At 32.3% G+C, this 57,671-nt stretch carries 55 protein-coding genes and 5 pseudogenes; 42 read left to right on the top strand and 18 right to left on the bottom strand.

Translation table 11 applies throughout. The features are described 5' to 3' along the window. Positions 1 to 440 precede the first annotated feature (440 nt). On the top strand, positions 441 to 587 hold the full coding sequence (locus tag TERY_RS34110; RefSeq protein ID WP_155994609.1) for a hypothetical protein: 147 nt from the start codon (positions 441 to 443) through the stop codon (positions 585 to 587). A 98-nt stretch (positions 588 to 685) separates the two neighbouring features. Here the strand turns inward: TERY_RS34110 and TERY_RS31725 are convergent. Continuing rightward, positions 686 to 1,731 (bottom strand): annotated as a pseudogene (locus tag TERY_RS31725) (transposase). A gap of 607 nt (positions 1,732 to 2,338) precedes the next feature. Between TERY_RS31725 and TERY_RS23645 the strand changes: the two are divergent. The 14 genes from TERY_RS23645 (at position 2,339) to TERY_RS26610 (ending at position 15,368) form a co-directional block, all read left to right on the top strand. Next, positions 2,339 to 3,160, top strand: a complete 822-nt coding sequence (locus TERY_RS23645; RefSeq protein ID WP_011614124.1) for an NAD-dependent epimerase/dehydratase family protein — start codon at positions 2,339 to 2,341, stop codon at positions 3,158 to 3,160. 375 nt (positions 3,161 to 3,535) lie between these two features. Next, complete coding sequence (locus TERY_RS23650) at positions 3,536 to 4,540, top strand: CbiQ family ECF transporter T component (RefSeq protein ID WP_011614125.1); 1,005 nt, start codon at positions 3,536 to 3,538, stop codon at positions 4,538 to 4,540. Between the two features lie 584 nt (positions 4,541 to 5,124). Continuing rightward, a complete protein-coding gene (pipX, locus tag TERY_RS23655; RefSeq protein ID WP_011614126.1) occupies positions 5,125 to 5,412 on the top strand; it encodes a transcriptional coactivator PipX in 288 nt (95 codons plus the stop codon). Positions 5,413 to 5,898: 486 nt separating this feature from the next. Further along, the gene (locus TERY_RS23660) at positions 5,899 to 6,579 is read left to right on the top strand and encodes a YggS family pyridoxal phosphate-dependent enzyme (protein WP_011614127.1); all 681 of its coding nucleotides are present in this window, start codon (positions 5,899 to 5,901) and stop codon (positions 6,577 to 6,579) included. Positions 6,580 to 6,819: 240 nt separating this feature from the next. Beyond that, positions 6,820 to 7,188 (top strand): transposase, encoded by a 369-nt coding sequence (locus TERY_RS35600; RefSeq protein ID WP_011614128.1) that lies wholly within the window; start codon positions 6,820 to 6,822, stop codon positions 7,186 to 7,188. Between the two features lie 63 nt (positions 7,189 to 7,251). Next, positions 7,252 to 7,419, top strand: a complete 168-nt coding sequence (locus TERY_RS35605; protein ID WP_196797160.1) for a hypothetical protein — start codon at positions 7,252 to 7,254, stop codon at positions 7,417 to 7,419. A gap of 324 nt (positions 7,420 to 7,743) precedes the next feature. Beyond that, complete coding sequence (locus tag TERY_RS35610) at positions 7,744 to 8,058, top strand: hypothetical protein (protein WP_011614129.1); 315 nt, start codon at positions 7,744 to 7,746, stop codon at positions 8,056 to 8,058. A gap of 75 nt (positions 8,059 to 8,133) precedes the next feature. Continuing rightward, positions 8,134 to 8,766 (top strand): cell division protein SepF, encoded by a 633-nt coding sequence (locus TERY_RS23670; RefSeq protein WP_011614130.1) that lies wholly within the window; start codon positions 8,134 to 8,136, stop codon positions 8,764 to 8,766. A 268-nt stretch (positions 8,767 to 9,034) separates the two neighbouring features. Then, the gene (gene proC / locus TERY_RS23675; RefSeq protein ID WP_011614131.1) at positions 9,035 to 9,862 is read left to right on the top strand and encodes a pyrroline-5-carboxylate reductase; all 828 of its coding nucleotides are present in this window, start codon (positions 9,035 to 9,037) and stop codon (positions 9,860 to 9,862) included. A gap of 1,001 nt (positions 9,863 to 10,863) precedes the next feature. After that, positions 10,864 to 11,844, top strand: coding sequence for a tRNA 5-methoxyuridine(34)/uridine 5-oxyacetic acid(34) synthase CmoB (gene cmoB, locus TERY_RS23680; protein WP_011614132.1), 981 nt, complete (start codon positions 10,864 to 10,866; stop codon positions 11,842 to 11,844). A gap of 967 nt (positions 11,845 to 12,811) precedes the next feature. Then, positions 12,812 to 13,102 (top strand): hypothetical protein, encoded by a 291-nt coding sequence (locus TERY_RS35615; RefSeq protein WP_011614133.1) that lies wholly within the window; start codon positions 12,812 to 12,814, stop codon positions 13,100 to 13,102. Continuing rightward, the gene (locus TERY_RS23685) at positions 13,050 to 13,958 is read left to right on the top strand and encodes an IS4 family transposase (RefSeq protein ID WP_052845869.1); all 909 of its coding nucleotides are present in this window, start codon (positions 13,050 to 13,052) and stop codon (positions 13,956 to 13,958) included. Before TERY_RS35615 ends, TERY_RS23685 begins: the two co-directional genes overlap by 53 nt. A 711-nt stretch (positions 13,959 to 14,669) precedes the next feature. After that, positions 14,670 to 14,846 (top strand): serine/threonine-protein kinase, encoded by a 177-nt coding sequence (locus TERY_RS37915; protein ID WP_011614135.1) that lies wholly within the window; start codon positions 14,670 to 14,672, stop codon positions 14,844 to 14,846. Between the two features lie 6 nt (positions 14,847 to 14,852). Continuing rightward, positions 14,853 to 15,368: a protein kinase domain-containing protein gene (locus tag TERY_RS26610; RefSeq protein WP_370497336.1), complete on the top strand. Its 516-nt coding sequence runs from the start codon at positions 14,853 to 14,855 to the stop codon at positions 15,366 to 15,368. A gap of 58 nt (positions 15,369 to 15,426) precedes the next feature. On the opposite strand, the gene TERY_RS34120 is transcribed toward TERY_RS26610, so the two are convergent. After that, positions 15,427 to 15,687: a hypothetical protein gene (locus TERY_RS34120; RefSeq protein WP_196797162.1), complete on the bottom strand. Its 261-nt coding sequence runs from the start codon at positions 15,685 to 15,687 to the stop codon at positions 15,427 to 15,429. 53 nt (positions 15,688 to 15,740) lie between these two features. After that, positions 15,741 to 15,983 carry a transposase family protein gene (locus tag TERY_RS34125; RefSeq protein WP_052845808.1) on the bottom strand — a complete coding sequence of 81 codons (243 nt, stop codon included), beginning with the start codon at positions 15,981 to 15,983 and terminating at the stop codon, positions 15,741 to 15,743. A 232-nt stretch (positions 15,984 to 16,215) separates the two neighbouring features. On the opposite strand from TERY_RS34125, the pseudogene TERY_RS31745 reads away from it, so the two are divergent. After that, positions 16,216 to 17,261, top strand: a pseudogene (locus TERY_RS31745) (transposase). Positions 17,262 to 17,322: 61 nt separating this feature from the next. On the opposite strand, the gene TERY_RS34130 reads toward TERY_RS31745, so the two are convergent. After that, positions 17,323 to 17,592 (bottom strand): helix-turn-helix domain-containing protein, encoded by a 270-nt coding sequence (locus tag TERY_RS34130; RefSeq protein ID WP_071820718.1) that lies wholly within the window; start codon positions 17,590 to 17,592, stop codon positions 17,323 to 17,325. A gap of 378 nt (positions 17,593 to 17,970) precedes the next feature. Between TERY_RS34130 and TERY_RS23705 the strand changes: the two genes are divergently transcribed. After that, the gene (locus TERY_RS23705) at positions 17,971 to 18,381 is read left to right on the top strand and encodes a tetratricopeptide repeat protein (protein WP_370497338.1); all 411 of its coding nucleotides are present in this window, start codon (positions 17,971 to 17,973) and stop codon (positions 18,379 to 18,381) included. Between the two features lie 40 nt (positions 18,382 to 18,421). After that, positions 18,422 to 19,158: pseudogene (locus TERY_RS31750) on the top strand (IS1 family transposase). Between the two features lie 236 nt (positions 19,159 to 19,394). Here TERY_RS31750 and TERY_RS34135 read toward each other — a convergent pair. The 5 genes from TERY_RS34135 to TERY_RS31765 all read right to left on the bottom strand — a co-directional run bounded on the left by TERY_RS34135 (position 19,395) and on the right by TERY_RS31765 (position 20,923). Further along, complete coding sequence (locus TERY_RS34135) at positions 19,395 to 19,538, bottom strand: hypothetical protein (RefSeq protein WP_155994611.1); 144 nt, start codon at positions 19,536 to 19,538, stop codon at positions 19,395 to 19,397. A gap of 258 nt (positions 19,539 to 19,796) precedes the next feature. Beyond that, a complete protein-coding gene (locus TERY_RS31755) occupies positions 19,797 to 20,054 on the bottom strand; it encodes a transposase (protein WP_044138000.1) in 258 nt (85 codons plus the stop codon). Further along, positions 20,047 to 20,406 carry a transposase gene (locus tag TERY_RS31760; protein WP_011612577.1) on the bottom strand — a complete coding sequence of 120 codons (360 nt, stop codon included), beginning with the start codon at positions 20,404 to 20,406 and terminating at the stop codon, positions 20,047 to 20,049. Before TERY_RS31760 ends, TERY_RS31755 begins: the two co-directional genes overlap by 8 nt. A gap of 186 nt (positions 20,407 to 20,592) precedes the next feature. Next, positions 20,593 to 20,748, bottom strand: coding sequence for a helix-turn-helix domain-containing protein (locus tag TERY_RS35620; protein WP_196797060.1), 156 nt, complete (start codon positions 20,746 to 20,748; stop codon positions 20,593 to 20,595). 49 nt (positions 20,749 to 20,797) lie between these two features. Beyond that, positions 20,798 to 20,923 carry a hypothetical protein gene (locus tag TERY_RS31765; RefSeq protein ID WP_370496230.1) on the bottom strand — a complete coding sequence of 42 codons (126 nt, stop codon included), beginning with the start codon at positions 20,921 to 20,923 and terminating at the stop codon, positions 20,798 to 20,800. A gap of 188 nt (positions 20,924 to 21,111) precedes the next feature. Between TERY_RS31765 and TERY_RS26050 the strand changes: the two are divergent. The 16 genes and pseudogenes from TERY_RS26050 to TERY_RS35640 all read left to right on the top strand — a co-directional run bounded on the left by TERY_RS26050 (position 21,112) and on the right by TERY_RS35640 (position 30,960). Next, a pseudogene (locus TERY_RS26050) lies at positions 21,112 to 22,087 on the top strand (IS5 family transposase). 11 nt (positions 22,088 to 22,098) lie between these two features. Then, on the top strand, positions 22,099 to 22,602 hold the full coding sequence (locus TERY_RS23735; protein ID WP_011609939.1) for a helix-turn-helix domain-containing protein: 504 nt from the start codon (positions 22,099 to 22,101) through the stop codon (positions 22,600 to 22,602). A gap of 8 nt (positions 22,603 to 22,610) precedes the next feature. Beyond that, positions 22,611 to 23,171, top strand: coding sequence for an IS630 family transposase (locus tag TERY_RS29345; RefSeq protein ID WP_155994658.1), 561 nt, complete (start codon positions 22,611 to 22,613; stop codon positions 23,169 to 23,171). Positions 23,172 to 23,603: 432 nt separating this feature from the next. Further along, complete coding sequence (locus tag TERY_RS34140; protein ID WP_011613851.1) at positions 23,604 to 23,747, top strand: hypothetical protein; 144 nt, start codon at positions 23,604 to 23,606, stop codon at positions 23,745 to 23,747. Between the two features lie 74 nt (positions 23,748 to 23,821). Next, entirely contained in the window at positions 23,822 to 24,055 is a 234-nt protein-coding gene (locus TERY_RS31770) for a transposase (protein WP_011614142.1), read from the top strand. A gap of 244 nt (positions 24,056 to 24,299) precedes the next feature. After that, positions 24,300 to 24,548: a transposase family protein gene (locus tag TERY_RS37920; protein WP_011610837.1), complete on the top strand. Its 249-nt coding sequence runs from the start codon at positions 24,300 to 24,302 to the stop codon at positions 24,546 to 24,548. After that, positions 24,535 to 24,777, top strand: coding sequence for a transposase family protein (locus tag TERY_RS37925; RefSeq protein ID WP_052845808.1), 243 nt, complete (start codon positions 24,535 to 24,537; stop codon positions 24,775 to 24,777). The genes TERY_RS37920 and TERY_RS37925 overlap by 14 nt, the downstream gene beginning before the upstream one ends. A 53-nt stretch (positions 24,778 to 24,830) precedes the next feature. Beyond that, complete coding sequence (locus TERY_RS37930; protein WP_196797162.1) at positions 24,831 to 25,091, top strand: hypothetical protein; 261 nt, start codon at positions 24,831 to 24,833, stop codon at positions 25,089 to 25,091. 966 nt (positions 25,092 to 26,057) lie between these two features. Further along, the gene (locus TERY_RS23750; RefSeq protein WP_155994612.1) at positions 26,058 to 26,390 is read left to right on the top strand and encodes a hypothetical protein; all 333 of its coding nucleotides are present in this window, start codon (positions 26,058 to 26,060) and stop codon (positions 26,388 to 26,390) included. Positions 26,391 to 26,891: 501 nt separating this feature from the next. Next, complete coding sequence (locus TERY_RS23755; protein WP_011612568.1) at positions 26,892 to 27,263, top strand: transposase family protein; 372 nt, start codon at positions 26,892 to 26,894, stop codon at positions 27,261 to 27,263. A gap of 124 nt (positions 27,264 to 27,387) precedes the next feature. Further along, positions 27,388 to 27,789, top strand: a pseudogene (locus TERY_RS23760) (transposase family protein); the annotation flags it as partial. Between the two features lie 625 nt (positions 27,790 to 28,414). Next, entirely contained in the window at positions 28,415 to 28,648 is a 234-nt protein-coding gene (locus TERY_RS31795) for a hypothetical protein (RefSeq protein WP_081432515.1), read from the top strand. 317 nt (positions 28,649 to 28,965) lie between these two features. Then, the gene (locus TERY_RS35630; protein WP_196797163.1) at positions 28,966 to 29,106 is read left to right on the top strand and encodes a hypothetical protein; all 141 of its coding nucleotides are present in this window, start codon (positions 28,966 to 28,968) and stop codon (positions 29,104 to 29,106) included. A gap of 1,063 nt (positions 29,107 to 30,169) precedes the next feature. Continuing rightward, a complete protein-coding gene (locus TERY_RS37935; RefSeq protein ID WP_011610837.1) occupies positions 30,170 to 30,418 on the top strand; it encodes a transposase family protein in 249 nt (82 codons plus the stop codon). Beyond that, positions 30,405 to 30,647, top strand: a complete 243-nt coding sequence (locus TERY_RS37940; protein WP_052845808.1) for a transposase family protein — start codon at positions 30,405 to 30,407, stop codon at positions 30,645 to 30,647. The genes TERY_RS37935 and TERY_RS37940 overlap by 14 nt, the downstream gene beginning before the upstream one ends. 157 nt (positions 30,648 to 30,804) lie before the next feature. Next, entirely contained in the window at positions 30,805 to 30,960 is a 156-nt protein-coding gene (locus tag TERY_RS35640; protein WP_196797131.1) for a hypothetical protein, read from the top strand. A 201-nt stretch (positions 30,961 to 31,161) separates the two neighbouring features. Here TERY_RS35640 and TERY_RS23775 read toward each other — a convergent pair whose 3' ends face one another. The 3 genes from TERY_RS23775 to TERY_RS23785 all read right to left on the bottom strand — a co-directional run bounded on the left by TERY_RS23775 (position 31,162) and on the right by TERY_RS23785 (position 37,225). Next, a complete protein-coding gene (locus tag TERY_RS23775) occupies positions 31,162 to 31,488 on the bottom strand; it encodes an antibiotic biosynthesis monooxygenase (RefSeq protein ID WP_044137047.1) in 327 nt (108 codons plus the stop codon). A 355-nt stretch (positions 31,489 to 31,843) separates the two neighbouring features. Next, a complete protein-coding gene (locus TERY_RS23780) occupies positions 31,844 to 34,126 on the bottom strand; it encodes a protein-arginine deiminase family protein (RefSeq protein ID WP_011614146.1) in 2,283 nt (760 codons plus the stop codon). 2,325 nt (positions 34,127 to 36,451) lie between these two features. Further along, a complete protein-coding gene (locus tag TERY_RS23785) occupies positions 36,452 to 37,225 on the bottom strand; it encodes a response regulator (protein ID WP_011614147.1) in 774 nt (257 codons plus the stop codon). 612 nt (positions 37,226 to 37,837) lie between these two features. Between TERY_RS23785 and TERY_RS35645 the strand changes: the two genes are divergently transcribed. Further along, complete coding sequence (locus tag TERY_RS35645; RefSeq protein ID WP_196797164.1) at positions 37,838 to 37,978, top strand: hypothetical protein; 141 nt, start codon at positions 37,838 to 37,840, stop codon at positions 37,976 to 37,978. Positions 37,979 to 38,975: 997 nt separating this feature from the next. Next, positions 38,976 to 39,440 (top strand): hypothetical protein, encoded by a 465-nt coding sequence (locus tag TERY_RS23790; protein ID WP_011614148.1) that lies wholly within the window; start codon positions 38,976 to 38,978, stop codon positions 39,438 to 39,440. Positions 39,441 to 43,659: 4,219 nt separating this feature from the next. Here the strand turns inward: TERY_RS23790 and TERY_RS23800 are convergent. Then, positions 43,660 to 43,851, bottom strand: coding sequence for a hypothetical protein (locus TERY_RS23800; protein ID WP_155994613.1), 192 nt, complete (start codon positions 43,849 to 43,851; stop codon positions 43,660 to 43,662). Positions 43,852 to 44,819: 968 nt separating this feature from the next. Then, positions 44,820 to 45,308, bottom strand: a complete 489-nt coding sequence (locus tag TERY_RS23805; RefSeq protein ID WP_011614149.1) for a hypothetical protein — start codon at positions 45,306 to 45,308, stop codon at positions 44,820 to 44,822. A gap of 498 nt (positions 45,309 to 45,806) precedes the next feature. On the opposite strand from TERY_RS23805, the gene TERY_RS37945 reads away from it, so the two are divergent. The 3 genes from TERY_RS37945 to TERY_RS37955 all read left to right on the top strand — a co-directional run bounded on the left by TERY_RS37945 (position 45,807) and on the right by TERY_RS37955 (position 46,658). Continuing rightward, entirely contained in the window at positions 45,807 to 45,938 is a 132-nt protein-coding gene (locus tag TERY_RS37945; RefSeq protein ID WP_370496222.1) for a hypothetical protein, read from the top strand. 169 nt (positions 45,939 to 46,107) lie between these two features. Then, a complete protein-coding gene (locus TERY_RS37950) occupies positions 46,108 to 46,275 on the top strand; it encodes a hypothetical protein (protein WP_370496220.1) in 168 nt (55 codons plus the stop codon). Positions 46,276 to 46,523: 248 nt separating this feature from the next. Further along, positions 46,524 to 46,658: a helix-turn-helix domain-containing protein gene (locus TERY_RS37955; RefSeq protein WP_370496236.1), complete on the top strand. Its 135-nt coding sequence runs from the start codon at positions 46,524 to 46,526 to the stop codon at positions 46,656 to 46,658. A gap of 463 nt (positions 46,659 to 47,121) precedes the next feature. On the opposite strand, the gene TERY_RS23815 is transcribed toward TERY_RS37955, so the two are convergent. The 4 genes from TERY_RS23815 to TERY_RS23830 all read right to left on the bottom strand — a co-directional run bounded on the left by TERY_RS23815 (position 47,122) and on the right by TERY_RS23830 (position 53,935). Next, positions 47,122 to 48,303, bottom strand: a complete 1,182-nt coding sequence (locus TERY_RS23815) for an FtsW/RodA/SpoVE family cell cycle protein (protein WP_011614151.1) — start codon at positions 48,301 to 48,303, stop codon at positions 47,122 to 47,124. A gap of 1,020 nt (positions 48,304 to 49,323) precedes the next feature. Beyond that, a complete protein-coding gene (locus TERY_RS23820) occupies positions 49,324 to 49,923 on the bottom strand; it encodes a tRNA isopentenyl-2-thiomethyl-A-37 hydroxylase MiaE (RefSeq protein WP_011614152.1) in 600 nt (199 codons plus the stop codon). A 2-nt stretch (positions 49,924 to 49,925) separates the two neighbouring features. Then, a complete protein-coding gene (locus TERY_RS23825) occupies positions 49,926 to 51,290 on the bottom strand; it encodes an ion transporter (protein WP_011614153.1) in 1,365 nt (454 codons plus the stop codon). A 392-nt stretch (positions 51,291 to 51,682) separates the two neighbouring features. After that, entirely contained in the window at positions 51,683 to 53,935 is a 2,253-nt protein-coding gene (locus TERY_RS23830; protein ID WP_011614154.1) for a tetratricopeptide repeat protein, read from the bottom strand. 311 nt (positions 53,936 to 54,246) lie between these two features. On the opposite strand from TERY_RS23830, the gene TERY_RS23835 reads away from it, so the two are divergent. From TERY_RS23835 to TERY_RS23845, 3 genes are all read left to right on the top strand, one after another. Continuing rightward, positions 54,247 to 54,924 carry a glycosyl hydrolase 108 family protein gene (locus TERY_RS23835; RefSeq protein WP_011614155.1) on the top strand — a complete coding sequence of 226 codons (678 nt, stop codon included), beginning with the start codon at positions 54,247 to 54,249 and terminating at the stop codon, positions 54,922 to 54,924. A 923-nt stretch (positions 54,925 to 55,847) separates the two neighbouring features. Next, a complete protein-coding gene (locus TERY_RS23840) occupies positions 55,848 to 56,885 on the top strand; it encodes an IS630 family transposase (RefSeq protein WP_011610772.1) in 1,038 nt (345 codons plus the stop codon). 24 nt (positions 56,886 to 56,909) lie between these two features. Continuing rightward, on the top strand, positions 56,910 to 57,518 hold the full coding sequence (locus TERY_RS23845; protein WP_011614156.1) for a hypothetical protein: 609 nt from the start codon (positions 56,910 to 56,912) through the stop codon (positions 57,516 to 57,518). The last annotated feature ends 153 nt before the right edge of the window (positions 57,519 to 57,671 follow it).

The following is a 57,671-nucleotide window of genomic DNA, read 5'->3' on the forward strand; positions in this document are numbered from 1 at the left end:
TTTATAACAGGCGATGACTCTGCCGTTACCTTTAGACTTATGAGTTAAATGGTTATACTAAGTAGCGATCCCCAAGTATTTAACCAACAGGTAGGTAAATGTCATATTCAAGCATTGTAAAAGATTAATAATGGATTCTGATTGAACCGTTATTGCCAAAAAAAAAGAAAACTTGCCCTATACATAGAGAAATCTATTGAATAACAGGGCTAATTGATAAAATTAGAAATGTATTGTACTTTCAAGTCAGTCAACAAGTTAAAAAAAAGGGGTCCAGAACAACTGTAATAATTATTGATTTACAAGCAGTAAAAAATACCTGTAATGCTAGTGTAAAGTCCAATGGATTCCATTCTGTTTCTTGTAAGCTACTAATGGAATTTAGGAAACACTTAGCAATATATAGCTTAGGCTTTCTTTTTTTTTTATCCGTAGGATATGTGTCATCACAAACTGATGATGACGAGGGATTAATTGAAATGTTGTCAGATAATATTGACTACTTTAAACCTAAACCTGTAAACATTCGTAAAATAGATATTTTACTTAATCAGGACTTACGCAAAGACACTATATATAGCGCATGACAACTTCGACGAACTTCACTATAGTCATGTGCGTTAGCGGAGCTTTGCGTTAGCAATCGCCTAACTATTTTGACTCAAAAAACCTTGAGTTTTTCAAGTCAAATAACTTTCATTTTAATTGAAGGATTTTTCAATTGATCCCTTAGATATTTTGATAATAATTCATGCTTAACTTGATAAATACTTTTGCCTATTTTAGTAGCAAATCTTTTGAAGAAGTTCCACACTAACATTGCACAAACAATATGATTTTTCTGAATTATTCGCAGACGACACTGACAAAATCCTCAACCTGTTAATTGCTTAATTTCTCTATTAAATTCTTCGATTTTCCATCTAGTTTGAGATTCAAACTCTACATCATAAGAGTGATGATTGAGTCAAGTCATTAGTGACAATATATTCTGCTGAAGTTGGCAGATACACCTAATCCAAAATATTTTCACCTTTTGGCAGAGTGGAAACCCTTTAATTAGAATTATTTTTCCTGACTTTTTTTCAGCTTCATTCCAATTTAAATCTTGAACTTTTTTGTATTTTTCTGCACCTCGTGTATCATCAACGCGCGCGATTACTTTTTAAAGGACAGTAGTAAATTTTTCTATCATTATCTATTAATCCCATTAATTTTTGTGTTGCATACCCAAATCCATTAATACTGTTTTAAATGGTATTTTCTTATTATTTATGGCATTAAGTATCATTTCTTCAACACTCTTCTATTTTTGTTTTCTTGTCAGTATCTGGGTCATAAATTCTATAATCTATAATCCATAATTGTTCATTTTGGGGATTAAAATATACACAATTAACTATTCCAAGACCCACGAACTTCGCAGCTGATAGAACGCAAACAACTTGATGAACCTATACCACTATATTGTCCTCGTGTAAGTTCAATATTATATCCATACTTTTTATTAATTACTGTGTCATCAAAAATTAAATAAGCTTCGGTATCACCAAACAAATTCTTCTTGAACATTTCGCCATAAATCTTCTGAATTTAAAGACTCTGCTCTTAAATAGCGATTTATTGTATCATGGCTAATATTTTCACTCTGGATTTGCGGCGTAGCGTTATAGTAAAATTTGTGTGAGATTTAAGTAAATATTGACAGTAGTCAACAAAATTAAAATTCATATTTTTGAACTAATATAATCCTGTCATTATCATCTAATAATTAAAGCTTTTTAGCAAGTTAATTTAACCTAATTGTAACTTTGTTTAAAGATACATTAAAAGTAATATCTATCTGAAAAAAAACTAATTATAGTATGGAGAATTTCATATCGACAGTACGCTATATATAGCGTACTTGCGTAAGTCCTGTTAATAATGGATACCACTGCGAAAAATTTATACAGAAGTTAAAGAAAATTTACTCAGCAATTTATGACCAAGATTAAATTTCAACTGTCCCCCAAACTATCAAAAGTGGAGAAAGAAAAAGGAGGAAAAATGGGATTGGTTCCAGTTAAAACGATATAGGTTATACAAAAAACTTACCTTCTGGATGGAAAGATGTTTGAGACTAAAAAAATTTGATGGGAACTCACCGAAAAGGCTATGGCCTACTATTAATCTTTTTTGATACAACTAATGCTCAAAAGATTAGCTTCAGGAAGCAAGTGCGACAGCTATATCCCCTAAGTTTTAAAGATCCCTGTAGGAGTTTTATAGTAAGGAATTTCTTATTTTAACTTAATCAGGTATAGTATCAAAAGTAAGTAATATCTGGAAAAACAGAATGAAAATTGCAATTATTGGTTGTGGTTATGTAGGCAGTGCAGTTGCCAAGTTGTGGAGTCAGAAAGGTCATAAAATGATTATAACTACTACTACTCCTGAAAGAGTTTCAGAATTACAAAATATAACACAACAAGTAGTAGTAATGAAAGGCAATGACTTTAACGCAATGAAGGATGTATTGCAAAATCAAGAAGTAGTATTGTTGAGTGTAGGCGATCGCTATCGTACTGGGTACAAACAAACTTACCTAGAAACTGCCGAAACTCTCTTAACTGCCTTAAAAAAAACTCCTACTGTCAAACAAATAATTTATACAGGTAGTTACTCAGTTTATGGTGATAAAAATGGTGAGTGGGTAGATGAAAATTCTTCTGTTACCCCTGCTACTGAAGGTGGAAAAATTCTCCATGAAACTGAGCAGGTGTTATTATCGGCATCCACTCCCCAGCAACGAGTGTGTATCCTGCGTTTAGGAGGAATTTACGGACCAGGTCGGGAGTTAGTGAAAATTTTTAGTAGGTGGGAAGGCCAAACTCGCCCCGGCAGTGGGAATGATGTCACAAACTGGATTCATTTAGATGATATTGTGGAAGCATTGGAGTTTGCTAAGAAGAAACAGTTGCAGGGTATTTACAATTTGGTGAATAATGTACCGATGATAAGTCGAGAATTACTTGATGGTTTACACAAATATCAGGGTTTAGGACAGATTTATTGGGATGACTCCACTTTTTCAACACGTCCTTTTAATGCTAGGGTATCAAATCAAAAATTGAGAAATGAAGGTTTTGAGTTAGTTCATCCCGAAATTGTCTTTTGAGGAGGGAAGGAGGAAGAAATAAGTTCAAATCTGGTAGCATTAGTATAATTAAATAGTTAATTAGGGGTCACAACCCAGAACTTAGAATTTGGGAGGGAAGAGAACTTAGGAGTATTTGTAGGCTCGGCTGAAGGTAAAATATTTTTGGAAGCCGAATTAAGCAGATTTGATACAAATAAAATAAGGTAAATAATGATAGAGATAGGTAGGTTACCCTGATTCTATAAGGACTTTCATTACAGAAATTTATAGCTTAACTCCAAGTGTACAATTGTCTGATTAAATTGTTATGAGTTAATAATTTCCTATAGTATAAAAACTACTCCCCTACAAATTTACTTTTGTATTTTAACTTTTCACCTTTGATTAATTAATATGGATTTATTACGATCGCTACCTTTAGGATTATATCTAGAAAAACCCATAACATGGCTACATAAACTTGACCCTAGAGTTAAATTAATCTGGCTAATGAGTTTTCTTCTCAGCCCTGTTTTAGGTAGTTCTTCATGGCGTTTAATATTAGTCGCAATATTAATTATTTTAACATTTACTGCCTCAATTCCTTTACGAGTTTGGCAAAAACAAATGGGTTGGTTATTAATGTTCTGTTCTTTAATATTTGTTATGAGTGCAGCGATCGCTCCTGATGGACTTTCAATTAACTATCAACCACGCTTACCAAAAGATGAACTAATTTTTGCTCAACTAACCCCTAACTTAGAATTAGCATCAGAACCAAAAACTTGGAAAAACATTTTTGAAATATTCGGAAAAGAAACTGTTCCACAAACGGTAAGAGAAAGCCCAAAATTAAATAAGCTACCTCAACCCACCTCTTATAGCTACATCATTTTTCAACAAAATCCAATTACCATAACCCGTCGTTCAGTAGATTTAGGCATTCGTATTGCCACTTTATTATTTACAGTTATTTATAGTACTAACCTGTATCTTTTAACTACAGCCTCAGAGGAAATTACAGCAGGTATAGAATATCTCATGGGACTTCTCAATAAATTCAACTTACCTGTAACTGAAATAAGTTTAACTTTAACTCTATCTTTAAGATTTATACCTTTAGTTTTAGAGGAAATACAAAATTTAGTTCGTTCTGTTCAAACTAGAGCAATTAATTGGAAAAAATTAGGACTCCGACAAGCTTCTCAGGTATGGCTAATAGTAGTAGAAAGATTATTAGAAAATTTGTTATTGCGAGCAGATCAAATTGCTAGTGCAATGAAAGTACGAGGTTTTACCACTCCTAACACACATAAAGTAGAATGGCACAATCTAAAGTTAAAGCCATTAGATTTGATAGTATTGGGTAGTTTAGTGTTATTCTGGTGGTTTAGGTTGGCTTGGGGAGGACAAAGTTAAAAAAAAATAAAATATACATTATGATTTATGGCTAGGAAATTGAACTAGGACAGCCTACGGTTCAATTATTATGGCCTACAACGGTAGAGGTCGCTCCCGGGAGTAAATTTTTGCCGTGCTACATTGGTAGCCTTATCTATATAAGTAATTATCTGATATTATTATATAATAGTAAAATAAAATTTTTGTGAAAAGAGCTGTGAGATACTTAGTTTTAGTTTCTGATTAATATTGTTAATATTTTTCAGATCAAAATTGCAGATTGAGATTCATAACTAAATGTCAAACAATAATAATTTTCAGAAAAAATAATATATTACAGATATATTTCTTTACTAAAAGTATTTAAGAAAATGGCGTTGGTTTGGAAGGGGATGAAGTTTCTCTTTTAGGGACAATTAAATTTTAGTTGTCCTCAACGGGATAGGCAAGAAAGTTCTACTCCTGCAGATAAATCATCATCATCAATTACTAACGTCAAGAAAGTAAAAAAGTCTAAAATCTAAAATAAGAGGGTCTGTCAATTGACAAAGGCCACTAAACTCCTTGCAAATTTTGTGATTATCTGCTGATTTTAAGCCTAAATGACCAACGAAACTTACATGAACCATCCTAATTTTGGCCTTTTATATAGGGTGTGCTTAATTGAGATTGAGAACAAGAAAAACAAGAAAGAATTGTTTACAACGCTTTATGCTCAACGCTTATTTTTTTTAGTAGTGACTAATGAAATAGGTGTTATAAAATTTGAACCAGTGAGTCGCTCCGACGCACGCTTAATGGTAGAAATTCGTCTTCGCCTGCTACGTCGTAATCGTCAAACGGATGATTACCAAAAGCTCCAGCAGGTTCACAAAAATACTTTTCAATAATACTCCTTGGTCAGTTATCAGTACCTCTGGAGGAAAAGAAATGAAGTTGTCCTACCAAGACAAATTACGTTCAATAAAAAGTCAAGTAGAAACAATAGATAAAACCCTGGAAATGCTGAGACTTTAATATAATTAAATGTTTTGGCTGTCACCGACATCAAAGGCTCAAAGATTTGATTAGTGGGAATAAAATTGATATTCAATGAATGCTTGTCCTTAATTGATACATTGGACATGACTTAAATGCTTCAATTAATGCCAAAAATCAAGTCAAGGTTTTACTAAAAGATTTTATTACCAACACCAAATTTTGAAGGATATAAAGGAGTTCAATAGAATTCATACCTTTTGAATGAATTGCACGAAGCAGTTGGGCATTTCTTCTTGGCTCGGTTAACTTACTCGCCAAGAAGCCTAGCCCATATTCTTGTAATCAGCTATTGAGTATGTCACTATAAATAGAATATTCTTAAGTCTAAAGATGAAATGGTTGAGTCAATTGCTGAACGTATTACCAACATTAAATCTAATTTACCTAAGTCAGTACGGTTAATTGCTGTAACTAAACAGGTATCAGTTGATACTATTCGTACTGCCTATGCAGCAGGAATACGAGATTTTGGGGAAAATAAAGTTCAAGAAGCAGAAGCAAAGCAAGCTCAACTACAAGATTTACCAGATATTACCTGGCACTTAATTGGCCACTTGCAAAGTAACAAGGTAGTAAAAGCCTTAAAGCAGTTTCAATGGATTCATTCTGTAGACAATTTGAAACTGGCCAAACGCCTTAATGCTCTAGCAGAACAGTTTTGTTATAGTCCCAATATCTGTCTGCAAGTTAAAATTTTGCCTGACCCTAACAAATATGGGTGGACAATAACAGAATTAATGAGTGATTTGGAAGAGTTAAATCAATGTCAACATCTGAAAATTAAAGGTTTAATGACTATTCCACCCCAGGGATTAGACGATTTACAAACTCTATCCGTATTTCAGAAAACTAAGGAGTTAGCTCTCGAAATTAGGGAAAAGAATTTTTCTCACCTAAAAACCCAAGAGCTTTCAATGGGAATGTCAGAAGATTATAATTTAGCTATATCTGCCGGTACTACTATTGTGAGACTAGGTAGAATTTTATTTGGCGAAAGAAAGAATAAAAAAGACTGATACTTTATCTAAGATAACTTAAAAAAATATAGTATACTATCAAACGGGTTAAAAAAGTCAAAATATGGGTTGGTTATATCTTATTTATTGGATTTACTAAATAATCCACGCAATTTTAACCTGTTAATATGTAAAAAATAACGTTTTATTTAATTGTAATAATTATATTATTTTATACCTGAGTTTATAGATTAACAAGAAGTAAAAGAAAAACGGAAAAAATAATTGAATAGTTAACTAATGAGATTAGTTGAGAGACATATAATTAAAGAAAGTCATCAACATGGGAAAGAGATAGATAAATTTTGTTTTCTTTCTAAAAATATCTATAACTATGCTAATTATTTGGTACGTCAATCTTTGATTTTTAACAAAAATTATCTGAACTATAATCAGATATATCATCAATTCAAAAATAGTCCATATTATGGATTATTACCAAGTAAATTAATTCAACAAATACTAAGAATATTAGACAAAAATTGGCAGAGTTTTTTAGTGGCTAATAAAGCCTACAGAGAAAACCCAAATAAATTTACAGAGCAACCAAAACTGCAAAAATATAAAGATAAAATTAAAGGGAGAAATTTATTACTTTATATCATCTAAGCCATTAGTAAGCTAAGTCTGAATCAAGGGAAAATCAAATTATCAAAAATAGATATATAATTCTTGATTCAGGTAGAAAATATTACTTGTGTGAGAATAATTGCGAGACTAAAACGGTATGTAATTGAGGTGGTGTATGAATTACTAAACGAATTTGCTCTAAACAATTCTAAAGCAGTAGTAGCTATTGATATAGGAGTAAATAATTTAGCGGCGTTAACATCAAACTAAAAAGAGTTTACACCGATCCTGGTTAACGGACAGCTGTTAAAAAGTATTAACCAATTCTATAACAAAACGAGGGCAAAATTGTAGAGTAGATTGAAAGAGGAGTTGAGGGCATCAAATCAGATTTAAAGATTAACAGCTAAACGAAATAATCAAATAAAAAATTATTTTCTTTTCTGTAGCAGATGGATAATAAATGATTTAGAGGAATGGGGAATTGGGAAATTAATTATCGTCCAAAAGCCCTTCTGGAAACACTGGGTAAATAATAGATAGAAAAAAAATAATCAATCATTTGTAAATATACCTCATAGTCGTTTTGTAGAAATGTTAAAATACAAGGGAGAAATAGCAGTAATAAAAGTGACTGTAAGTGAAAAAAGTTATACATCTAGTGCTAGTTTTTTGTCATTAGATTATATCCCTAAATATGGAGAAGAAAATGGAAAAAAATATGAGTTTAGTGGTTATCGAGGGTGGAGAGGACTGTGCCTAGAATCAGGCTCAAAAATCAGGATAAATGCAGATATAAATGGGTCATACAACATCATGAGAAAAGTAATCCCAATAGTTTTTGATGGAGGGATAGAGGGCGTTGTAGTTCGTCCAGTTAGGATAACTCCTAATCAAACTAAAAATTAGTTGATATTATATTTAACTAAAGTTTCTAGTAACTATTAGTATTTGTTAATGAAATAGTATTGGAGAATTTTAACAGTGAATAATCTTTTGTCCAAGTTTAAAGATTTTGTCGGACTTAATGAGCCAGTTGAATATGAATATGATTACGATGAAATGGAAGGAGAACAGTATGTTTATCCTCAACAACAGCAAACTCCTGCTGCTGTGCCTACTCAGGAGGAAAGTCGCAGTAACCGCCGATTAAGAAATCGGGCCAGTGCTACGACTGCAACAACTGCTAGCACAACAGGTATTAATGGAGTTGTTCAACAAGAATCTGGAATGGGATCGGTTATGAATAATGTAATTGGAATGCCAGGAGCTTTAAACGGAATGTCTGAGGTTGTGGTTTTAGAACCACGCACTTTTGAGGAAATGCCTCAAGCAATTCGTGCCTTACGGGAGCGCAAATCTGTGGTTTTAAATTTAACTATTATGGACCCAGAACAAGCCCAAAGAGCGGTAGATTTTGTAGCAGGTGGTACTTATGCTCTTGATGGTCATCAAGAACGCATTGGAGAAAGTATTTTTCTGTTTACACCAAGTTGTGTACAGGTGAGAACTCAAACAGGTTTAGTAAACGAAATGTCACAGACTCAACCACGCCCTCGTGTGCCTAACTCTGGGTCTCAAGTTTGGCAACCTGAGCAAATTCAAATGATACAATAGTAAAGGAAATTTGGGTATGGGGTTAATTTAAAAATTGAAATATAGTTCTCTAGTTAGAGTAATTATATTAGAGTTGTTTGGTGTGGGAAAATTTAAAATGTTTAAAACCTTATTCTATAAGTTTTTAAACATTTTCATCCTTAAAAGCACCCATAAACCTCAACTTATTTTGGGTTTTAGCCATTTTTGGGGCTTAATTCCCAACAACTCTATTATAAAAATACCCATCCCCAATTCCTAGTTTATATATTTATTTTTTTGGTTGAAAATGGCAATTACTAAGTTGGGTTTAATAGGTGGTGGGGTAATGGGAGAGGCTTTGCTATCCCGCCTAATTAAACAAAATGTTTATCTACCCTCGGAAATTTTAGTTAGTGACCCCCAGCAACAAAGGCGGAATTTGTTGACACAAGAGTATGGTGTACAAGTGACTACAGATAATAGTTTGGTAGTGACAAGTACAACGGAGGTTTTATTGCTGGCAGTTAAGCCTCAAATATTTGATAGTGTAGTGTCACAGTTGGGAGACTGGCAAGTTGCTGGTAAGACAACAACTTTACCTTTGCTAATTTCTATTATGGCTGGTGTGCCTTTGCAAAAGCTGGAAGCATTTTTCTGTGGGCAACCTGTGGTTAGAGTTATGCCGAATACTCCAGCAACAGTGGGTGTAGGTATGAGCGCTATCGCTCTGGGGAAAAATGTTCAACCATCACATCGGGAGTTAGCTACTTGTATTTTAGCATCTATAGGTCAGGTAGTTGAAGTGTCAGAAAGTTTAATGGATGCAGTTACGGCAGTGTCTGGTTCGGGACCTGGTTATGTAACAATTTTTATAGAATCTTTGACAGATGGGGGTGTTCGTGCTGGTTTACCTAGGGCGATCGCTTATCAATTGGCATTGCAAACTGTTCTGGGAACAGCGGTTTTATTGCAGGAGTCAGGAATGCACCCGGCACAGTTGAAAGATCGGGTGACAAGTCCAGGGGGCACAACTATTGCTGGAATTGCTGAGTTAGAAAGTGCGGGTTTTCGTTCTGCTATTATTGAGGCTGTCCTGGCAGCAAAGGAGAAAGCGGAAGAGTTAGGAAATAGTTGACTAGCTATCAACTCAAAATTCTTGCCTAATAGCTAGCCTCCTGGGTCTCAACTGTGAACTTCAGTTTTTAGATCTTTGGGTAGAAATTCCCTAACTGATAAGTAATAACTGATAAAGGAAGTTGAACAAAAAAAACTTGAGATAATATTATAATTATGACAATATTAGATGATTTTTGATTGATTTAACTTAAATAAATTGAGGTTAAAAAACTATATTTTTCTCTTAGGCAATGTGAGAGGAAGTCTGATAACTGGGTAGATAATAACTGAAAAAATTATGCGGTACGAAAAAGTCCTTAGGAAGTATTATGGTGTGGCACACAAGCTATAGGGTGGATATAGAGTTACTAATAGATAATGTATTGAATAATACTTCGTTTAAAAATAAAATTTCTTGACAATGGGAAGGGGATAACCTGATACTTTAACCCTCTATATTGATTATTTATTTATATTAGCAACTTTTTTAGCTGCTCCAAATATGAGCAAAAAGGATTAGTGGTTATAAGTAAAAATTAACAGCATTAACAACGGTGAATATATTAGGCTTTTACTAAGAGAAAATTGAGCAAAAATTTAGTCTATCTTAAGTGGCAATATTAAAGATATTGTTGTACTTAATATCAGTATATAAAACTGTTCAAATATTAAAGCTAACCAATTATTTTTTCTGAGAATAAAATCATAAATTTGGATAAGGTATATAGAAAGGTTCTTAAGTGTTAAGCAATTAATTTAACCTATATTAGGGTATCTTTTAATCCTAATAATGGTATGAAAAATTGACTTTTTCCTCAGAAGTAGTATTAATTTTAGACATAAATTAATGAGAAAATTATAATATTTTGTAGTAAAGTGTGATTATTATATGCCTTGTTAATAATATTGAATAATAATTCAAATTAAGCTAAAAAATTGTTACTAAATATATTTTGTAGTGTGCTTTTTACCGTGTGATTTTCCTAAGAAAATAATATTAACTTAATAATTTTTCTGATTATGCTTAACAAAAATATTGGCTATATTTCCCCAGATTATTTATATAAATATAATAGTCCTATCAACACAGAAGCAATATTAAAAATTCGTCAAGAAAGACAAGCAAAATTATTTAAATTCTCTCATGAAAAATATTACAAGGCAGTACAAACAATAGCAGATATTCAAAGCAACTTTTTCGACTGTTCTAGTGCAGTTATCAAAGTCGGTCACCCTGAGGAAATTTCTCCTGGTCAAAAACAAAGGCTTTACCATTGTTTACAAACATTTTGCCCCTGGAAAAAAGGTCCCTTTGAACTATTTGGGGTAAACATTGATGCAGAATGGCGTTCCGACTGGAAATGGGATAGAATTTTACCACATATTAGTTCTATTAAAAATCGCAAAGTTGCTGATATTGGTTGCCACAACGGTTATTTTATGTTTCGGATGGTGGATCAACAACCGGAATTAGTCATCGGTTTTGAGCCCTACAGCAAACATTTTTGGAATTTTCAACTTATTCAAAATATCGTCAAACAAAAAATGCTGGCATTTGAACTTTTAGGAGTGGAACACATTCACTACTATCCCCAATTTTTTGATACCATTTTTTGTCTGGGTATTCTCTATCATCACACTGATCCTATTGGTTTATTACGCAAAATGCGACAGGCGTTAGGGCCAAAAGGTGAAGTTATTATTGACTGTCAAGGTATTCCTGGAGATTTACCAGTGGCACTTACTCCCCAAAAACGTTACGCACAAGCGCGGGGTATTTGGTTTCTTCCTACCCAGTCTTGTTTAGAAAATTGGATAGGGAGAGCGGGGTTTAGCGATATTAATTGTTTTTTTGCTGCGCCTTTGTCCGTTGAGGAGCAACGACGTACTATTTGGGCAAATATTGATAGTTTACCAGAATTTCTTGATCCTCACAACCCATCCTTAACTGTTGAAGGTTATCCCGCTCCTTGGCGTTATTATGCGATCGCGCGGAAGTAATTTGATTGGGACTTACCCACAGGCCCTAATTAGGGCCTGCTGATTAATTCTGAAAGCATTGACAGATAAAGACCTTAACTTGATTTGTATGGAAGAGCTGGCTGTTTATATTGAGGTAATAGCCAATTAAATCAGGATTTAGGTGATAGCCATGAGTGAACCAATTTCTAATATCATTTATATTGTTTCTGAAAAGTAATGCTATACTTATATTTTTGACGAATTAAACTTTTTTTGATTCAAATAAGTTTCAATAAATTTTTTTCTCAGGTTAAGAGAATAAACTTTCATAGTAGTTGAGAAATTAGATTTTTAAGAATTGATATAATATGATCGCGATCGCATAAGATAGATTATTTTATTGATTCATTTATGACTTTTATTGTACCTCAGTATCCTCGAAAGTTCTGTAAATCAAGACTTACTTATCAAGCGCCAGATCTAGTGAATGTGAATTTAATGGAGCAATATTTTTCCTGAAAAAAATTATTAAAACTGCAGTTTTAGTTATTTTTTTGAGTTTTTTTTTAGTGACAAATTTATATTCTTCAAATTACTTGATTTTTGTTAATTTTTATTATCAATACTTTCAAATAAATAACTCTAATAAATCTTTCACACTTAGTTTTATTATATTACTCTAAATAGACTTCTAATTTTAATGTATTAAAGTCTCCTAAGAAGTCCCTTTTCCCCTAGGTATTCCAAAAAATGGCCACCCTAAATTAATTGTTGGCCATTTATCAAGTTTTTCTCTCTCACCTCACGGGGTAACAAGCTAGTTGAAAGCTATATATAGAAAGGGATTTGCCTTCGTAGACTGAAGAATATTTCAACAAAAAGAAAATGCTTATTGAGAATGGATGGGGTGTAGTGCGTTGATTATTTATTCATTTTAAAAGTTTTTTGAAATAGTTAAAAATATGATAAAAAAAGGTTACTAATTACAAATAAAAATCAATAAAAGGTGAATATATTAGGCTTTTATCAAGACCATATTAAGGAAAAATTGAGTCCATCTCAATTAGTAACATTACAAATATTATTATACTTAATATCTGTACATAAAACTGTGCAAATATCAAAACTAAGTAATTATTTTCCCCTACCAATAAAATTAGAAAGTAAGGGAAAACTTATGCGAAATATTTTTAACTATCAAGGAATTAAGTTTGCCTTTATTCTGGTTTCCTTGGGTCAGAATAATGGTAAAAAAATTATTCGACTTTCCCTCAGAATTAGTATTAATTTTAGATAGAACTCAGTGGCAAAATACTAATATATTAATGATTAGTTTAGCTTGGAAAAAGAGAGCTTTACCTATACATTGGAAAATTTTAACTCATAAAGGAGCTAGTAATTTAGCCGAACAAAAAGCAGTAATTCGTCCAGTTATAAGATTATTAAAATGCCAGAAAATCATTCTGACAGCAGATAGAGAGTTCCACAGTATTTTTCTATGTTATTGGTTGAAAAAATATCAAAAACAAGATGTATACTTTGTTTTGAGAACAAAAAAATCGACGATGATTAAACGAGGAAAAAAATATTGTAAACTCTCTGAATTACCAGCAAACATCGGTGAATGTAAACTATTTTTAAATCAAAAAATTACCAAAATTTTGAGAGTAGGAACATATAATTTACTGATATATAAAAAACCAAAATATCGTGACAAATCTGTTTCCGAAAAATGGTATATTTTAACCAATCTATCGTTACCAGGGAAAATTAAAAAAATATATAGCCAGAGAATGGGAATTGAAGCAATGTTTAAAGACTATAAAACTGGTGCTTACAATCTAGAATCAGCGAAGGCCAATGAAACGAGATTGAATAATTTAATTTTATTAATAGCTATTTCTTATGCAATTAGTTCATTTCAAGTCCAAAAAATTAAAAATAAAGGGGTTCAAGAATATATATCAAGAACTAATGAAAAAAGTAGAAAAGAAAGAAGGCACAGTAGTTTTTTTGTAGGATTATCTAGGATGTATTGGGCAATAAATGATGATTTTATCTGGGGATTAGTAGAAAATTTAATGAGGCTTAATCCTCATAAATTTCTATATTATCACAGGGGCATAAAAGCGATGAATATAGTGGTTAATTAGACCGTAATTTTTGATTAATAATCAATTAATTCATGTGAGTTTTTTCATAATATTATTCTCCAGTGCAACTTGAATTATTATTCAATTTAGTTAGGGGGTGTAGTGCGTTCGATCCGCGAACGCACTACACCCCCTTAATTCTCAATAAGGATTTTCTTTTAATTGAATTATTCCTCAGTCCCAGAACGCAAATTCTTCTCTATACATAGCTTTCAACTAGCTTGTCACCCCGTGAGCTCTCTCACACGTGATCGACTCAAACAAAAAGAAAATTTGTAGAGAAAATATTTGTGTATATTCTAAAAGGAGAAAATTTTACCTAGGAGTTAATAACTTAGATTTTTGAGGTGAGTCGGAGCAGAATATTTTAAGTCTCACAAAGCATAACAGAAGAATATAGACAAATCAAAAAATGCTAGTTTTGTTTGTAGAAAAAAATAAATTAAACTAACAATCAAATAAAGGCTTTATCTGAGTTAACTGATGAAGCTAGATGGTTTATTGAAAAATAGCTTTCTAATTTCCATGAATATGTGGAGAAAGGAAAAAGTATAATTGATAACTAATAATTGATAACCAATAATTGATAACTAATAATTGATAACTTATAATTGATAACTAATAATTGATAACTAATAATTGATAACTTATAATTAAACAAATCATGCAATCTAAACAAATCCTGAGAACCGTTATCAAATCATTAAATCTTTGGGAAGTAGAAGCTTTGGAAATACCTACTTAGCTCAAGATTTAGATTTGCCAGGCAATCCTAAATGTGTAGTCAAACATCTGAAACCAAAAACTTTAGATCCTACAGTTCTAAATATTGCTAGAAAGTTATTTCAAAGAGAAGCAGATACCTTATACAAATTAGGTAACAACTAAAACAAAATACCAAGATTATTTGCCCATTTTGAAGAAGGAAAAGAATTTTACCTAGTACAAGAATATATAGAAGGGCAAGATATAAGTAAGGAATTAACTACAGGAAAAAAATTAATTGAGTTTGATACTATTTCCTTACTAAAAGGAATATTAGAGGCATTAACAATAGCTCATGAAAATAATATAATTCATCGAGATATAAAACCACAAAATTTGATGCGTCGTAAGTCAGATAGCAAAATAATATTGATAGACTTTGGAGCTGTAAAAGAAATAGAGGTATTAACTATTAACCAACAAAGTTTAACAACTATAACTGTAACTTTAGGAACTCCTGGTTATATGCCAAGTGAACAGATTAATGGTAGACCAAAATTGAGTAGTGATATATATGCAGTGGGAATAGTTGGAATAAAAGCTTTGACTGGAAAAGAACTAAAAAATTTACCAAGAGATAAAAATACAGGAAATATAATTTGGCGTAATGAAGTTAAAGTAAGTAATAGAGTTGTTGGGAAATAACTTAGGAGAGAAAGAACTCAAACGAAAACTTGACATATTTCCCTAGTAATTTGACTACTTATGCTGTCATCAGATATAAGTTCCACTCACCAGTTGCTGTTAGCATTAATTTGTCATCAAAATCATACTTGTGATTACGAGAAATCTGACTGACAGCTCCATAACGCTTGACGCCCGCCAAGGCGTTTTCACAGACTACCCTTGATTGACTCAATTTCCGAAAATCTGGTTTTTGTTGCTCACTTAACTCTCCCCCTTTTGGTTTTTTATGGGGGATTCGGATATTTTCATACTGATGCGTGGAGACCTTGGAAACCACTGTCTACTTCTATCGGAATCTCTAGAGGTATATTTCCTATCAATTTTTCCTGGTCATGGAACTTCGACTTCATGCAGCTTTCCTTCTCGTGCCTGACTCAATACCAGCACTTTCTTGTTTTGATTAACTGCTACTAGATGTTTGCGAGTGTGACGCTTTTTTTTTCCTGAATAATTCAGTTTTGGTTTTTCAGAGTGAGTTGGTCTTTGTACTGGCCGTTCTGTGCCATCCATTATCACTCGTTCTACTCGAGGGAAACGCTCTATGAATCCTTGGACACTGTTAATTTGACGCAATGCATCGCCCCTTTTTTTCTCCCAAGGCTGCTTCTAACATAGTCAGGACTTACGCAAGTACGCTATATATAGCGTACTGTCGATATGAAATTCTCCATACTATAATTAGTTTTTTTTCAGATAGATATTACTTTTAATGTATCTTTAAACAAAGTTACAATTAGGTTAAATTAACTTGCTAAAAAGCTTTAATTATTAGATGATAATGACAGGATTATATTAGTTCAAAAATATGAATTTTAATTTTGTTGACTACTGTCAATATTTACTTAAATCTCACACAAATTTTACTATAACGCTACGCCGCAAATCCAGAGTGAAAATATTAGCCATAATACAATAAATCGCTATTTAAGAGCAGAGTCTTTAAATTCAGAAGATTTATGGCGAAATGTTCAAGAAGAATTTGTTTGGTGATACCGAAGCTTATTTAATTTTTGATGACACAGTAATTAATAAAAAGTATGGATATAATATTGAACTTACACGAGGACAGTATAGTGGTATAGGTTCATCAAGTTGTTTGCGTTCTATCAGCTGCGAAGTTCGTGGGTCTTGGAATAGTTAATTGTGTATATTTTAATCCCCAAAATGAACAATTATGGATTATATATTATAGAATTTATGACCCAGATACTGACAAGAAAACAAAAATAGAAGAGTGTTGAAGAAATGATACTTAATGCCATAAATAATAAGAAAATACCATTTAAAACATTATTAATGGATTTGGGTATGCAACACAAAGATTAATGGGATTAATAGATAATGATAGAAAAATTTACTACTGTCCTTTAAAAAGTAATCGCGTGCGTTGATGATACACGAGGTGCAGAAAAATACAAAAAAGTTCAAGATTTAAATTGGAATGAAGCTGAAAAAAAGTCAGGAAAAATAATTCAAATTAAAGGGTTTCCACTCTGCCAAAAGGTGAAAATATTTTGGATTAGGTGTATCTGCCAACTTCAGCAGAATATATTGTCACTAATGACTTGACTCAATCATCACTCTTATGATGTAGAGTTTGAATCTCAAACTAGATGGAAAATCGAAGAATTTAATAGAGAAATTAAGCAATTAACAGGTTGAGGATTTTGTCAGTGTCGTCTGCGAATAATTCAGAAAAATCATATTGTTTGTGCAATGTTAGTGTGGAACTTCTTCAAAAGATTTGCTACTAAAATAGGCAAAAGTATTTATCAAGTTAAGCATAAATTATTATCAAAATATCTAAGGGATCAATTGAAAAATTCTTCAATTAAAATGAAAGTTATTTGACTTGAAAAACTCAAGGTTTTTTGAGTCAAAATAGTTAGGCGATTGCTAACGCAAAGCTCCGCTAACGCACATGACTATAGTGAAGTTCGTCGAAGTTGTCATGCGCTATATATAGTGTCTTTGCGTAAGTCCTGATAGTTTGTAAGCGATGAACCCAATAATGTGCTTGACTACGGTCGATATCAAACAAGATACCAGCTAAGTCAAAAGTCGGGTAACATTTAAAGTAGAAGAGAATGTCAAACAATTTGTCTTGTAGAGTGCGTAAACGAGCCAAAAGACCTCCTCCAACAGAGCGTTGACGAGGTGAGCGAGTGCAATGTTTGCTCATACATTTGCCCAAAGGACTCCAACAAAGATTCAAATGCTTTACGGTTTAATGGGTGTTAATGCTCTGAGTAATCTGTCTTGTTTTAAGGCTCGTTCAATATTTAGCATTTTTATGGCAAATTTTTTCTGAAATTATTTTACCTTATTTCCCAACAACTCTAATGATTTTGGAAACGTATTGGATCGGATGGTACATGAATATTTTCCATCTCGTTATGAAAATGCTATGACGGCATTAAATGCTTTAAAAGCAAGTGCTCAATAAAATGAAGAATAACAGACAAAAAAAGTTAAACTACTATCATCTACACTCAACAAATTTATAGCAAGTATAGTCGGGATTATTTTTGTAGCTACAGTTTTTTTTATTACAAGTTCTATAAACACGAAATATAAAAAAACTAATGATTATTACAATAGAGGTATTGATTATTATAGTCAGAGAGAACATGAAAAGGCGCTCACTCTGTTTAATGAAGCTATTCAACTCAATCCCAAATTTGTTTATGCTTATTACGGCAGAGGTGATGTTTATCGTGAACAAAGAAAATATGAGAAGGCAATCACTGAGTACAATAAAGTTATTGAAATCAATTCCGAATTTGCTGATGCTTACAATAAAAGGGGTTTGGTTTACTATAATCAGGGAGAAGATGAAAAGGCTATTGATGACTATAACCAAGCTATTAAAATCAATTCCGAATATCCTACTACTTACTACGACAGAGGCTTAGTTTACAAAGTTAGAGGAAATATTGAAAAAACGGTAGTGCTAAAAAGGAAAGGATAGAGGAAAATATAGGGTAACAGTAGTAGAGAGATGCATTTTAATGTCAGACCCCAAGCCACCCTGTCCATCATGCAATTCTGTCTTCAGTAGTCAAGAATGGTAAAACCCGTCATGGTAGACAGAATCACAAATGCCTAGACTGTGGTCGTCAATTTGTGGAAAATCCCAAGTGGACAAGAGTCTCAGAGCGTACCCAATCAACCCAAGAGGTGATAGACCAAATGCTACTTGAGAAGATACCCCTGGCTGGAATTGCCAGAGTGGCGTAGGTCTCAGAAGCATGGTTGCAGAATTATGTCAACCAGAAATACACAGAGTTCTCTGAGCAAGTGGAGGTACAACCGAAGGGGAAGGGAAGCTTAAAGGTACAAATGGATGAATTATGGTCATTTGTAGAGCATAAAGGAAATAAACAGTGGGTCTGGTTAGCTCTGGATGTAGACACCCGTGAAATTATTGGATGCTATATTGGAGACCGTTCTACGGGTTCAGCTCAAAAGCTTTGGGAGTCGTTACCTGCAGTCTATCGTCAGTGTGCGGTTTGCTATACAGATTTCTGGTCGGCTGGCTGCAGAAGTCTTACCCAGCAAACGACATCAAGCTGTGGGGAAAGAAACTGGTAAAACAAGTTACATTGAACGACTTAACTGTACTTTACGGCAACGAGTTTCACGTTTAGTGCGCAAGACCTTATCTTTTTCCAAAAAGCTAGAAAATCATATAGGGGCTATCTGGCATTTCATCCATCATTACAATTCCTCATTACCTATAGCTTGATCCTTTCCTTTTTAGGACTACCGAAAAAACTATATCAGATTTTGAAAAAGCTGCTGACCTGTATAAAGAACAAGGAAATAAAAAATGGTATCAAAACTCTCTAGATAGACTCAAAGAATTACGAAACAACTAAAAAAGTTTAAATAAAGGCATTCTAGAGATTAAAATTTTTTGCTTTAAATGGGCTTTGTTCCATAAAAGTTGCGATCGCAGCCAACGCCCTGACTGGTAGTTAGCTAGATTTTAACTTTGTAGGTTTTAGGCTTACCTATTTGAATCATCAGGTTGACCATAGCATATTGTATGAATAACTCCACTGCCTGAGCATCAAATTGATGTTGTCGCAACTTCCCTCCAAGTATCACTTTGAGCCTAAACATAGTGACTTCAGGGAGGAGGCGCTCACGGGGTGACAAGCAAGCTGAAAAATAGATGTATCAAAGTTTTTACAGGTTTATAGCAATGAGCGCTGGCATCTTTACATACTACATAAATAGCTACAATGTAATATATGGCTCCAGTATGACTTGCAGTATGACCTGCATTTTTCATAAATTAGGCGATCGCTAAACGTTAAAGTTTTAAGGATGCGTGTAATGGTATTGACAATGAGTGAGTTGATAGCTTTACAGCAATTTTCAGGTAAATAGACCACAGTGGTTGAACCAACCGAAGGCATCATCTTCAGTAATGAAATTTACAACTTCAGCCATTGCTTGCTCCAGTGATTCATGGGTACGTGCCTCACAAGAACGGAGAAATTGCTTCAGTTTCGACCAACAAAGCTCAATAGGTGGTAAATCAGGAGAGTAAGGGGGCAAAAACTTGACTTGAGCACCGACGGACTCAATGGCAACTCTGACACGTTCAGCATGATAAACCTTGAGATTATCCATTACCACGATTGCCCCTTGCCACAACTGAGGTAGTAAGACCTGGGTTTAATAAAGTGATAAATACCTCAGTATTTGTACTTCCTGGTACAGTCATCGACGCAATCAGTCCATCCAGGTTCAAAGCACCAATCAAAGAAACATTTCCACCCTTGCTACCTGGGATACTACCAACAGCTCGTTCCCCATCTACGGCTCTGGCGAATAAACGAGACATTGACAAATTTATTCGGGCTTCATCAACAAATACTAAATTTCTGACATCAATTTTATCTAACCAACGTCGATAGTCATGTCTTAACTCTTGGACTCTTGGGGTATCTTGCTCACTGGCATAAAGACTTTTTTTTTGCACCGTAAGCCTAATTTTTCTACGGCGCGATGCATTGTGGAGATACTCACCCTAATTCCTGTTGTTTCTTGATAGCGAGCGCATAATTCTCTCAGCAATAAGTCATTTTTCTCCTCTACCAGAGATTTGATGATGTTGAGATTATCATAGGAAATTATTGGCTGCTGATATCCTCCACGTCGTTTGGCCTCAATTTGTCCAAGAGTGACGATAATGACGCAACAAATTTCGTACCATAGACAAGCTGACCTTAAATCTTTCAGCCAACTGACGTTGAGAGCCTTCTTTTGCTTCCCAAGCTATAATCACGCGACGACGCAAATCACTCGAATACGATACTGGCATTAAATTTAACAATTACATCAAACCCATTTTACCGCACTTTGTGGTTCAATTACCTGAAAAGTGCTGTAAAGTAGAAGAGAATGTCAAACAATTTGTCTTGTAGAGTGCGTAAACGAGCCAAAAGACCTCCTCCAACAGAGCGTTGACGAGGTGAGCGAGTGCAATGTTTGCTCATACATTTGCCCAAAGGACTCCAACAAAGATTCAAATGCTTTACGGTTTAATGGGTGTTAATGCTCTGAGTAATCTGTCTTGTTTTAAGGCTCGTTCAATATTTAGCATTTTTATGGGCTTTGTTGCATAAAGATAGAAAATATGGTAACAATAAGCGTGTGGCACAAGAAACCTATAGTAAGGGTAGAGATGAGTAAGTCCAAGTCCAAGTCTAAGTACCTCTTCAGCAACTGGTCGTAGGTCTGATGCGTCCCTAAGACAGAGAGGGAGCCTCACATTTTGGTTGAATGATGAAGTCATAGAGCAGTGGGTAAATCAACAAAAAACTGGACGTAGGGGGGCATCAAATACCTATAGCAATACGGCCATTGAATTTATGGTCACTATACAATTATTGTTTGGTCTGGCCGGACGACAGACTGAAGGTTTTGTCGAATCTATATTTCAATTGATGGACTTAGATTTACCAGTACCAGACCATAGCACTGTATCCCGTCGCTTGCTCAAACTGAATATCCAACTGCCAGTTATACCAACTAATGAAACTATTCCGTACAGTAGTAGACTCTACAGGGGTGAAAGTTTACGGAGAAGGTGAATGGAAAACAAGAGTTCATGGTGTCAGTAAACGGCGTACATGGGGTAAATTACACCTAGGAGTAAATGAGGCTACAGGAGAGATTGTCAGTGGAGTAGTGACTACCAATGATGTCAGTGATTCACAAGCATTTTCTGAACTTGAGAAATGGAGTAGATGGGGAAATAGCCCAAGTATCAGGAGATGGAGCAGAGCACAAGTATAAATGTTACCAGAAAGCTAACCAACTAGGAGCAAAAGTAACAATTCCACCCAGGAAAAATGCAGTAATAGGTCAACACGGCAACTGCAAATGCCCACCTCATCCCAGAGATGAAAACCTCAGAAGAATCAGAAAGGTAGGACGCCAAAAATGGAAGCATGAAAGTGGTTACCATCGGCGTTCTCTATCAGAAACCACAATGTTTAGACTCAAAGTGAGCTTTGGAGGTCAGTTACGACGAGGAAAATTCGAAAGCCCAAGCAGTAGAGTTGTTCATACAATGTGCCATGCTGAACCGTATGATTCAAACAGGTAATACTAATTTCATAAACTTAAGCTACACTTTTAGAAGTAACCTATTATAGAAAATGTCCCCATGTCAGGAGTAGTAAAAATTGAGATAAATGAATCGGTAGAAACTCTCAAAAAACTTTTAAAAAGTGCGAGTACAGCTCAAGAAAAGGAAAGACTTCAAACTATTTACTGGTTGAAAACTCAAACAGTAGAAACAGTAAAAGAAATTGCGATAATGTTAGGACGCAATCGAGTCACAGTACAAAAATGGTTAGGGAAATATCGTACAGGTGGACTGAATCTTTTACTAGAACCAAAGAAAAATCTAGGAGGGAGGCCAAGTTCAATTCCACCAAATGTAATCGAGAAATTAGAAGCAGAATTGCAAAACCCGGAAGGTTTCCAAAGCTATGGTGAAATTCAACAGTGGTTAACGACTTGTTTTGACATCGAGCTGTCTTATCGAACAGTTCATCAATTAGTCAGATATAAATTAAAAAGTAAATTAAAAGTTCCACGTCCAAATCACATAAAACAAAATAAAGAAGCTCAAGAAAACTTTAAAAAAAACTCTCATCTCAACTAGAAGAGAAAATTAAGTTAATTAATAAATATTCGGAAAATCAACTGCCAATTCGCTATTGGTGTCAAGACGAGACTAGAATTGGATTAAAAACTATAACAGGTAAAGTCATTACTGCTTGCGGTGTTAAGCCCATTGGTTTATATCAATGGCTATTTAAATATCTATGGCTTTATGGTTTAGTAGAACCAAAAACAGGAGATTCCTTTTTTTATGAATTTAGTCATCTAGATACTCCTTGCTTTGAAAGATTTTTAGAGCTTTTTTCTCAAACATATCCTGAAGAGATTCATATTATTCAACTAGATAACGGGCGAGGGCATCTAGGGAATGATTTATCTATCCCTGATCACATCATTTTATTATTTCAACCTCCTTATTGTCCCGAAGTTAATCCCATTGAAAGACTGTGGAAAGAGGTGAAAAAATTCTTGAAAAATCGAGTTTTCGATTCCTTAGATTTCTTACGCAGAATCCTGAGAAATATATTAACTGGATTTAGTCAAAAAGATATTGCTTCTTGTACAGGATATGATTTTATTCTTGAGGCATTATGTGTAGTCGGACTTTAGGAAATTGGTATAAACCCAAAAGTCACAAAGTGAAAATCTAGTTAACTTCCATCAGGAAGTTTTTGGCGATCACTACTTTCATGCAACAAAGCCATTTTTATGGCAAATTTTTTCTGAAATTATTTTACCTTATTTCCCAACAACTCTAATATAAGTCGGCCTACTCTTCATCAATGGCGAGAGATATATTTAACCACAGGTTCAACAACTCAATCAGCCAATATACCTCCCCCTCAGACATCTAAAATTAAAAACTGGGAAGAATGTGAAAAGTTTGTTGAGGACACTAAGTGAGCAAACTCAAAAACAAATGGCTGCAAAATGGGGAAATTGTAGTCGTTTTACTATTAGTAGAAGTTTAAAAAAACTTGGGTTTACTCGTAAAAAAAAACATATGGTTATCAAGAAAGAGACGAAATAGAAAGAGAAAAGTTGGCCTTAAAACTGAATCAAATAGACAAAAAAGATATTGTTTATGTAGATGAAGCCGGAATAGATAATAGAGAAGATTATCCTTATGGTTATGGATTTAAAGGCATTCATAGTACCAGGCATGAAGTCCGGAAAAAGAACTGAGAGAGTTAGTTGGATTGCAGCTATAAATCAATCAAAAATGTTTGCTCCTTTAACATTTACAGGAAGTTGTAATCGTGACTTGTTTGAGAACTGGTTGGAAAATTGTTCCCATACCAAAATTACAACCAGGGCAAGTGATTATATTGGATAACGCAACGTTTCATAAATCAGTTTATATTGAAGAATTAGTGGCCAAGCAAAGGTGTGAAATCTGGTATTTACCACCATACTCACCAGATTTTAATAAGATAGAATGTTGGTGGTTTGTGTTAAAAAACGATCTGCAAACAAAGACTGAAGAAATTTGATCATTTTAGAGACTGTGTGGATGCAGCTTTTATAGAAAATCCTCAAGTTTTTCCGTAGTGGTGAAAGATATCAATTATTAATATAAGAGTTGTTGGGAAATAAGGTAAAATAATTTCAGAAAAAATTTGCCATAAAAATGCTAAATATTGAACGAGCCTTAAAACAAGACAGATTACTCAGAGCATTAACACCCATTAAACCGTAAAGCATTTGAATCTTTCTTGGAGTCCTTTGGGCAAATGTATGAGCAAACATTGCACTCGCTCACCTCGTCAACGCTCTGTTGGAGGAGGTCTTTTGGCTCGTTTACGCACTCTACAAGACAAATTGTTTGACATTCTCTTCTACTTTAAATGTTACCCGACTTTTGACTTAGCTGGTATCTTGTTTGATATCGACCGTAGTCAAGCACATTATTGGGTTCATCGCTTACAAACTATGTTAGAAGCAGCCTTGGGAGAAAAAAAGGCGCGATGCATTGCGTCAAATTAACAGTGTCCAAGGATTCATAGAGCGTTTCCCTCGAGTAGAACGAGTGATAATGGATGGCACAGAACGGCCAGTACAAAGACCAACTCACTCTGAAAAACCAAAACTGAATTATTCAGGAAAAAAAAAGCGTCACACTCGCAAACATCTAGTAGCAGTTAATCAAAACAAGAAAGTGCTGGTATTGAGTCAGGCACGAGAAGGAAAGCTGCATGAAGTCGAAGTTCCATGACCAGGAAAAATTGATAGGAAATATACCTCTAGAGATTCCGATAGAAGTAGACAGTGGTTTCCAAGGTCTCCACGCATCAGTATGAAAATATCCGAATCCCCCATAAAAAACCAAAAGGGGGAGAGTTAAGTGAGCAACAAAAACCAGATTTTCGGAAATTGAGTCAATCAAGGGTAGTCTGTGAAAACGCCTTGGCGGGCGTCAAGCGTTATGGAGCTGTCAGTCAGATTTCTCGTAATCACAAGTATGATTTTGATGACAAATTAATGCTAACAGCAACTGGTGAGTGGAACTTATATCTGATGACAGCATAAGTAGTCAAATTACTAGGGAAATATGTCAAGTTTTCGTTTGAGTTTTTTCTCTCCTAAGTTATTTCCCAACAACTCTATAGAATATAGTTGATCTTTGAGGCGATTCTCTCACTCGAGAGGCTTCGCGAATACACTCCCATAACACTGTGATTCTTTTGTTGTCAGTTAAATCAAAGTGCAACGCGGGAGTCTATAATACCAAATTTTAATCCGAGCTGCCATGCTATAATTATTGCCTGGCAAGGATTTTCTGACATCCTTATGTCACATTATTTTTTCAGGCATGGCATAAAACTTTAAGGTAGTGCGATTGCGCCTCCGTTCCGTTGTCACGATCGCATAGAAAAAATGTCAGTCATGTAGCAGGATGTATACTACATGAATGACATTGGTAGTATGTAAAGATGCCAGCGCTCATTGCTATAACTGAATAATAGTCCAAATCAAATGGAAAACTTGTTGAGAATAAGGGAGAGTTTGTGAACTCTTTGCCACAAACTCTCCCCCTATCCTGGGTTGATTATTTATTCAAAAAACTTTAAATACTCTTAAAAATATGATAAAAAAGGGGTGATAATTAAACAAAAAAAATAAAAATGAACATAGGTAATTATCAAGACCAAATAAAGTAGAAATTAAGTCCAGCTCAATTGAAAATATTAAAAATATTGTTATACTTAATTTCAGTACATAAAGTTGTACAAATATCAAAATTATCACCTTATTTTTCTCTACCAATTCAATCTAAAAGTCGCCAAAAACACATATAACGTTTTTCAACATTAAAACAATTAATTTTTCCTATATTCTGGTTTATTTTCGTAAAAATCATGGTGAAAACTCTGCTGTTATCACCATCATAATTAGTGTTATTGTTAGATAAAATCTAGTGGCAAAATATTAATATTTTCATGTTTAATATTATTTGAAAAAAAATAGAATTACCTATATCATAGAAGATTTGAAGTGATAAAAGTGCAAGTTATCTCACAAAAAAAACAAGCAGAAATTCGTTCTATATTAAGATTGTTGAAGAAATATAAACTAATTTTAGTAATAGATATAGAATTTCATAGTATTTATTTATCATATTGGTTAAAAAATTATCGTCAAAAACATCTATATTTTGCATTTAGACAAAGAAAAATAACCCAAATTAAGGTTGGGAATAAGTATTGTGAAGTACAAAAATTAAACGTAAATGTCGGAAAAAAAAATATTACTCAAATTAAGCAAGTCGGTCTCCAAAATTTATTAATATATAAAAAACGCCAAATAAACAAAAAAAATATATTATAAACCTGGTATATAATCAGTAATTTCTCATCATCGGATAAAATTAATAAAGTATATAGTACAAGAATAGGAATTAACGCCATGTTCAAAGATTGTCACCTCTACTTTTACAATCTTGAAGGACCAAAAGCAAATTAAACTAGACTAAATAATTTGATTTTACTAACAGCTATTTCTGACATAATTAGTTCATTTAAAGGAAAAAAAATCAAAAATTAAGATATTTAAAAATATATGAATAAAAAAGGTAGGATAGAGAGAATAAGTAGTAGCTTTTGGCTTAGATTATATGGTTTTTTTGGACATTTTATGATGTTTTTATCCAAGAATAGGTAGAAAATTTAATGAGGCTAAATTCTCATAAGTTACCCTATTATCGAAAAGGAATTCAAGCTATATTAAAGATTAATATGCTGTACAATAGTTGATTTTTTATTATTAGACATCTCCAAAATAAAAAATAAGGTAAAATTATCAAAACCATTTATTTATAAAGTCTCCCAAATGAATCCAACTTTAGAATATATTTATAACCATCCAAAAGAAACAAAAAGAATTATTGGCATTACTTATGAACAGCTAATAAAATTAATAGCAAAGGCCCAAATAATAGAATCAGAGAAAAAGAAGGCGATCGCTAAAACAGAAAAAAGATTAATTAAAGCAGGTGGAGTCAGAAAAAAGAATTTAACAAAGGAGGAAGAAATAATTTTAACGTTATTTTATTTACATCAAATACCGACTTTTCAAACATTAGGAATTAACTTTGGTATAAGTGAATCAAGTGCTAATAATATTTTTCATTACTGGATAGATATTCTCAGAGAATTACTGCCAGCAAGTTTATTAGAACAAGTAAAAAAAAAAAGAAAATGAATTGGAATGGGTAAAGGAGATATTAACAGAATTAGAATTAATTGTAGATAGTACAGAACAAAGTAGAGAAAGACCAAGTGAATATAAAGACCAATAAAAATATAAAATATGAAAAAATAAAAATCATACTTTTAAAAATCAAATAATAACGACACCAAAAGGAACAGAAATAGTAGATGTAATAGTAGGAGAAAAAGGTCCAGTAAGTGATGTAAAAATATTAAGAAAACAACAGGATAAATTTGATAAAAAACAAAAATTTCAAGGAGATAAAGCTTATGAAGGAGTAGAAAGAACTACTACACCAAAAAAGAAACCAAGAAAAAAAGAAATGCCGCTAGAAATCAAAGAAGAAAATCAAGAAAAAGCCAGAAAGAGAATATTTGTAGAACATGTAATAAGATTAATTAAAATATTTGGAATTGCTAGAGAAAGATTCAGATTAAAAGATAATAATTATCAAAAAGTAATCTTAACAATATGTGGTTTAGTGCGACTAAGAATTGGATCTTTTATATTAGCATAAACCATCAAAAGCTGAGATAAAAAGAATAAATTAAAGTACAATAAATATTTGAATTAGTAACACAAAGTATCTCTGATGCCCATAAAACTGTACAAATTAACTATCTTCATAAGTAGCGATCGCACCACTAAAGATAGTTAGGATAAGCGTTTGAGTATTTTTGGAGATGTCTATTAATTAAAACTAATAAGATTTACCTTTTTTATAATATTGTTTGCTATCTTACTTGAACTATTATTTAAGGCGATTAGGGGGTGTAGTGCGAGCGCAGAGCGCTCGCACTACACCCCCTACCCATGGTTGATTATTTATTCATTAAAACATTAAAAAAAACTGTTAAAAATATGATAAAAAAGGGTTAATAATTACAAAAAAAAAGAAGAAAAAGTGAATATATTAGGCTTTTATCAAGACCATATTAAGCAAAAGTTGAGTCCATCTCAAGTAGTAACATTACAAATATTATTATACTTAATTTCAGTACATAAAACTGTACAAATATCAAAGCTAACCAATTATTTTCAGCTACCAATTAAATCAGAACGTAAGCGAAAACTTATGCGAAAGATTTTTAACCCTAAAGGAATTAAGTTTACCTATATTTTGGTTCCCTTTAGTCAAAATAATGGTAAAAAATCTCTTCAGCTTTACCTCAGAGTTAGTGTTGATTTTAGACCGCACTCAGTGGCAAAATATTAATATTTTAATGATAACTGTAGCTTGGAAAAAGAGAGCTTTACCTATATATTGGAAGATTTTATCTCATAAAGGAGCTAGTAATTTAACCGAACAAAAATCAGTAATTCGCCCTGTATTAAAATTATTGAAAGCACACAAAATAATTCTCACAGCACCCTAGAATTCCACAGTATTTTCCTGTGCCATTGGTTGAAAGAATATAAAAAAAAAGACGTATATTTTGTCTTGAGACAAAAAAAATCAACTATGATAAAACGAGGGAGAAAATATTGTCAACTCTCAGAGTTAAAAGTAAATATCGGTGAATCCCAACTATTATTGAATCAAAAAATTACCAAAATTTTGAAGGTAGGAACATATAATTTACTTGTATATAAAAGACAGAAATATCGTCACAATTCTGTTTCAGAGAAATGGTATATTCTCTCCAATTTATCATAGTAATGTGGAAAAGTTAAAAAAATATATAGCCAGAGAATGGCCATAGAAGCCATGTTTAAGGATTATAAAACTGGTGGTTATAATCTAGAATCAGCAAAAGCCAACGAAACTAGACTTAATAATCTAATTTTATTAATAGCTATTTCATACACAATTAGTTCATTTAAAAGACAATAAATTAAAAATAAAGGAGTTCAAGAATATATATCAAGAACTAATGAAAGAGGTAGAAAAGAAAGAAGAAACAGTAGTTTTTGCTTAGGGTTATCTAGTATTTATTGGGCAATAAATGATGATTTAATGTGGAAATTAGTAGAAAATTTAATGAGCCTTAATCCTCATAAATTACTATATTATCGCAGGGGAATAAAAGCGATGAATAAAGTGGTTAATTAGACTGTAATTTTTGATTAAAAATTAATTAATAAAGTTAAGTTTTTTCATGATATTATTCTACCGCACAACTTGAATTATTCCTCAGCCCCTGAAGGCAAATCCTTTTATATATATAGCTTTCAACTGGCTTGTCACTCCGTGAGGGGCTGTCCATAGCGGTTTTCATTTTAGTAGACTACAGTAGGGACGTTCTATGAAACCTTCCTACAAGGTTTTGGTTGTGAGGATGTGGTTTATCAATCTGAAAAGCGCTGTCAAAATAATATTACTAACTTTTGCAACTAGACACTAGCTGATAGTTGACAGCTGAATGCTTACATATAATCTGGAAATTAGTGGAAAATCTAATGAGCTTTAGTCCTCATCAATTCACCTATTATAAAAAGGGAATTAAAGGGATGAATAAACTACTTAATATTAAATTATCTCCCTCGTCACTAAAATTAATAAAAGTCAGTTTTTTCTGATGTTGTTTGCTACTTTAATTGAACTATATGTTCAATATATAAATGAATAAATAATCAACTCAGATAATAGATAGGAGTGAATTGGCGATCGCTACCTCTCAAACTCAATAAGCTTTCTTTTTGAATTGAAGAATAATTCAATTTATTGTCTCAAATTGTCACTATATTTACCATTAAGCTTGCTTGTCACCCCCTGAGCCTGCATATATAGATATATAAGAGTTGTTGGGAAATAAGGTAAAATAATTTCAGAAAAAATTTGCCATAAAAATGCTAAATATTGAACGAGCCTTAAAACAAGACAGATTACTCAGAGCATTAACACCCATTAAACCGTAAAGCATTTGAATCTTTCTTGGAGTCCTTTGGGCAAATGTATGAGCAAACATTGCACTCGCTCACCTCGTCAACGCTCTGTTGGAGGAGGTCTTTTGGCTCGTTTACGCACTCTACAAGACAAATTGTTTGACATTCTCTTCTACTTTAAATGTTACCCGACTTTTGACTTAGCTGGTATCTTGTTTGATATCGACCGTAGTCAAGCACATTATTGGGTTCATCGCTTACAAACTATGTTAGAAGCAGCCTTGGGAGAAAAAAAGGCGCGATGCATTGCGTCAAATTAACAGTGTCCAAGGATTCATAGAGCGTTTCCCTCGAGTAGAACGAGTGATAATGGATGGCACAGAACGGCCAGTACAAAGACCAACTCACTCTGAAAAACCAAAACTGAATTATTCAGGAAAAAAAAAGCGTCACACTCGCAAACATCTAGTAGCAGTTAATCAAAACAAGAAAGTGCTGGTATTGAGTCAGGCACGAGAAGGAAAGCTGCATGAAGTCGAAGTTCCATGACCAGGAAAAATTGATAGGAAATATACCTCTAGAGATTCCGATAGAAGTAGACAGTGGTTTCCAAGGTCTCCACGCATCAGTATGAAAATATCCGAATCCCCCATAAAAAACCAAAAGGGGGAGAGTTAAGTGAGCAACAAAAACAGATTTTCGGAAATTGAGTCAATCAAGGGTAGTCTGTGAAAACGCCTTGGCGGGCGTCAAGCGTTATGGAGCTGTCAGTCAGATTTCTCGTAATCACAAGTATGATTTTGATGACAAATTAATGCTAACAGCAACTGGTGAGTGGAACTTATATCTGATGACAGCATAAGTAGTCAAATTACTAGGGAAATATGTCAAGTTTTCGTTTGAGTTTTTTCTCTCCTAAGTTATTTCCCAACAACTCTATTACGTCAGTCCTATTTATATTAACCTTGAAACTTCTGTGGTACTTTGAACTGACTATAGTGCGGGCAGGATGCCCGCCAGCTAATGAATTCAATCAAATTTCCTAGGAACTTAACTTCTGAGTTCAACATGACTCTGGTAAAATCTCAGTAACAGTCTCATAAAAATTAATTTCTGGTGGTTTGGCAAATAAATGTGAAATTTTTGCCAATGTTGCTTTATAATCATCAGTTGAATTAGCATCCATATCTTCAACTCCTTCCCAAAAAATTACAGCAATACCTTTATCTGTTCCTGGCAACTGTAATAAATAGGCACCTTTAAAACCTTTATTATAAGTCTTAACTGCCTTTTCATAAAGTTCTTTTGCTTCTTGAAACCTTCCAGGTTTAAATTCTCCCACCGCAACATAAGCGTATTTGTGCTTCAAAAAGTCCATAAAATCTGACATTTCTTTCTCTCAATCTACAAGTTTTAAATTTTTGACTGTATTAGAACTCATACCATATAATGAGAAAACTATTATATTAAAAATTTAAGTAGGTATTGAACCTAGCTTAATTAACTGCTAATTAACCCCACACAAATCGAAAATGATGGTGTGAGGCTCAAGAGCAACTTCTAATAACCCATGATATTGCTTCCTTCGACTCCATTCTAGTCCCAATAACTTTATAGTTAGTGTTTATCCTGATATAATATCACCCAAATATCAAAGAAAATTTGAAAAATATAATTATTGTAGTTAGCAATTTACCAGGATTTTACTCTCGAAACCCTCCATATAGCTGTTAATTGCTGCTATATTATTTCGTATCTACCATATCTAAACTTTGCCCTCTAAACCCTAATATATTTTCAGATAAGGATTTCCAGAAAGGATGATTTTTTCCTAAGCGAGTTGTATTCACAGCATCATGTACATTTCCTCTTAGTTGTTGATAATATTGATCATCCATAAAATTAATATTTAAGCTTGAATTCGACACCAACCTGCGAAATTTCTCTTGAGTATAATCTCGACCATTAATTAATGCTCCTCCGGGACTAGAAACCAATAATTCTCCATTAATTACCACTGAATTAACCATATTCGGCCACCAAGCATAACCGCTATATCCAAACATAGCTGGTACTTGAATTATCTGGTCATTGCTCAGATTAAATTCCTGTTTTAACTTCTCAATTAATGGGTTTAATTTTTCCCGTTGTAAATAGAGATTATGCTGAACTAACTTTTCATTTTTCAACGCAGCCCGCACTGTTATTTGAGTGCTTAAACCACGATTTATAGCAGCTTTACCATAGTTTTCTTCACTGAGTTCTTCTAATAATTTGACCCCTGCTTCTGGACTCACAATTAACATTAGAGGTTTGCCAGTTTTACTAGGAATAAAACTAATAATTTCATCTACATGACGCATCATTAACCAAGAAGTATCAATATCTACTGGGGGACCCTGAATTTTCTGTGCTTTGATGAAATCAATAATATCAGGATTCATACCCACTTCACCTGCTTTCCCATAATAAACTCTTCCCATAGGATATCCTGGTAAAGGTGGTGTTACTTCTAGATTTCCATAAGCATCTGCCCACCTGTTGAGAGGATCTAGTTGTCTGGGTTTACCAACTTCAAACCAACCAAAATTTTCTTTGAGGAGGCTTCTAGCATACTGATCATTTTCCTGTAGACGGTTACCTTTAAGTACCACATTCATATTGTGCATTTTACCTTGAGTGGGAAACTGCACATAACCTATTTTTTTAGTATCTTGCATCCAGGTTGTTCCGCCAGGATTAATTTTAGCTGTCACACCTGTTTTTTCAATAATTTCAGTGATTTTACTGATAAACTTTTGATTAGCTAAACCTCGCTCACTAACGTGCAGTTCTTTGACTGGAGCAGTATTAGGAGACATTAACCAAGGAACTACACCTATTTGAATACTATCAGAAGCAATTTGTCTACCATTTTTTTTAGCTATCGCTGTCAAGTTAACAACTCCTTTCCAGTCCCTGTCAGCAAATTGTTTAGCTTCTACACCTAATACTATCTTTGCTCTAGATATTAATGCTTCAGTGCCAGAAAGATCTACTGGTTGCCATCCAGATTCTGTTTTTTGGAAGATATTGATATAGTTATTAACATCTGCGTCAGTAGAGATGTAGATTTGAGCATCTCTATAGTTTTCTGCTAATCGAATATTGACAATAGCTAAATCTGCTACATCATTTTCACCATTAACATCCCCATCTCGCCAATCTGGGATTAGATCGCCGTTATCATCATCATTATTAAATAACATTAATGCACCTTCTGATAAAGACCAGTTTTCTCTACCTGACTTGTCAGTTTCATCCACTTTCCCATCTCTGTTAGTATCACCATACATGGTAAAACCTGGAGATAAACTATATGCAATGGGTCGATAAGTTTTGGTATGGCTATTTGTCTTCTTTTCTTTCTCTTTTTCCCATACTCTTACTGCCATTACTTTTTCATAACAGGCCACTGCTAGATACCCCTGATATTCAAGCATTTTTTCGATCGCTTTATCTGTCATCAATGAATCTTGAGGAATTTGACGTAAACTATAAATTGCCTCTAACCAAAGATTTTCTGCTTCTTCCCAGGTTTGATAATTTGCTTGTAGTTTTTTTCCTTTTGCTACAGCATTGGTTGCTATGCTCAGTGCTTGTTTCCAACTTTGAAGAGCTTTTTCTTCTTTAATAATTTTTGCTTCTATACTGCGGAAGTCTTTCAAAGTTTTTTCATACTGTTGTAACTGGAATTGGTATTGCCAAGGTTCCCTAACTTTCTTGAAGTTTGGCATTTTAGAGACTCGCTCTAGTTCTACTTTTAATTGATCTTTTATCTGGTACAGTTCTGTCAGTGAACTTATTGTTTTAGGAATTTTTAAGTTCTTGTTTATCGACTTGATAGTTTCTAAGGCAGAAATTTCTGAGTTAGCTGGCTCAGGAAGTGAAGATTGTGCCACTGCTTGAGGTACAGGTACCCAGATAATTCCTACTAATGCCCCAACAGTATTTACTAGAGCTATTTTTATGTATTGTATCCAACCCATAATATATATCCTCATGTATAGTTATAAATTTTAGCTAATTTCTACCAATTTATTCTGTGTTACAGAAGTCGAAACTTATAAGTCAAAAGTTAATAGTCAATGGTGAGTAGGGAGTAGCTTATAAGGGGAGATTATTTATAATAGTTTATTGGGTGACAAACAGGTCAAAACTATTGTGAGAGCATTAAATTTCTGTAAAAAATTGACGATTTTTGTAATAATAATAATTATTCTTAGTGAGGGTGTTGCTTCAGATCACCGACACCCAGAGCCTATATTGACTTAATATTCATTCAATGCTAACGACAAAGTTTATATAAGTCAATTTTCATTCCATAAGCATTTATTGCACATTTTTTACTGCCAGAGTTATGCCTAGGAGCCGTAATGGTGATGGATAATTTACCTTCACATAAACTATAGCAATCTGCTTATAGGTTATGGTATAATTTTTTATGGAAAAATTTTTGGAAAATCGAATATTTGACTATCTGCAAAAAACTTAAATAACTACTTAACTACTTTAAGATAACTGCAAAAATGATCAAGTTGTCTAATAAAATTTTTGGTTTGTAACCAAATATCTTTAACAGGATTTTGCTCGGTAGTATTTTGAGCTAATTTTGTAAATTTATCAACTATTCTTATTTTGATAAATCTTGATTATTTGAGCTAATTTTGTAAATTTATCAACTATTCTTATTTTGATAAATCTTGATTAATTGTCCTTAAGTATTATAGAAATTATTGAGAGTTATGGTAAGTTTCTCTATCCCCAAATCTTACTAATTTTTTACCAGGTATTTGAGCAGTGAAAATATTTCATAAATTGTATGGTATTTTTAGTATTTCCACGGATCTAATTTTTGTACAATAAATTATTGGGTTTGATAGTCTAAGTCGCTATAATAAGTCTGGATTTTAAATTAATTTTTAATTACAACTTTTATTTTTTAATCTGTTTATAGCCAAGCATCAGCTAATAAATATACCCATAAAATATTACATCTTTAATATAAAGAATATAAGCTTTTGATCTACTATTTCAGGTTGCATTATGGCTCAAAATTCCTTCCTAGCTTTTTTTTATTGCACTAATTAATCATTTTTATTTAGCTTCTTTTTTTGAGGTTTTTCAGTTTGATAATATAGGTTTTTTTATAGTGATATATTTATCTATATAATGGAAAATATAGACTAAATATTCATAAGTTATGACTCACAATTCACCATATATAACTTACCAAAAATTGCTATTCATTCTATTTTTTTTTACCTGGATAAAAGAATCAATAAATGTATTTTTAATACCTGGATTTTTTGATGATAATAACAAAGTTGACCAGAAAATCCTATAAGCACTATTCTATCAGTCAAACTAAATTGATCAATTGTTGGGTATTAGCTTGACCTTCTCTAAAATTATATCCTCCTGTTTTACAGTCAAATAACATAGCTTCAATACCCATTCTCGAACGAGAATTTCTTCATACTTCATCTAAATTGTCAATATTTATCAACAGGTACTATCGTTCTTTTTCTACTTTCTGATTATATTTACTTTTTTCTAGCTATTTACATGCTAGATTTGTATCATTCAAGCTAAATTGAATAATCAATCAACTTAGTGTTGGGGTGTCTAGAGCGCGATCACGTTCGGTAAATACTGATCAATAATAATTATTATTCTTGCAAAAACTACCAATTTTTGAGGTTAGTGAATATCCCACAAACCACTATCTCATAATAGTTTTAAGGTGCTTATCACCCCGTAAGAGCAATAGATATGATGTGAAAAAGGATACAGAGGAGAATGAGCCAAAGTCCTTATGAATAGGAGCTATAAGTAAAACTTCTGAGACTAGAAGCACTCAAAGGTCAAGAGAAAGAAAGGAGAAATTGATTTAAGATATTTAGATGAAAGTGGGTTTAATTTGATTTGATTCCTTAGGAATGGCCATATAAAGATTTAATAATAACTTGTAAAAGTTCTTCAAGTAATGTTATGGGATTAATGAATTACTAAAACGAATTATTTGATGCCCATAGTCAAGGGAAATATTAATAGTGCAGTAGTTATTAAGTTTTGGGAAAAATTTAGTTAAAAATTGTCCAAAAGAATTGTAGTAGTTACGGACTAAGCTTCAATTTATTAGAGCGATCGCGCAGTGAATAAATTAGAAGAACAGCTGATGGGAATTCCTATAGTAATTACTATATATTTCCGGTTGAGAGATCATAATTATAAATTTTGTAGGATATTAACCAATATCTCTTTAGCTTGATTTTATCTGTCTAATTATGACTTTTCAACCGGAAATTATCCTAAGGTTCTCTAACCATATCCCTATTTGGTTGAGACCAATTAGCTGTTTCCTCATTATTAGTACTGGACCCATTACTAGGTAATTCTAAGCAATAGCCAGCACCATATACGGTTTTAATATACCGAGGATGACGAGGATCTGGTTCCATTTTAGTTCTGAGATGTCTAATATGGACTCGAATTGTCTCAATATCATCGTCTGGATCGTAACCCCAGACTTCCTTAAGAATTTCACTAGGAGATACTGTCTGGCCATGGCGTTGTAGTAAACAATGGAGTAACTCAAATTCCAGATGAGTTAATTTAACTGTTTGATCAAACCAGATAGCCTCAAACCTTTCGGGAACCAGGGTCAAAGGGCCATAACTTAGTATTTCACTATGTTTAGCTGCTTGAGGAATTCGATCTGTGCGTCGCAGTAAAGCACGGACTCGTGCCAGCATTTCTTCTATTTCAAAGGGTTTTGTTAAATAATCATCTGCACCAGCATTAAAACCTTCTACTTTATCTTGGGTTTGACCCAAAGCAGTTAACATCAACACTGGAATATCCGCTGTTCGTTCATCACGACGCAGACGTTGACATACTGTAAACCCATCTACTTTCGGCAGCATTAAATCTAACACTATCAGGTCTGGTAATAGTTGCAAAGCTAGAGCTTGTCCTTTTATACCATCTTCTGCTTGACTAACTTCATAGCCAGCCATTTCTAAGTTTACGGCAACGAGTTCTGCGATCGCAGGATCATCATCAATGACGAGTATTCGGGGCATCATTTCCTACACTTAACCTACGATTTTTTCTTATTGTAATGTTTAATTAAGATTTTTAAGCTTTTCCATTAAATGTGAGATTTTTCCTTCAAAACATTACTCTTCTTTGATCTTCATTTTTATATTTTTCTTTAACACGAATTTATTTTATTGTCAAGCTATTAAATGATAACAACAAATCTTTGCTGGGACTGTAACCAAGTTCTTTTATTCTAATGATGCTGTTTAGATACGACTTAAGGCCAAATGTTTTGTTCATAGACATTTATTTTCCCATTCTTCAACAGAAAAAAATCCCGAGAGATTGGCATCCTAATTGTAATAACTCGTATTTAATACAATCATCTTCAAGAGAAGTCGCCGATACTATACTAGTTAAAATTGACTTGACAGTTTCCTCTGTTTTGGGAGGGCAACAATAGACTTACAGTATAGGAGGACATAGTTGATTAGATTTTAGACTTAACAACTAATATACAGCACTTTCCCCACGTGATGAGGTACACTTACAAATAAGAATTTAATGGTATAAATATAAAGTCATATCTAACAAAACTCACCAGAAAAAATAGTTGCTACATATATTCGATCATAAGATATTAATTGGCATTTATGGCCATCTTATGTTCTGTTACTAAAAGTTTAGCCCAAAAACTGGTAAAACAACAAAAAACAGATGGAAATTTAGAACCATTAAAACCTGGGAAACAAAGATTTAGTTATCCCACAAATACATATAAGAATTTAAAATAACTTGTGTCAGAATATCTAAGTACTACTATTGCAAAACTATGTGAATTGTTTGAACCTTTTAACAGGAAATTTGGTAAGTCTTACTGCCATGTGTCGAGCTTTAAAAAAATTGGTATTAAGCCGTAAAAAAAATGCAGAGTAGCAGCCAAACCGAGACAGAAAGAGTACAAAGATTAAGATAAGAATAGAAAAAAATATAGGCCCATAAAATTTAGTATTTATACATAGAATAGGTGTGATGCTAGGTTTAAACAGAAACCATGCACCCTAACTCTAAGGGGACAATGAGTTAATGAAACGAAAGCATTTTATTGAGGTCAGAAATTTATAGTAATTGGTGTAGTAAGCATTAAAGAAGAGTATGATTCATGACAATAAATAATTCAATGATCAGCATTACATTTTAAAGTATTTATTGAATATTTTTTACTTTGTTCCATAATCTAGATATGAATTACAAATATTCATGCCTCTTGACTATTTATTCTCGTTCCTATTAATTTGTCGATAAATTAGAGTAATGGCAGTAGGAAAATAGTATAATAAACAATTATTTTATGTAATTTATCACTCAGCACCAAATTCTTTCCCTCTTTCATCAAAAAAACTCTTGGACAACTTTTCCTGATAGTTGAGACTTCATTGCTAAGTCAAAACCTGTAATGTGTCCCTAATTTTTTTTAACTAACAGGTAAAATCAATTATTCAAGTAATTTTATTGCTGCTCATGTTGTTTATGTATAGTAGATAATTATCTAGGTTAATCCATAAATTGCAAATAAGCGTCAGGATTAACTTAGCATTAAGAATCCCAATACAAGAGAAGTTACAATAGAAAAAATATTTGTATGACTTTAAAGGTTTTTCGGTATTTTGGATATATTTATTATTCTTGAGGCAGATTTTTTTGCCTCTTAGATGTACTTTCGCTTTATCTATTTGTACCCTATAGTATCGATTTGTACTCTATATTATTAATTTTGCACTATTTTAAAATATGTTTCGTAAATTAACAGTTATTGGTAGTATTATTGTGGTTTGTTTATGGAACACTGGTTGTAGCGATAGCATGATTGTCCAGTGTAGTAAATTAACTGGTATTATTCAAAGTGGTAATGCTCTTCTTGAGACTAAAGCTCCTTATGATGCTGAAACAACTGATAAGCTTGGAAAAGATCTAAACGAAATTGCTCAAAAGGTCAAAGCTCTAGAACTTAAGGACGAAAAGCTTCAACAGCTTCGGAATCGCTTTTATCAAGTTTTTCAGAAACTTTCTCAAGAATTTATGTATATGAGTTCAAATCTTAAAACTATCACACAAGTAGAACCTTCATTAGAGGGTAGAAAAAAGTTCCATCAGGCCAAGGCTGGAATTACTGAAGCAGGGGAAAAGGCAAGTAAATTTGCTGTAGATGAAGATACCTTGGTAGAGGAACTAATTAGTTATTGCAAAGAGAAATGATTAGCAAAAATTTGAGTTTAAAGCTTTCCACTTCTAGGGGTACTTTATTTGATTATTAGGTTAAAAGGTACAAAACAACTTTAGTCTGTAACAAAAAGTAAAATGCCTCTAAAATCTTTTCCCTTTTATCTGCTGCCTTTTCATTAAGATAATTTTGAATGCTGAGAAACAATATTTAGCTAAAAACCAAAATACAAACCTTTTTTAAATTGCTTATTATGTAATTATGTAACTTGAAAAAGTTTTTTGGAAAAATTTGGTCATTTATTTGAGAACAGCTCAAAAGTAAAGTCATGATTTGTAAAATTAGTAACAAGTTTAATAAGGGAATACTCCCGCCTAACCACAAACTAAAAGCCATGAAAACATATGGCTGGTCGTAAAATGACATCAAAAAAAAATATATCTCAGTGTTGTTACGATACGGGCAACGATCAGGCAATATTTTCCAAACTATCAACCCATTTGCGTTTGATCACAATAGTAAGGCAATGCCTGTAATAGCCGTCACTTTAATCAGTGATTATACAGATATTAAGGTGTAAGTTTTGAGTCGCTTAAATGTTGCAAATATCTACTTAAGAATGATAGCAGATTCCAAGTATATGAAGTAAAAATATTAACAATTGAATGTTTCCGGTGCGGGCATCTTGCCTGCGTTGGTATATCTTACCAAGGTTTAATTCGTTGTAAAACTATTCTTGATTCTTAGAATTTAAAAGATAAATAATATCATGTTTGGATCAGTGCGTTATAATACTGGAGCTGAATAAGTTTTCTCTTTCTTATTTTCACCGAATGTTATCAGTTACAATTTCTCCCAAAATATTTGGCCATAAATCTAGAGAGCTTATACCATTGTGAAAAAAAGGATATTATAAGTGATTAGAAGCGATAACTTTTTAAATATTAGATACTGAAAGGTAATCCCTACCTAAATATTGGCCATTGATAAAGCATCAACAATAAATTCCCAGCCAGTGGTTCGAGCTATTACTTTTTTTTGGTCTACAAGCAGCTTTTTTAGGGTTTCTTCTGGGTCAATAATATTAATTTTTATATTCCAGGACTTATGGTATGACAAGCCAGCTGGGAGATAGATATATCAAGAAATTTACAGTTTAAGCTGAATAATAATTCAAGTCCAATGGAAAGCTTATTGAGAATAAGGGGGGGTTGGTGAACATAAAACGTTCACCAACTCCCCCCCTATTTTAGGTTGATTATTTATTCAAAAAAAATATTTTAAATGCTATTAAAAATATAATAAAAGATTGTTTATAATTCAACAAAAAAACAATCTAAATGAAGATATTGGGTAATTATCAAGACCAAATAAAGCATAAATTAAGTTCAGCGATCTAGTTGAAATATTAAAAAAAATTGTGGTATTTAATATCAGTGCATAAAAATGTACAAATATCAAAGTCATCAGCTTTTTTTTACCTACAAATTAAATCTAAAAATAGCCGAAAATATATATAATTATTTTTAATGTTAAAAGTATTAATTTTGTATATATGGTTTACTTTAGTCGAAATTATGATAAATACACGGCTTTTATTTTCATCATAGTTAGTGTTAGTTTTAAATAATAATTAGTAGACAAAAATATCAATATATTAATTATAAGTGTAGTGTATAAAAAAAAAGAGCATTACCTATATACTGGAAAATTTTAAGTCATCAAGGTGTAAGTAATAGAATGGAACAATAAGAAGTAATTCGTCTTTTTTTAAGATAATTGAAAAAATATTAACTAATTTTAGTATGAGATAAGGAATTCCATAGTATATATCTATCATGTTGGTTAAAAAGTCATTTTCAAAAATATCTATACTTTCCATTTATACAAAGAAAAAAAAACCGAAACTAAGGGTAGTAGTAAATATTTTAAACTATAGCAATTAATAGTAAAAATTAGCTTAAAAAAAATATTACTAAATAAAAAAAGTCGAAAATCAAGGAATTCATTTTTCGCAATTTTTGATCTATAAGAAAAGTGTAAAATTAACCAGAAAATCTATCATAAACATGATAAATTATTAGTTCTTTTCATCATAATATAAAATCAAGAAAGTATATATTCAAAGAATAATAATTGAGGTCATTTTCAAAGATTGTAAGAGTAAAATTTACAATATTGAAGGAGCAAAAGCAAATAAAACTAGATTAAATAATTGAATTTTACTACATAGCTATTTCTTAGACAATTAGTTAATTTAAAGAATAAAAAATTAAAAATAAAGGTATGTAAAATATATGTAAAGAAGGAATAAAACAGGCAAAATAGAGAGAAGGCATAATAACTTTTGGATTAGATTCTATGGTGTTTTTTGGATATTTTATTATAGTTTCATTCAAGAATAGGTAAAAAATTTAATAATGCTAAGTTCTCATAAGTTACCCTATTATCAAAAAGGAATTAAAGCTATGTTAAAGATTAATAATCTGTATAATCGTTAATTTTTTATGATTAATTAAAATTAATAAAAGTGACCTTTTTTCTAATGTTGTTGGCTATTAAATTTAAACTATTTTTTAACGAAAGTAGGGGTGTAGTCAGGGAAAATGCATCTAATTTTTTTGACAAATGACCAAGAGGTACATTTCGAGAACTTACTCTGTGAGATATCTAAGTTGACGCTCAACAAATGCTATTTTTGGGAGCGCGAGTGACTTTCCATGAGTGCGCGTCTCCTCAATTAATCAATGATAACTGATATAAGGCTATTTATTGTTTATATTTCTATCTGCAATCACTCATTTTTTTAAATTATAAATAAATATTATTCTGGCTTTTATTGTAGCTATTACAGTCTGCAAGTACTTAATTTTTTCAAGAATCATAAGTTATTATTATTTGACTTTTATTCTGGATATAGCTAGCCGGCAATTACCCTTAACTCATCAAAGTAAAATCAATAATAGTTCTCTTAATTCACGGTAAAACATAATCATACTAAGGAATATTTTTACTTGTTTCTATTCAGAATTTATTGTGAGCCGAATAAAATTTTGAGGAGGTAATTATTGTTCCATCCTACTCTTTTTTATTGATTTTTTATTCCAGTTATAACAGTTTTTTCTTGACTTAATAAATTTCAAGCTATTTGTCTAATTACTGGGAAATTTTCTGGAGTATTATCCTTTATTATTCTAGAATCATCATCTTGGAATTGAAGATTCAAAACCCAATTTAATTGGTTTTCAATTCCCCAATAACCACAAATAGCTTCGGCTAAAAGTTCAGCATTATTAGGTAAACTACTAGAGTTATTGGCTATTTGCGAGATATTTTTCCTTTCAATCTGCCCTATTAATCCACCTAGATAATGCCAGAATCATATTTTTTGAGGTTGATTTTTCCAATAATTGTCAAACTGTTGACACCACCTTTCAAAGCAGGGAGCTATGGTGTTAATGGTTGTTTTTCTCATCTTTAAAAGCTTCGGTTAAATCGTTATTTAATAAGCATTATAGCTTAATTTTACTCATTAAGTTGTGTAATTCTCATTCGTAAAAATATACTCTGCTGAAATTGTCAAAAACAGTAACCCAAAATATTTTTATTTTTTTGTATCGTGAAAAGCCTTTAATTTTGATTATTTTTCCTAATAATTTTTTAGTTTTGCTCCAAATTAAATATTTAAAATATTTATATTTTTCTGTATTATTCATATCATCAACGCGCACGATAAAAATATCCAGTAATATTATTTGATAATCCTGTGAAGTGGTAGGAATATTATTTGTTTTACTTCGATTACTTAAGTGTGATTACAGATAGTATGACCAACAATAAAAATCAAATATTATTATTTGAGTCCCCTCAAAAAAAGTGATGGCTGGCTGTGACATCAGCAACCAAGCCCAAAAAATTGTAATTGAATAAAGTTAAAGGACGAAAGCGTTTGATGGAGCGACATGAAATGGCGAGAGGGTTAGACAACGGTGTATCGTGGAACAGAGTTCTATTGCTATCGCTCACAGGAAAATAGTGTTTGTGGATGTGATATCAGATGTAAGCTGAGACGCATTCATATTGCATTTTGATGCCATGGAAAGTCTTATATATGATTCGAGAGGAAAAATTCATGCCTCCAATACGATCGCAGAGTGTGTCCTCGAAGCCTAGTATTGGTTATTTGTCAAAAAAATTAGATGCGTTTTCCCTACAACAATTCTCTTGTGTTAATTCATTTGACTGAAAGTGTTTTTATTTTTTTGGAGGAGATGACCAAAACTCATCACTGCTAATTTGTGAGGTTTCAAGCTCTTGGACATGAGCATTATGAATCATCTGTCCTTTTTGAGAGGCAGCTCTTAGCAAACTGACTACTGTATTATAGGAAAAATTAACTGTGCGACTAATTCCTCTTAAGCTACTACCCTCGACATTAGCTAGCAAAACTATCCCCATTTGTTCAGGTAAAAGTTGTCTGGGATAGTAGAGAGTGTCGAAGGTATCACTGAAAATTTGCAGGCATTCGGGACAATAATATCATTGAGAACATTGCTAGTTTTTCTATGGTGGGCGAGTTTTGTGATAGCCACATAGAGGATATTCCATGATGATTAAAAGTATTGAGGGATAATAGTTATATTACTATTCCCACACTTTCTTGATGCACCACCTACAATTAACTATTCCTATCCCACGTGAGGGTAGCTTTGCGGAACACAAACATAAACAGTAAATTTGACTGATAGCTCCATAACGCTTGATGCCTGCAAACAACTTTTCACATATCACCCTAGACTATTCTTAATTTCCGATTTTCCAATTTTTGTTTCTTGCTTAATTGTTTTCACTTCAGTTTTTTATGGGGAATACAGATATTCTCATGTTGATTTTGGATACCTTGAAAACCACTCATAACTTCTATCCCACATTCCGCACTTCATATTGTATCACAAGAGGTTACAAGAAAATATCTATTTAATTAAGTAGAAATACAAATGGAGTTTAGTAACTTCAAGTGATATCATAAAGCTGATAATTGCATTCTTATTGAAGATCAAAAAATGTCTTTAATAGAAGAAATATCAGTTAAAAATATTGACCATTTAGGAATAGTTGCAGGGTTAATTGATTTGAAATAGAAAAGTATGTAGAATAATTTATCTTTACTAGTGTGTAAATAAGCCTTATAGCTTTCTCTTATAGAACGTTGACGAGTTTTTTTCAGTAATGTTTGCTCATACATTTGATTAAAAGAATTTAACAAAGATTCAAATACTTGAGGGTTTAATGGGTGTTAATGCCCTGAATAATTTATCTTGTTTTAAGACTCGTTCTATATTTAGCACTTTTCTAATTTAGCATTTTTCTAGTCAATTCATTTTTGAATCATTTTACCCTATTTCCCAACAACTCTATTGATGAATTTCCAGCTCTAGTACATAATGTCCCATCCGTAACTGTTGAGACCATAGTTCATATTCTAGGCGCAAATAATCAGGAATTGGTTTACCCAGAACTTGTAAGTTACGGGTAAAGTTACGTAGTTGCAACTGATGATGTAAATTTAATGAATCATCTTGAAGCCAATAACGACAGATGCCGTATACTCCTGTTTGCCAAACATGGCGGTAACTATATTTACCGTTTCCTTGCATAGTCATAATAATTCTAGACAGAGAAACTTCTAACCACAAAAGTCTGGGTTTAGCAGCAGTTGGCAATATTGGTAATTCGTCTGTATATGATACTTTTGTATCCGTAATTGCAGGTTCATGCAATAATATATGGAATTTATCCCGGTCTTTGTGATAAAGAGTAGCTGAAGTTTTAACTATAGACCAAATTGGTAAGTCTGTTGATATCAGTGATAGACTTATAGGTTTGCGTTGATAGGTTAACATATATGTTCTCAGATTGTAGTTCTTGGTTTATATAGTTGTTATTTTGTTTGCAATTTTTCCAGATACATCAGGTAATATGCTTGTTAATAAACTGACAAAAAAATCAAACAGATAGAAGCAATAATTTTATCAATAACTTGGCTATTGGGATAAGTTATTGGTTTTTTACGTTTTAATTATACCACATTAGAGTTGTTGGGAAATAAGGTTAAATTAAGTTAAGAAGAAATTGGTGCTGAGAAATGCTAAATATAAAACGGGCCTTAAAACAGGATAGGTTACTCAGAGCATTAACACCAATTAAATCGTAAAGCATTTCAATTCTTACTCTTAACCTTTACTCAAATATATGAGCAAATATTGAGGAACAAACCTCGTCAACGCTCTGTTGGAGTAGGCCTTTTGGCTCGTTTACCCACCGTTGAAGACAAATGATTTTATATCCTCTTCTACTTGAAAAGTTATCCCACCTTTGATTTGGCTAGTATTCTGTTTGACATGGACCGTAGCCAGGCACATTATTGGGCTCATCGCTTACAGCCTATATTAGAAGCAACCTTGGGAGAAAAAAAAGCACTACCAGAACGCCAAATCAACAGTTTCCAAGCATTTATAGAATGTTTTCCTTGAGTAGAACGAGTAGTAATGGATGGCACAGACGGCGCAACGACCCAATGACTCAGAAAAACCAAAACTGAATTATTCAGGAAAAAAAAGCGTAATACCTGTAAACACCTAGCAGCAGTAGACCAAAACAAACAAGTGCTGGTATTGAGCCAAGATCGAGTTGGAAAATTACATGAGGAAGAAATTACATGAGGAAGAAAAGTTGATAGGAAATATACCAGGGGAGATACTAATTGAAGTTATGAGTGGGTTTCAAGGTATTCAACAGCAGTATAAAAATATCCACATACCCCATAAGAAACCAAAAGGGGGAGAATTAATAGCAACAGCAACGCCTTGAAAATCGGACATTAAGTCAATAAGCGGGTGATATGTGAAAACGCCTTTGCGGGTATCAAGGGCTATGGGGCTGTTAATCAGATTTACCGTAATTATAAGTATGATTTTGAGACAAATTAATGTTAACAGCAACTGGACTATGGAACCTGTAACTGATGGCAGCATAAATAATAAAATCACGCTCTCAAAATTGATTAGTTTGATTTTTATTGTTCGCGCTCCCTAAGTTATTTCCCAAGAACTCTATTGTTGTTAAAGCAAGAATTTGGTCAATCTGTGCCTAATGGTACTCGGCTAAATATTCACTTGATCCATCAAGATATTGCTGCTGCAATTGGTACAACACGAGTAACTATCACCAGACTCTTAGGAAAATTAAAATAGCAGGAGTGGCTGAGTACAGATAAAAATCATTATCTAATTTTGAAAAAATCTCTCTTTTCAAATTCATCAGACTTGTTTAGATTTGATAGTAACATTAATATTAACTACCAACTACCAAAATTGACAGACTCTCGGCATTGCACTTATGCAAAAATGTAGAATTCTGAAGTCTAGAAAATTTTAACCACAGTTTTGAGGTAAGGTGAAATCTTTCCCCTGTGTTAATAACAATGCTCTTTTTTGTTTTACTGTTACTGTATCCAATCTGAACACTCCTAAAAGTTATAGTTATGCTGTGGTAGTGTCAGTATTTCAGTACAAAAAAAGTGCATACATAATCAGGATGTGCTCCATACATGATCCCTGGCTTTGAGCCGGATGCTTCTTTTCTAAAGAAGACGGGAATTCATCTCAGGGGAATTAATTTGCTGCTATCTTCACCCTAAAAAAAAATGGAAAAAATTTATGGTACAGAGCGCCGGCGTCGTAAACGACGTTCTTTTAATATTAGAACTTCTGCCTGATTTTCTTCTCTAGCAACCCTAACTAATAATCCAGCTAAAAGCAAACTACTAATCATTGAACTACCACCATAACTAAACATTGGTAACGGCAAACCCGTAGTTGGTAGTACACCAGTAGCAACACCTATATTTAGTAAAGACTGTCCTACTAAAGCTACCATAACCCCAATGGCTACAAGTTGATGTTCCATCAGTCTAGCTTTGAAAGCAACTTTTAGAGCAATAACACTGTAGACAACTAACAAGATCAATAATACTAAAGCTCCTACAAAACCAAATTCCTCAGCATATACAGAAAATATAAAGTCGCTATAGGGAATAGGGAGAAAATGTAACTTTTGTTGAGATAACCCAAAACCACGTCCCCAAATATCTCCAGAAGCAATTGCTAGTAAACTCTGAACCAGCTGATACCCATCACCCATTGGATCTACCCAAGGATTTGTAAAAGAAAGAACTCGGCTTCTTTGATAATCATTAATACTGACACTAATAGTAGCTAAAAGAAATCCAGCTACAGCAATACCTCCAAGATAAAAGTAAGGTAGTCCAGCAGCAAAGGCAATAAACCATATTATTATACCACATAAAGCTGTGGTACTCAAGTTTGGTTGTAATAGAATAGATCCTAGTACCAAAGAGAAAATAGATAACCAACTTATTCTCACTAACCAAGTTAGATAATTCCATCTACTAAATAAATAGGCAGCTTGTAGTACCAGGAAAGGTTTGATTAGTTCAGAAGGTTGAATAATGACTGAACCTAAAGATATCCAGCGAGTCGCTCCATTAATAGTGGTCCCTATTCCTGGTATCAAGGTCAGAAGTAGCAAACTCAGTATCAGAATTACACCAACTTTGGCACTTTGTAATATTCGATACAAGGGGCTATATACAACTACATTGAATACTAGCATTCCTGCTAAAATCCATATTAATTGGCGTTTAAAGAAGTATAGACTATCTCCGTATTCTGTTGCAGCATTCGCATATGAAGCGGAAAATAGTATTACTAAACCCATAGATAACCAAAGAAATGTTAACCATCGTAATAATCTCGCTTCTATTGCCCATGTTTGGACTTTAGGGTCAAAAAAAGGAATTAAATAACGTACATCCATAATCAGAAGCCATAAGTTGGAAATTAGAAGTCAGAAGTCAGAAAAAAAAATTTCAGTAGGACCTATATAGAAGCTAGGTTATGAGACGAAATTTTCTATTACTCCAAAAAACAATAATAAACCCAGTTTTTTTTGTTTGGATATGTGAGTCCTGGTCATGGTTATTTCAACACAAGTCCATACAAATTAAAACCTACAACCTAATATCTAGTCTAAAACTTTCTTGTAAACGCCATTGTAACCCATATATTATTATGAGACCAGTTATTAACTTATAACCATTACTTTGATATAATTTAACAGCTTTTTGCAAGACTCTTGATATTTCTATCAAAATTTATTGAAATTTATATTTAGCAATTTTTTTTCTAATTATTTTAATCAGATTTTTATTAATCCTTGAAATATAATTTATTATCATAAGTACATTTGTCTAATTGTGAGGGCTTTATCACCTAGTTAAATTAGATAATATGCAGCAGTTAATGCTATTTTTATTGTATTTTTTCTTGCTCTTTATATCACCCAAAATTATCCTTCTCTATTTGAATAAAAATGTCTAATTATCAAATATCTTGCTCTAGGATTTTAACTAAGCTTAGATTGTATTTTGTAACGACATAATCTATAATATGTCTTGCTATTTTACGGTCATTTAGTTACCAATTTATAATTAACAATTATTTTTTCATATATTGATGAAATGCATTTATCAGTAATTAGTAGCTCAGTTTTATATACTTATATACTTATATATATATTCAATGCATGAATATATTTATAATAAATATTAGTAATTATAGGGTAAATAAATTATGATATCCACACTAAGAAATCACATTTGCAGAGAATTTAGGTACTCAAAAATAACTCATAGATTACTTTTAAATTTTAACTAGTTCGTAGTTCTATAGCAATCATAATTCAGAATGAAAATATTCCTAGTTTCAAAAAAATTACTAATTCATTTAGGCTCCTGAATACTAAATGCTAATTGCTAATCCCTGAAGACTTAATTTATTAACTATGAATTCGTGGTTCTGGATGTAAATTACTTAGTATCTCACTTTCAAATATTGCTAACTCCTCTAATCTTTTCTCTACAGTTTTCTGTTTAAAATAAGTTGTAGCTAAAATCCAATAGACTCCATAATGTCTAGCTTCAGATGCCATTAAACTACTATAAAATTTTGCTAATTCAGAGTCATTGCAATAATCAGCAAGTAAGCCTAAACGTTCGTGACTACGAGCTTCAATTAAACAATAAACTAATAATAAATCTAACATTCTTTCTGGCTCATTCCGCCGAACTTGACTATTTAAAGCTGCTCCATAAGGAGAAGCATTTAAGGGAGCTAATGGAATATTACGACGTTCTAACCACTGGTTTACTTTTTCAAAATGTTCTAGTTCTTCACGGGCAATAGCTGTTAACATTTTGATAAGTTTAGCACTAGAAGGATAACGAAACATTAAATTTAAAGCTACTCCGGCTGCCTTTCGTTCACAGTGGGAATGATCTAATAATATAATATCTAAATTAGCGATCGCTTGGTCTATCCAAATTTGAGAAGTAGGTTGTTTAATATACTTAATTGTTCTTTTTTTTGATGGTTGCATAGTTATTCTTTATTTTCAAGTTTATAACGTTCTTTAGCTATTTTTTTAACATGAGCTGCAAAATCTGGATAATGTTCTAATACTTTTTTAAAATCATTTTTGTATAAAATAAATAATTCACAGTAAGTTAATGTGATAATTGATGCAGTACGTCGTTTTTCATATACTAGAGAAATTTCTCCAAAAAATGTACCTGCCTCCATAGTTCTATATATAGAACCAGTTTTTTCTGAGAAAACTTGTACTAACCCACGCTTAATAAAATACATTTCATTTCCCAAATTACCTTCACGAATTATATATTCATTAGGTGGTACTATTTCTGGTTTTAATGCTATTACTATTTCTTCTACAAAATGTGAAGTTGAGCCTTGAAAAATAGGCACTTTTTCAATTACCTCTTTATGCAATTGCAGTGCTAGTTTAGTTTTCAGAGGATGAGGTAATTCTTCAACTATATAATAATCTCTAATATCCCGATTTTCAATCCATTTATATTGATAGTAGTCTCTAATTTTTTTTTGTAATTTCGGAGATATTTTGTTTTCCCGCATATAGGTTTTAATTTGGTGTAACTTTTCTCTATATCTGGCTTGAGCTGCATCTAAGTTAGAAATTAATGAAGATACATTACCAATAGTATAAGCATACATAGATATCCCTAAAAACATTACCATTAATGTGAATATTATTTCGATTTCTGTAGTGGGTGTAATATCTCCATACCCAACAGTAGTTAAAGTAGTAATTGCCCAATAAAGACAGTTAATATATTGGGTTCTTGTACCAACTGATTTTAAGGACTTATTAATTAACCAAGACTCTCCAAAATTACTTTCCCAACTACCAATTAGAAACCATCCACAAGCTACCCAATGAGTAATTAAAGCAATAAATATTATTAACTTACACATTCTAATTAAGGTAGGCTCAATATTAATATTAGTTTCCCATCTATTAAAAATTCGATAAAACTGAGGTAAGCGTAATAAACGAGGGCATCTACACAACCCAATAATAAATAGTGAATTTGGTAGCAAAATTCGTGCAATTAAATCTCCAGGAAAACTAGCTATTAAATGTCTTCTTAAAAGTTTATAAAAGTAACGTTGAGCTATCTTTTTTTTATCTTCAACATATTCTCCATGCTCAAAGTAACCTAAATGGAAACGAAGAAATATATCCGCGATTAGAATAACGTCTCCGATTAGATCTAATAAAATCCAGATGCCATAAAATCTTTTTTCAAAAGAAATTCTAAATGGTATCAGAAAAGCATTATAAACAGTAATAAATACAATTAATATTTCCCATAGTCTAATAAATTTACTATCGGGAGCAAATATAGGTATTTTGAGTATAGTCATTAGTCAAAGTTTTCTGACAAGGAAGTATTAATAATTTTTAACTATTTTATAGAAGTCAAAACTCAAAAGTTAAAAGTTATACTAATATCTTAAAATTTTTACTAAATCTTCAGTGGAATAGGTTTTTTTACAAACATTTATTACTCTTTAAATTATCAATAGACATCTCTAGAAAATACGGATTAAGTAAAAACGTTATATGCAACCTTCAAGAGCCAATAGCAGGAAATAATTCATCAATAATAGTAGGAACATGGATTTGATTTTTGATTCTTGGAAATTTCTAATATCTGTACCCTAAATATTTAATCCTATTAAATAATTTTTTATCATCCCTAAATGTGTTTCAAAAATTACTGTCATCTAAGTAATCAATTATCAGTATATCCTGGTTAAGCAAGTGGCTTAAAATCAGAATTTTTCTTGTTTATTCCCTTAGAACTAGAAGTTTTATTTCTCCCATTTTCGCCATTAATCAATAATTTTTCTATCGCCCCATACATATCTTGAGCAAATTTTTTTGGGTTCCACAAAGGCGCTAAATTTTCTGGGCTCTTAGACTTAACTAAACTATCAATATATTCTTGTCGTAAATTATAATCTTGACCTAATTTTACACCCCAATTAATATATTCTTCCCATGACCATGATACACCTAATTTAATATCTAAACTTTCTAAAAAAGAATAACCCATTCTAGATAAAAATTGTTCTCCAGCATAAGTAACCACTGGCAAGTTAAACCACAAAGCTTCTAAAGTATGAGTACCACCATTATAAGGGTAAGAATCAAGCAAAATATCTGCTAAAGAGTAAATACTTCTATGTTCTTCTTCTGTAGAAAATATTGGCATAAATTTAACCCGATGAATGCTCACTCCCTCAGCTTTACAAGCTTCATGATAAGCAGATTGAAATACTTCTATATCTCCCAATGCTTTATGAACTAAGATACTATTAGGAACTTGCTTCAAAATAGCAACTTGCCCATTAACTAAATCTCGGTTAAACTTCCTCCCCGATGCTAAACAGAGATAAACTATTTGATCCAAACCTATTCTCTGAGATTTTCTTAAAGTAGTTTTACTTGTTTCTATTCTTTCAAAACCAGAAACTGCCACAAATGAATCTTTCATTCTCACCAATTTTTCTACATAGTATTTATCTCTATCTTGAGGGTGAGTATTCCAGTCGCAGAGAAAATAATTATCTGAAGATATATAAGGAGCATCAAACCCTAACCAAGAAATACAAATAGGTGCTGGTTGATGATAAAATATCTCTGTATTAATTGGTAAACTTAGAGAGTCTAAGTCTATCAATATATCTACTTTGTCTTGCTGAATTTCCTCAATAATTTCTTTGGCATCTGCTATTCCCTCAGGATATTTTTTCGGCACATATAATTTAATGGCAGCTTGACTAAATTTATGAGTTTGGTCATCTATTTTTAAATGTTCCGTTGAATACAAATATATTTCTGTATTCAGATTTCCTAACTCTCGAATTATATCAAGACTACACCAACCTACAGAATGCCTACAAAAATGACTTGAGATCAACCCAATTTTTAATTTTTGACCTTGAATAAACTCAAAAGTTGATAATTGTTGATAATGATCATACTTAAGTTTAAGAACTAATTTAGTATAAGCTTTGGATACTAACCTGTAGACATTAGAATTTGCTTTAATATCATCTCTTAAGTAAGGAATACTGAATAAAAAATTGCAATATAAAGACTTTATTTCTACTGAATTTTTCACAAAATTTATATTTTCTATAATCTTAGTCTCCAACTCAAAAAATCTATCTTTAGCAATTTCATTTAACCCAGATACTTGATAAGTGCTAATCATATATATCCCGGTCATAATTGGATCCATTTCCTGACATTCTTGATAATATTTATTCACTGCTTCTCTTGCAACTTTATAATTATTACCATCTCTAAGAATGCCACATAAATGTTGATGAGCTGTAGCGTAGTTAGGTTGAATTTCAATAGCTTTTTTCAGATTTTGAAGAGCTTCAGAAAACTTACCTTTATTTCTCAAAATCATTCCAATTTGACCATAAGCTTCTGCTAAATTTGGCTTGAGTTTAATAGCCATTTGCCAAACAGCAATAGCTTCCTCTAATTTACCCTCCTTAGCTAACCTATATCCTTCACTTAAATTAAACTCTACCCCACCTAAACTTGGATTTAATTCTAATGCTTTTTGTTGGGAAGCGATCGCCTGATCTGACTTTCCCAGATGCTCCCAAACCTTAGCCAAATTCCAATAAGCAGCAGCCATCTCTGGTTGTAGTTGAATAGCCTTATAGTAATTAGCTATAGCTTCTTCTAATTTTCCCTGGCGATAAAACATAGTTCCCAAATTAATATAAGCTTGAGATAAATCAGGATTAAATTCTATGGCCCGATAATATACACTAATTGCTTCAGAGACTTTACCTTGGGCTTGCAGAATATTTGCCAGAGTCACATAAGCAGGGGCCCAATTTGGTTGTAAAGTTAAAACCTGACGACAACAACCCATAGCCTCTGAAAATTGTCCTTGAGTATAGTAAAGTTCTGCCTGTTGTATTAAAGTCTCAAAATTTGGAGTTTGCGATATCGAAAAACTGGGGAGAGTATTCATTGAATAATTTTTTTGTACTAATTAAAATTTTAAATTTATCATATTTAACAGCTTAGTAGAGTTTATCAAATATCCAAGGGTAAATATTTTTTTTATTCCCCTATTCCTCATACCCCCAAATAATTTATCAAAATAAAGACTACACTATAAAGTAATATAATCATCCTAAATGATTTGTGAAAAAAACCTAGGGCATGCCTTTTTTCCCCTAGCCTTAGGAACAAAACCCTATTAGATAAAATATTATGACATTTGATTAGTGAATTAACTAATAGTTGAGAGCTAAATATTTATAAATAAGGAACATTTCAATGATTTGGAAAAAATTTAATCAACCACAACTAAAAATTAAATTTAAACCCCAAATAATTTTGGCAATTATTTCATTCATTTTGGCAGTGGGAATGCCTATTAGTATTAATAATAAAATTCCTGCACTAGCTAGAACTGAAAAAAACTACGAAAAAAAATTATTTGAAACTGCTCTATCTTTTACTCTATACTTTGAAGGTGGATTTAGTAATCATCCAGCAGATAAAGGTGGTAGAACTTACAAAGGAATCTTACAAACTGAATATAATGCCTACCGACGGCGAAGGGGTTTACCACGATTAGATATTACTCAAATATCTGATGCTGAACTCATAGAAATTTATCAAGATTATTGGGATAATAGTAGGTCAGCTACAATGCATCCCTCTCTTGCTGTAGTTATGTTTGATACTGCTGTTAATTTTGGTATTAACAACTCAATAACTTTTCTACAACAAGCCTTAGGTTTACCACAAACAGGTATATTTGATCCTAAGACTAAGAAAGCATTGGTAAAGGGAAATAATCGAAATACTGCACTGCAAATTATTAATGAAAGGATTATTTATCGTTATAAAAGGGTACAAGAAGATGCAAGTCAGATGGCTTTTTTTTATGGTTGGTTAGCTCGTGATTATAGTTTGTGGGGGTATGTGCAAAAACTGAAAGATAATTGAGATGTAAGTATTTAAATGTTAGTTAAATTCAACACTATTCTCTATCAAATATTTGAATTTTATCAATCATATCTGCCGAAAAAAAATCTCAATAACTTTTAAATTTGCTTCTGTGAAAATATTCGTGATTTAGGTTGGTGATAATTTAGAATTTTAACTGAAAGATAATTGAGATGTAAGTATTTAAATGTTAGTTAAATTCAACACTATTCTCTATCAAATATTTGAATTTTATCAATCATATTTGCCTAAAAAAAATCTCGATAACTTTTAAATTTGCTTCCGTGAAAATATTCGTGATTTAGGTTGGTGATAATTTAGAATTTTAACTGAAAGATAATTGAGATGTAAGTATTTAAATGTTAGTTAAATTCAACACTATTCTCTATCAAATATTTGAATTTTATCAATCATAATTTGCCGAAAAAAAATCTTGATAACTTTTGAATTTGCTTCCGTGAAAATATTCGTGATTTAGGTTGGTGATAATTTAGAATATTATTAGACGCATAAAAACATGGTAGATAATTTAGATTTATAAACATATAATAAATATAGTTTTTGTAGTTTAAGGACGGCGATAAAGAGTTAAGTATTCCTCTGTGAACTCTGAGGAGTAAAAACTAGACACTTTTTTTCAACGCACTTTTTTCCACCTCAAAAAGCTAAAGTAAATATCAATCAATGCTTTGATATTTAATCAGCGAGTTATCATTAATAGAAACCTAAGTAGTTAACCAGCAAGGCTGTCCACCTAACGCCATAAATATCAAATTAGAAGAACATTCGCGAAAGCAGAACAGACTTCTATCTCTCTATAAAACCTACTTAAATATTAACTTTAGTTAGCCATATATAGCAATCCCATATTGGTCGCAACAGATATAATAGTAAGAATAACAGATCTAAGAAAAAGACAAAAAATGAATATTATAGATAAACTAAATGATTTTATTAATCAAACAAAAGAGTCTAAAGAAATTAAAAGGGCCTTGGCCGTAAAAATGACCTTGTCAGGAAAATCCTACCATGAAGTCAAAGAATTATTAAATGTTTCTCACAGTTTTATTAGTGAATGGAAAAACCAAGCATTATTTCATGGTGTAGAAAGTTTAAGGCTTCAGTATCAAGGGAGACAAGGTTACTTAAAAACGGTCGAAAAAGAGAAAACAATTGAGTGGTTGAGAGCACAAGATTATCTTAGGTTATCAGATTTAAAAAACTACTTACAGGAGCAATATGATGTGGTTTTTGAGTCTAATCAAAGTTACTATAACTTGTTTAAAGAAGCGGGCATAAGTTGGAAAAAAACTCAAAAAAAGAATCCTGCTAAAAATGATGAATTAGTAGAAGTTAAAAGAAAAGAAATACAGGAATTTTTAGCTAAATGGCAACCAGAAATAGAAACTGGAAAGCTTACAGTGTTTATGATTGATGAATGTCATCTTCTATGGGGAGACATATTAGGTTATGCTTGGGGAAAAACAGATGAAAGAATAGAAATTGCAATTAAAAATGAAAAAGAAAGACAGACTTATTATGGAGCTTTAGACTATAAAACCAAGGAATTTCTTGTGCAAGAATATGAGAGTGGAAATACTAAAAATACTATTGAATTTATTAAATATTTGCAGAAGCAAAGACCGGGCAACAAATTGGCAATATTTTGGGATGGGGCAACTTACCATAACTCTCAAGAATTTCGAGAATATTTAATGACAATTAATCAATACTTATCAGAAGAAGAATTGTTGATAAATTGTACAAGATTTGCTCCCAATGCTCCGGAGCAAAATCCTGTTGAAGATATTTGGTTACAAACCAAAAATTTCAGTATTACTTTTTATCATCTTTGCAGTTCTTTTAAAGTAGTTAAGTGGCTATTTAAGTTTTTTGCGGATGGTCAAATATTCAATTTCCCAAAACTTTTTCAGTATGAAATTTTGCCGCAACCTACTTAGGATTGCTATAGTTTAAACAATATCATGGAAAATTTATTAACAATAGAAACAGTAGCAAACTCAATTGTCAAAAATTCCCCTAACAAACCATCTCCAGATTCCGTTATATCAGCACTTCTTGAAATTGAAAAACAGTCAAAAAAAGAGAAGCAAAAGTATCAACTTGACCAGTTATCTGGTCATTGGCAATTATGTTTTATTACTGGGACTAAAAAAACTAGACAAAAAGTGGGTGCTATCTTAGGAAAAGGACGTTACATTCCCAATTGGGTAAAAATTAAACTCTCCTATTCTTCTCCTCTCAATACTTCTGAAATACCCCAACAAGTCAAAATAGGTATGGTAGAAAATACTGTAGAATTTGCTGTTTTAAAATTATCTCTTTCTGGGCTGACAAAATTTATAGATCGAAAAAATATTCTGGCTTTTGATTTTACAAAAATTACAGTCAAACTCTTCGGCATAAAACTATATTCTGGATATATTCGAGGGGGTAAAGAAACTGAAAATAAATTTCTCAAGGAAACTGTAGCCAAGCAAGCATTTTTTGCCTATTTTTTGATTAAAGAAAAATTTATTGCTGCTAGGGGCAGAGGAGGAGGATTAGCTATTTGGAGACAATTGGAGCATTAAAATACCAAGAATTACTTAGTACTAAAAAAATATAATTAAAAACTAAACTTTATCTTTTTTACACCAATTAAAGCTAAAAATTTTTCTGTAATTGCAAAACAAAATGGAAAAATCAATAAAGGAATTTTTTTCATGAAAGTCGCTATTTTTATG

It is taken from the genome of Trichodesmium erythraeum IMS101, from assembly GCF_000014265.1.
GTDB lineage: Bacteria > Cyanobacteriota > Cyanobacteriia > Cyanobacteriales > Microcoleaceae > Trichodesmium > Trichodesmium erythraeum.

Coding starts and splice junctions, on each gene's coding strand:
- TERY_RS23780 (WP_011614146.1), bottom strand. CDS start 34,126: ATGGGTTGGATACAATACATAAAAATAGCTCTAGTAAATACTGTTGGG.
- cmoB (WP_011614132.1), top strand. CDS start 10,864: ATGCTTAACAAAAATATTGGCTATATTTCCCCAGATTATTTATATAAA.
- TERY_RS23785 (WP_011614147.1), bottom strand. CDS start 37,225: ATGCCCCGAATACTCGTCATTGATGATGATCCTGCGATCGCAGAACTC.
- proC (WP_011614131.1), top strand. CDS start 9,035: ATGGCAATTACTAAGTTGGGTTTAATAGGTGGTGGGGTAATGGGAGAG.
- TERY_RS23820 (WP_011614152.1), bottom strand. CDS start 49,923: ATGCAACCATCAAAAAAAAGAACAATTAAGTATATTAAACAACCTACT.
- TERY_RS37935 (WP_011610837.1), top strand. CDS start 30,170: ATGAGCAAACATTGCACTCGCTCACCTCGTCAACGCTCTGTTGGAGGA.
- TERY_RS23830 (WP_011614154.1), bottom strand. CDS start 53,935: ATGAATACTCTCCCCAGTTTTTCGATATCGCAAACTCCAAATTTTGAG.
- TERY_RS23805 (WP_011614149.1), bottom strand. CDS start 45,308: ATGTTAACCTATCAACGCAAACCTATAAGTCTATCACTGATATCAACA.
- TERY_RS37920 (WP_011610837.1), top strand. CDS start 24,300: ATGAGCAAACATTGCACTCGCTCACCTCGTCAACGCTCTGTTGGAGGA.
- TERY_RS35610 (WP_011614129.1), top strand. CDS start 7,744: ATGTTAAAATACAAGGGAGAAATAGCAGTAATAAAAGTGACTGTAAGT.
- TERY_RS23840 (WP_011610772.1), top strand. CDS start 55,848: ATGAATATTATAGATAAACTAAATGATTTTATTAATCAAACAAAAGAG.
- TERY_RS23660 (WP_011614127.1), top strand. CDS start 5,899: ATGGTTGAGTCAATTGCTGAACGTATTACCAACATTAAATCTAATTTA.
- TERY_RS31795 (WP_081432515.1), top strand. CDS start 28,415: ATGGTAAAAAATCTCTTCAGCTTTACCTCAGAGTTAGTGTTGATTTTA.
- TERY_RS23835 (WP_011614155.1), top strand. CDS start 54,247: ATGATTTGGAAAAAATTTAATCAACCACAACTAAAAATTAAATTTAAA.
- TERY_RS34130 (WP_071820718.1), bottom strand. CDS start 17,592: ATGAGCAAACATTGCACTCGCTCACCTCGTCAACGCTCTGTTGGAGGA.
- TERY_RS35630 (WP_196797163.1), top strand. CDS start 28,966: ATGGCCATAGAAGCCATGTTTAAGGATTATAAAACTGGTGGTTATAAT.
- TERY_RS23845 (WP_011614156.1), top strand. CDS start 56,910: ATGGAAAATTTATTAACAATAGAAACAGTAGCAAACTCAATTGTCAAA.
- TERY_RS23685 (WP_052845869.1), top strand. CDS start 13,050: ATGGTAAAAAAATTATTCGACTTTCCCTCAGAATTAGTATTAATTTTA.
- TERY_RS37945 (WP_370496222.1), top strand. CDS start 45,807: ATGGACCGTAGCCAGGCACATTATTGGGCTCATCGCTTACAGCCTATA.
- pipX (WP_011614126.1), top strand. CDS start 5,125: ATGACCAACGAAACTTACATGAACCATCCTAATTTTGGCCTTTTATAT.
- TERY_RS23645 (WP_011614124.1), top strand. CDS start 2,339: ATGAAAATTGCAATTATTGGTTGTGGTTATGTAGGCAGTGCAGTTGCC.
- TERY_RS23650 (WP_011614125.1), top strand. CDS start 3,536: ATGGATTTATTACGATCGCTACCTTTAGGATTATATCTAGAAAAACCC.
- TERY_RS34135 (WP_155994611.1), bottom strand. CDS start 19,538: ATGTTTAGGCTCAAAGTGATACTTGGAGGGAAGTTGCGACAACATCAA.
- TERY_RS37950 (WP_370496220.1), top strand. CDS start 46,108: ATGAGGAAGAAATTACATGAGGAAGAAAAGTTGATAGGAAATATACCA.
- TERY_RS23755 (WP_011612568.1), top strand. CDS start 26,892: ATGAATCCAACTTTAGAATATATTTATAACCATCCAAAAGAAACAAAA.
- TERY_RS31765 (WP_370496230.1), bottom strand. CDS start 20,923: ATGAGCAAACATTGCACTCGCTCACCTCGTCAACGCTCTGTTGGAGGA.
- TERY_RS23735 (WP_011609939.1), top strand. CDS start 22,099: ATGTCAGGAGTAGTAAAAATTGAGATAAATGAATCGGTAGAAACTCTC.
- TERY_RS31755 (WP_044138000.1), bottom strand. CDS start 20,054: ATGGATAATCTCAAGGTTTATCATGCTGAACGTGTCAGAGTTGCCATT.
- TERY_RS35620 (WP_196797060.1), bottom strand. CDS start 20,748: ATGCCAGTATCGTATTCGAGTGATTTGCGTCGTCGCGTGATTATAGCT.
- TERY_RS23790 (WP_011614148.1), top strand. CDS start 38,976: ATGTTTCGTAAATTAACAGTTATTGGTAGTATTATTGTGGTTTGTTTA.
- TERY_RS23815 (WP_011614151.1), bottom strand. CDS start 48,303: ATGGATGTACGTTATTTAATTCCTTTTTTTGACCCTAAAGTCCAAACA.
- TERY_RS35600 (WP_011614128.1), top strand. CDS start 6,820: ATGAGATTAGTTGAGAGACATATAATTAAAGAAAGTCATCAACATGGG.
- TERY_RS23825 (WP_011614153.1), bottom strand. CDS start 51,290: ATGACTATACTCAAAATACCTATATTTGCTCCCGATAGTAAATTTATT.
- TERY_RS35645 (WP_196797164.1), top strand. CDS start 37,838: ATGGCCATCTTATGTTCTGTTACTAAAAGTTTAGCCCAAAAACTGGTA.
- TERY_RS23775 (WP_044137047.1), bottom strand. CDS start 31,488: ATGTCAGATTTTATGGACTTTTTGAAGCACAAATACGCTTATGTTGCG.